The sequence below is a fragment of the Actinacidiphila yanglinensis genome, from assembly GCF_900107965.1.
GTDB classification, from domain to species: domain Bacteria; phylum Actinomycetota; class Actinomycetes; order Streptomycetales; family Streptomycetaceae; genus Actinacidiphila; species Actinacidiphila yanglinensis.
The window spans coordinates 112,176-169,721 of sequence record NZ_FNVU01000013.1 but is presented as its reverse complement, the minus strand read 5'-3'; the positions used below and the strand labels follow the sequence as shown (position 1 = coordinate 169,721).

Annotated in this window: 50 protein-coding genes and 1 riboswitch (1 of these 51 cut by a window edge); of the genes, 30 read left to right on the top strand and 20 right to left on the bottom strand. The window is 73.4% G+C overall.

What is annotated here, in order from left to right; all coding sequences use genetic code 11:
• Positions 1-303: 303 nt before the first annotated feature.
• Positions 304-540, top strand: a complete 237-nt coding sequence (locus C4U44_RS27095) for a DUF397 domain-containing protein (RefSeq protein WP_103888645.1) — start codon at positions 304-306, stop codon at positions 538-540.
• A 113-nt stretch (positions 541-653) separates the two neighbouring features.
• Entirely contained in the window at positions 654-1,556 is a 903-nt protein-coding gene (locus C4U44_RS27090; RefSeq protein WP_200823420.1) for a helix-turn-helix domain-containing protein, read from the top strand.
• A 43-nt stretch (positions 1,557-1,599) separates the two neighbouring features.
• Here C4U44_RS27090 and C4U44_RS27085 read toward each other — a convergent pair whose 3' ends face one another.
• The 3 genes from C4U44_RS27085 to C4U44_RS27075 form a co-directional block, all read right to left on the bottom strand.
• Positions 1,600-2,415 (bottom strand): SAM-dependent methyltransferase, encoded by an 816-nt coding sequence (locus tag C4U44_RS27085; protein ID WP_103888643.1) that lies wholly within the window; start codon positions 2,413-2,415, stop codon positions 1,600-1,602.
• Between the two features lie 116 nt (positions 2,416-2,531).
• Positions 2,532-3,407, bottom strand: a complete 876-nt coding sequence (locus C4U44_RS27080) for an LmeA family phospholipid-binding protein (RefSeq protein ID WP_103888642.1) — start codon at positions 3,405-3,407, stop codon at positions 2,532-2,534.
• Positions 3,404-4,072: a TetR/AcrR family transcriptional regulator gene (locus tag C4U44_RS27075; protein WP_160145107.1), complete on the bottom strand. Its 669-nt coding sequence runs from the start codon at positions 4,070-4,072 to the stop codon at positions 3,404-3,406. The genes C4U44_RS27080 and C4U44_RS27075 overlap by 4 nt, the downstream gene beginning before the upstream one ends.
• 114 nt (positions 4,073-4,186) lie before the next feature.
• Here C4U44_RS27075 and C4U44_RS27070 point away from each other — a divergent pair, with 114 nt between their 5' ends.
• Positions 4,187-6,352, top strand: coding sequence for an MMPL family transporter (locus tag C4U44_RS27070; protein WP_103888640.1), 2,166 nt, complete (start codon positions 4,187-4,189; stop codon positions 6,350-6,352).
• A gap of 39 nt (positions 6,353-6,391) precedes the next feature.
• Here C4U44_RS27070 and C4U44_RS27065 read toward each other — a convergent pair whose 3' ends face one another.
• From C4U44_RS27065 to C4U44_RS27055, 3 genes are all read right to left on the bottom strand, one after another.
• Positions 6,392-7,348: a dihydrodipicolinate synthase family protein gene (locus tag C4U44_RS27065; protein ID WP_103888639.1), complete on the bottom strand. Its 957-nt coding sequence runs from the start codon at positions 7,346-7,348 to the stop codon at positions 6,392-6,394.
• 246 nt (positions 7,349-7,594) lie between these two features.
• On the bottom strand, positions 7,595-9,223 hold the full coding sequence (locus tag C4U44_RS27060) for a hypothetical protein (protein WP_103888638.1): 1,629 nt from the start codon (positions 9,221-9,223) through the stop codon (positions 7,595-7,597).
• Between the two features lie 415 nt (positions 9,224-9,638).
• Entirely contained in the window at positions 9,639-9,908 is a 270-nt protein-coding gene (locus C4U44_RS27055; RefSeq protein WP_103888637.1) for a hypothetical protein, read from the bottom strand.
• A gap of 87 nt (positions 9,909-9,995) precedes the next feature.
• Here C4U44_RS27055 and C4U44_RS27050 point away from each other — a divergent pair, with 87 nt between their 5' ends.
• The 3 genes from C4U44_RS27050 (at position 9,996) to C4U44_RS27040 (ending at position 11,830) form a co-directional block, all read left to right on the top strand.
• Complete coding sequence (locus C4U44_RS27050; RefSeq protein ID WP_103888636.1) at positions 9,996-10,484, top strand: GNAT family N-acetyltransferase; 489 nt, start codon at positions 9,996-9,998, stop codon at positions 10,482-10,484.
• A 95-nt stretch (positions 10,485-10,579) separates the two neighbouring features.
• Positions 10,580-11,230 (top strand): uracil-DNA glycosylase, encoded by a 651-nt coding sequence (locus C4U44_RS27045; RefSeq protein ID WP_103888635.1) that lies wholly within the window; start codon positions 10,580-10,582, stop codon positions 11,228-11,230.
• Between the two features lie 63 nt (positions 11,231-11,293).
• A complete protein-coding gene (locus tag C4U44_RS27040) occupies positions 11,294-11,830 on the top strand; it encodes a hypothetical protein (protein ID WP_146088346.1) in 537 nt (178 codons plus the stop codon).
• Between the two features lie 23 nt (positions 11,831-11,853).
• Here the strand turns inward: C4U44_RS27040 and C4U44_RS41640 are convergent, their stop codons facing one another.
• From C4U44_RS41640 to C4U44_RS27015, 6 genes are all read right to left on the bottom strand, one after another.
• Positions 11,854-12,006: a hypothetical protein gene (locus C4U44_RS41640; protein ID WP_160145106.1), complete on the bottom strand. Its 153-nt coding sequence runs from the start codon at positions 12,004-12,006 to the stop codon at positions 11,854-11,856.
• Positions 12,007-12,058: 52 nt separating this feature from the next.
• Positions 12,059-13,579 (bottom strand): serine/threonine-protein kinase, encoded by a 1,521-nt coding sequence (locus C4U44_RS42705; RefSeq protein ID WP_235032372.1) that lies wholly within the window; start codon positions 13,577-13,579, stop codon positions 12,059-12,061.
• Positions 13,580-13,952: 373 nt separating this feature from the next.
• Entirely contained in the window at positions 13,953-14,849 is an 897-nt protein-coding gene (locus C4U44_RS27030) for a DMT family transporter (protein WP_103888633.1), read from the bottom strand.
• A 170-nt stretch (positions 14,850-15,019) separates the two neighbouring features.
• Positions 15,020-15,883 carry a GH25 family lysozyme gene (locus C4U44_RS27025; RefSeq protein WP_103888711.1) on the bottom strand — a complete coding sequence of 288 codons (864 nt, stop codon included), beginning with the start codon at positions 15,881-15,883 and terminating at the stop codon, positions 15,020-15,022.
• A gap of 499 nt (positions 15,884-16,382) precedes the next feature.
• Entirely contained in the window at positions 16,383-16,820 is a 438-nt protein-coding gene (locus C4U44_RS27020) for an NUDIX hydrolase (protein WP_322973680.1), read from the bottom strand.
• A gap of 140 nt (positions 16,821-16,960) precedes the next feature.
• Positions 16,961-17,974 (bottom strand): YhjD/YihY/BrkB family envelope integrity protein, encoded by a 1,014-nt coding sequence (locus C4U44_RS27015; protein WP_103888632.1) that lies wholly within the window; start codon positions 17,972-17,974, stop codon positions 16,961-16,963.
• A gap of 186 nt (positions 17,975-18,160) precedes the next feature.
• Here C4U44_RS27015 and C4U44_RS27010 point away from each other — a divergent pair, with 186 nt between their 5' ends.
• The 21 genes from C4U44_RS27010 to C4U44_RS43290 all read left to right on the top strand — a co-directional run bounded on the left by C4U44_RS27010 (position 18,161) and on the right by C4U44_RS43290 (position 42,448).
• Positions 18,161-18,754, top strand: a complete 594-nt coding sequence (locus C4U44_RS27010) for an NADPH-dependent FMN reductase (protein ID WP_103888631.1) — start codon at positions 18,161-18,163, stop codon at positions 18,752-18,754.
• Positions 18,755-18,828: 74 nt separating this feature from the next.
• Positions 18,829-19,266, top strand: coding sequence for a winged helix-turn-helix transcriptional regulator (locus C4U44_RS27005; protein WP_200823418.1), 438 nt, complete (start codon positions 18,829-18,831; stop codon positions 19,264-19,266).
• A gap of 813 nt (positions 19,267-20,079) precedes the next feature.
• A riboswitch (guanidine-III (ykkC-III) riboswitch) is annotated at positions 20,080-20,145 on the top strand.
• Between the two features lie 31 nt (positions 20,146-20,176).
• Positions 20,177-20,497, top strand: a complete 321-nt coding sequence (locus C4U44_RS27000; RefSeq protein WP_103888630.1) for a DMT family transporter — start codon at positions 20,177-20,179, stop codon at positions 20,495-20,497.
• A gap of 54 nt (positions 20,498-20,551) precedes the next feature.
• Positions 20,552-20,971 carry a PPOX class F420-dependent oxidoreductase gene (locus C4U44_RS26995; RefSeq protein ID WP_103888629.1) on the top strand — a complete coding sequence of 140 codons (420 nt, stop codon included), beginning with the start codon at positions 20,552-20,554 and terminating at the stop codon, positions 20,969-20,971.
• Positions 20,972-21,181: 210 nt separating this feature from the next.
• Positions 21,182-23,356, top strand: a complete 2,175-nt coding sequence (locus C4U44_RS26990) for a glycoside hydrolase family 27 protein (RefSeq protein ID WP_235032371.1) — start codon at positions 21,182-21,184, stop codon at positions 23,354-23,356.
• 113 nt (positions 23,357-23,469) lie between these two features.
• Positions 23,470-24,774: an ABC transporter substrate-binding protein gene (locus C4U44_RS26985; protein WP_103888628.1), complete on the top strand. Its 1,305-nt coding sequence runs from the start codon at positions 23,470-23,472 to the stop codon at positions 24,772-24,774.
• 1 nt (position 24,775) lies between these two features.
• On the top strand, positions 24,776-25,744 hold the full coding sequence (locus C4U44_RS26980) for a carbohydrate ABC transporter permease (RefSeq protein ID WP_103888627.1): 969 nt from the start codon (positions 24,776-24,778) through the stop codon (positions 25,742-25,744).
• Positions 25,744-26,622 (top strand): carbohydrate ABC transporter permease, encoded by an 879-nt coding sequence (locus C4U44_RS26975; protein WP_103888626.1) that lies wholly within the window; start codon positions 25,744-25,746, stop codon positions 26,620-26,622. The genes C4U44_RS26980 and C4U44_RS26975 overlap by 1 nt, the downstream gene beginning before the upstream one ends.
• Before the next feature lie 83 nt (positions 26,623-26,705).
• Entirely contained in the window at positions 26,706-28,784 is a 2,079-nt protein-coding gene (locus C4U44_RS26970) for an alpha-galactosidase (protein ID WP_235032382.1), read from the top strand.
• Between the two features lie 97 nt (positions 28,785-28,881).
• Positions 28,882-29,643 carry an SDR family NAD(P)-dependent oxidoreductase gene (locus C4U44_RS26965; RefSeq protein ID WP_103888624.1) on the top strand — a complete coding sequence of 254 codons (762 nt, stop codon included), beginning with the start codon at positions 28,882-28,884 and terminating at the stop codon, positions 29,641-29,643.
• 43 nt (positions 29,644-29,686) lie between these two features.
• On the top strand, positions 29,687-30,535 hold the full coding sequence (locus C4U44_RS26960; protein ID WP_103888623.1) for a FadR/GntR family transcriptional regulator: 849 nt from the start codon (positions 29,687-29,689) through the stop codon (positions 30,533-30,535).
• Entirely contained in the window at positions 30,532-31,677 is a 1,146-nt protein-coding gene (dgoD, locus tag C4U44_RS26955; protein ID WP_103888622.1) for a galactonate dehydratase, read from the top strand. The genes C4U44_RS26960 and dgoD overlap by 4 nt, the downstream gene beginning before the upstream one ends.
• A gap of 5 nt (positions 31,678-31,682) precedes the next feature.
• Entirely contained in the window at positions 31,683-32,588 is a 906-nt protein-coding gene (locus C4U44_RS26950) for a hypothetical protein (RefSeq protein WP_103888707.1), read from the top strand.
• Between the two features lie 67 nt (positions 32,589-32,655).
• The gene (locus tag C4U44_RS26945) at positions 32,656-33,279 is read left to right on the top strand and encodes a bifunctional 4-hydroxy-2-oxoglutarate aldolase/2-dehydro-3-deoxy-phosphogluconate aldolase (RefSeq protein ID WP_103888621.1); all 624 of its coding nucleotides are present in this window, start codon (positions 32,656-32,658) and stop codon (positions 33,277-33,279) included.
• A 131-nt stretch (positions 33,280-33,410) separates the two neighbouring features.
• A complete protein-coding gene (locus tag C4U44_RS26940; RefSeq protein ID WP_103888706.1) occupies positions 33,411-34,340 on the top strand; it encodes a sugar kinase in 930 nt (309 codons plus the stop codon).
• 132 nt (positions 34,341-34,472) lie between these two features.
• Positions 34,473-35,621, top strand: coding sequence for an inorganic phosphate transporter (locus C4U44_RS26935; RefSeq protein ID WP_103888620.1), 1,149 nt, complete (start codon positions 34,473-34,475; stop codon positions 35,619-35,621).
• 58 nt (positions 35,622-35,679) lie between these two features.
• Positions 35,680-35,910, top strand: coding sequence for a hypothetical protein (locus tag C4U44_RS26930; protein WP_103888619.1), 231 nt, complete (start codon positions 35,680-35,682; stop codon positions 35,908-35,910).
• A 129-nt stretch (positions 35,911-36,039) separates the two neighbouring features.
• Positions 36,040-36,960: a polyphosphate kinase 2 gene (gene ppk2 / locus C4U44_RS26925; protein WP_407642892.1), complete on the top strand. Its 921-nt coding sequence runs from the start codon at positions 36,040-36,042 to the stop codon at positions 36,958-36,960.
• 417 nt (positions 36,961-37,377) lie between these two features.
• Positions 37,378-39,309, top strand: coding sequence for an amidase (locus C4U44_RS26920; RefSeq protein WP_200823417.1), 1,932 nt, complete (start codon positions 37,378-37,380; stop codon positions 39,307-39,309).
• On the top strand, positions 39,306-39,479 hold the full coding sequence (locus C4U44_RS41635) for a hypothetical protein (protein WP_160145105.1): 174 nt from the start codon (positions 39,306-39,308) through the stop codon (positions 39,477-39,479). The genes C4U44_RS26920 and C4U44_RS41635 overlap by 4 nt, the downstream gene beginning before the upstream one ends.
• Positions 39,476-42,448: an alpha/beta hydrolase family protein gene (locus C4U44_RS43290; RefSeq protein ID WP_103888617.1), complete on the top strand. Its 2,973-nt coding sequence runs from the start codon at positions 39,476-39,478 to the stop codon at positions 42,446-42,448. The genes C4U44_RS41635 and C4U44_RS43290 overlap by 4 nt, the downstream gene beginning before the upstream one ends.
• Before the next feature lie 87 nt (positions 42,449-42,535).
• On the opposite strand, the gene C4U44_RS26910 is transcribed toward C4U44_RS43290, so the two are convergent.
• Positions 42,536-46,660, bottom strand: coding sequence for a peptidase S8 (locus C4U44_RS26910; protein ID WP_103888616.1), 4,125 nt, complete (start codon positions 46,658-46,660; stop codon positions 42,536-42,538).
• Positions 46,661-46,842: 182 nt separating this feature from the next.
• On the opposite strand from C4U44_RS26910, the gene C4U44_RS26905 reads away from it, so the two are divergent.
• On the top strand, positions 46,843-47,925 hold the full coding sequence (locus tag C4U44_RS26905; protein ID WP_103888615.1) for a transcriptional regulator: 1,083 nt from the start codon (positions 46,843-46,845) through the stop codon (positions 47,923-47,925).
• 33 nt (positions 47,926-47,958) lie between these two features.
• On the opposite strand, the gene melA is transcribed toward C4U44_RS26905, so the two are convergent.
• The 6 genes from melA to C4U44_RS26875 all read right to left on the bottom strand — a co-directional run bounded on the left by melA (position 47,959) and on the right by C4U44_RS26875 (position 54,435).
• Complete coding sequence (gene melA, locus C4U44_RS26900) at positions 47,959-49,272, bottom strand: alpha-glucosidase/alpha-galactosidase (protein WP_103888614.1); 1,314 nt, start codon at positions 49,270-49,272, stop codon at positions 47,959-47,961.
• Positions 49,269-50,270: a carbohydrate kinase family protein gene (locus C4U44_RS26895; RefSeq protein ID WP_103888613.1), complete on the bottom strand. Its 1,002-nt coding sequence runs from the start codon at positions 50,268-50,270 to the stop codon at positions 49,269-49,271. Before C4U44_RS26895 ends, melA begins: the two co-directional genes overlap by 4 nt.
• A gap of 4 nt (positions 50,271-50,274) precedes the next feature.
• Positions 50,275-51,168, bottom strand: a complete 894-nt coding sequence (locus C4U44_RS26890) for a carbohydrate ABC transporter permease (protein ID WP_103888612.1) — start codon at positions 51,166-51,168, stop codon at positions 50,275-50,277.
• Positions 51,165-52,127, bottom strand: a complete 963-nt coding sequence (locus C4U44_RS26885) for a carbohydrate ABC transporter permease (protein ID WP_103888611.1) — start codon at positions 52,125-52,127, stop codon at positions 51,165-51,167. The genes C4U44_RS26890 and C4U44_RS26885 overlap by 4 nt, the downstream gene beginning before the upstream one ends.
• A 10-nt stretch (positions 52,128-52,137) precedes the next feature.
• Positions 52,138-53,475 carry an ABC transporter substrate-binding protein gene (locus C4U44_RS26880; protein ID WP_103888610.1) on the bottom strand — a complete coding sequence of 446 codons (1,338 nt, stop codon included), beginning with the start codon at positions 53,473-53,475 and terminating at the stop codon, positions 52,138-52,140.
• Between the two features lie 222 nt (positions 53,476-53,697).
• Positions 53,698-54,435 (bottom strand): endo alpha-1,4 polygalactosaminidase, encoded by a 738-nt coding sequence (locus C4U44_RS26875; protein WP_235032381.1) that lies wholly within the window; start codon positions 54,433-54,435, stop codon positions 53,698-53,700.
• A 336-nt stretch (positions 54,436-54,771) separates the two neighbouring features.
• Here C4U44_RS26875 and C4U44_RS26870 point away from each other — a divergent pair, with 336 nt between their 5' ends.
• Both C4U44_RS26870 and C4U44_RS26865 read left to right on the top strand, forming a co-directional pair.
• Entirely contained in the window at positions 54,772-55,530 is a 759-nt protein-coding gene (locus tag C4U44_RS26870) for a DeoR/GlpR family DNA-binding transcription regulator (RefSeq protein ID WP_103888703.1), read from the top strand.
• A 241-nt stretch (positions 55,531-55,771) separates the two neighbouring features.
• A complete protein-coding gene (locus C4U44_RS26865; RefSeq protein WP_103888609.1) occupies positions 55,772-56,857 on the top strand; it encodes an FUSC family protein in 1,086 nt (361 codons plus the stop codon).
• 235 nt (positions 56,858-57,092) lie between these two features.
• On the opposite strand, the gene C4U44_RS26860 is transcribed toward C4U44_RS26865, so the two are convergent.
• Positions 57,093-57,546, bottom strand: partial view of an NAD(P)/FAD-dependent oxidoreductase gene (locus C4U44_RS26860; RefSeq protein WP_103888608.1) — the end only. Its footprint extends 830 nt past the window's final position; 454 of the gene's 1,284 nt are visible here — the last part of the coding sequence; its start codon lies beyond the right edge, outside the window; the stop codon is at positions 57,093-57,095.

The window sequence follows — 57,546 nt, the reverse complement described above, 5'->3', positions numbered from 1 at the left end:
GTACGACCCCCGTACGGTCGTGCAACTGCCGCACACGTTCCGGCCGGTGACCACCGGGGCACTGCGGCCCACTGAGCTGCACCGCCCGGGTCCGGCACGAGTCCGCACCGTGAGCGGGGGCGCCGCGTGCACGCCGATCGGTACCGCGCCCGACCGACACTACCGCGACTCCGAGCCGGCTTTGCAATTGCATCGGGAATTGCACCAGCCGCTGCGCGCAGGGGAGTTCGCTCACTATCGTGACTCCCGGTGCGCGAGTGTCACCCTGCGCTCGCCCCCCTACCCACGAAGGAGCGATGCGGAATGCAGCAGTTCGAGAACGGGGTGCGGGCCAGTTCGATCCCCGGGGTGCGGTGGACCAAGAGCGGGCGCAGCAACCAGAGCGGGAACTGTGTGGAGGTGGCCGCGCTGCCGGACGGCGGGGTGGCGGTGCGCAACTCCCGCCATCCGGACGGGCCCGCGCTCGTCTACACCCGCGCCGAGATCACCGCGTTCGTCCAGGGCGCCAAGGACGGCGACTTCGACGGTTACACCGGCTGACGCCGGCTCGGCGGCCGTGCGGAGCGGAGCTGCCCGCCGGTGTCCTCCGGCGGGCAGCCCAGAAGCCGCCCCGGGTGCCATACTGGTCCGTCCCGTACCAGTTGGGAGCCCGTATGCCAGCCGCGCCGCAGCTCGTCCCGCCCATACAGCTTCTCGAACGGCGCCCGGACATGGGCGCCAAGGCGATGGCCCGCGTGCTGGGCAGCTATCTGCGGGCGCTGCGGGAGAGCCGCTGCATCAGCCCGGTCGCCGCGGGCCGGCACATCCGGGCGCACGCCTCCAAGATCAGCCGGATGGAGACGGCGCACGTCAACCTCAAGGTACGCGACGTCGACGAGCTGCTGACCCTCTACGGCGCCGACCCGCGCGAACGCGCCCAGATCGCGTCGATGGTGGAACGTTCCGCCCGCCCCGACTGGTGGCAGCAGTACGGCGAGGTGGTCCCGGACTGGCTACAGCAGCTCATCGGCCTGGAACGCGACGCGCACGTGATCCGCACCTACGAGAACCAGTTCGTGCCCGGCCTGCTCCAGACGCCCGCGTACGCGCGGGCCGTCGTGCTCAGCGGCCACCGGCTGGCGCCGCCCGAAGAGGTCGACCAGCGGGTGGAGTTGCGGCTGGAGCGGCAGCGCCGGATGAGCGAGCCGGGCGCCCCGGTGCTGTGGGTGATGATCGACGAGGGCGTGCTGTACCGCCCGGTAGGCGGCGCGCAGGTGATGCGGGACCAGCTCGGGTACCTGCTGGAGGTCCTCCGGCAGCCGGGCGTTCGCCTCCAGGTCGCCTCCTACGAGGCCAGTGCCGCCGCGACCCCGGGCGCCGCGGTCACCTACCTGCGGTTCGCGCAGGGCTTCCTTCCCGACGTCGTGTACCTGGAGCACATGACCAGCGCGGTGTACCTCGACCGGCTGGAGGACCTGGACCGCTACCGCGCGGCGCTGGACGAGCTCAGCGCGGTCGCGGCGACCCCGGCGGAGAGCCGGACGCTGCTGGAGGAGGCGCTGCGGCGCTACACGTGACCGGGCCGCGGCGCGGACACGGACGAGCGGTCGGCGGTGCGCATCAGCCGATCCGGCCGACCCCGCCGAACTCGATCCACTCGAAGCTGGGTTGGAGCGGTGCGAGGTCGCTGTCCGCGCGCCAGGTGGAGACCTCGACCAGGCCGGGCGGCAGGATCTCGGTGCCGTCCAGGTACTCCAGCAGATCGCTCTCCCGGCGCACCTCGCCCCACTGCCCGCCGGTGGAGCAGTCCATGAACTCCGTGACGCCGCGCCGCACTTCGGCGTCCTCGCTGACCAGCTGGCAGACCACCAGGCAGCTTCCGGCCGGCAGCCGGTCGCGGACGCGGTGCACGACGCCCGCCGGGTCGTCGCCGGCCTTCACGCAGTGCAGCACCGACACGAACAGGGCGGCGACCGGCTCGCCCGGGTCGATCAGCCGGGCCACCTCGGGGCTGTCCCAGACGCTCGCGGTGTCCCGGAAGTCGGCCTGGATCACCGCGGTGTTGTCGTTCTGCTCCAGCAGCACCCGGCCGTGGGCCAGCACCAGCGGGTCGTTGTCGGCGTAGACCACGCGGGCGTCGGGGTGGACGCGCTGGGCGATCTCGTGCACGTTGTCCTGGGTCGGGAACCCGGAGCCGTGGTCGACGAACTGCCGGATGCCGTAGTCCTCGGCGAGCACCCGCACCACCCGGCGCAGGAAGTGACGGTTGTTCAGCGCGAGCACCTTCATGCTCGGCACCTGCTCCAGCAGCTGGTCGGTGGCGGTGCGGTCGGCCGGGTAGTTGTCCTTGCCGTCCAGCAGGTAGTCGTACATCCGGGCCACGCTCGGCACCGTCACGTCGATCCTGGTGCTCGACGACGCGTCCCCGGATGGCATAGGGCCCCTCATGGCGTGGCTCGTTCCTTGCGCGGCGGCGGCCCGCGGTCGCCACCGGAGGCTCGTCGCCATCCTAGAGAGCCGTGATCGGGCGGTCGAGCGACGTGTCTGCGTCGTTACCCGGCGCAACCGCCCCCGCCGCCGGCGGAGACGCTCGCGGGCAGCGCGAGGGTCAGGCCGAGGCCGTCGGCGCCGGTGCGGGCGCCGGTGAGGCGCACCCCCGCGGGGAGGTCGGGCGCTTTGACGGTCCGTGGGGCGAGCTTGTCGGCGAGCGCCGAGCCACTCTTGCCGCTGGTCATCTGCGGCACGGGTATGGTCCGGCCGAGGACGTCGACGTCGGTGGGTGTGATGGTGATGCTGTCGGTGTCGGTGGTGATGCCGGTGTGGACGGTGACGGGCAGCGGGATGCCGACGAGGGTGCCGGTGAGCACCAGGCCGCCGTGCCCGTCGGACTCCGGCCGCAGCCCGGCCCCGTTCCGGTTCAGCCGCTTTCCCAGCTCGTCGTAGGAGAGGGTGGCCGTGGCGGTGCCGCCGCTCATGGTGCCCTTGGTGGTCACCTGCCGCAGGTCCGCCGCGACCGTCAGGTCCAGGCCGTCGCGCCGTACGTCGTCGGCCTGGATGTGTACCGCACCGACCCGCCCGGTCAGCAGCCGCAGACCGGCCAGGCTCCCGGACAGGTCCGCCGACACCCGCCCGGCCGGGGCCAGTTGGCAGCTCGCGGCATGGGCGATGCGTTCCCGCGCGGTGTGCGCGAGGACCAGGTCCGCGGTGCCGGCCAGCACCGCCAGCCCGGCCACCGCGGCGGTGGCGACGAGCACGGGCCTGCGGCGCGGGACCAAGCGGCGGGGCACGAAGCGGCGCCGCCCGAGGGGCTGCTCCGGCGTCCCGCCGGGCGGGACGTCCTCGCTCGCCGGGGGATCAGCATCGGCGGCGCCGGAGCGGTCGTCCTCGATGCCGGACGGCCGGGGTTCGGGCTTGTTGCTGGGCGTCATACCTCGATGGTTCCGATCCGGGGGAGATGGGCGAGCAGGTCCAGGGCCGCGGGCAGCAGGGCGGCGGCGCCCGACGCGGAGGCGCCGGTCCCTGCGGCTCCGGTCCCGGAAGCGGCGGCGCCGGCCGAGCGGCGCTCGCCGTGGGTGCGCAGCACCGCGCGGGTCGCGGCCAGCGCCGCGCCGGCCAGCACGGCCGCGCGCAGATCGGGCTCCGGGGTGCCGGGCGGCAGCCGCCGCTCCACCAGCGTCGCGAGCCGGTCCTCGAAGTCCACGAACTCCTGCACCAGCCGCGCCATCACCAGGGACTCGGTGCCCTTCGGCGCGGGGGCGAGGGCGAGTTCGCCGCTCGACCCGAACGCGCGGGCCGCGGCGAGCAGCGCCGCGCCCACCGCGTCGAGCGGCGGCTCCGCGGCCGGCCGCGCGGCCAGCTCCGCCTCGATCCGGGCGAACAGCTCCGCGCCGTCGGGGAGCAACAGCGCTTCCTTGCTGTCGAAGTAGCGGAAGAAGGTGCGTTCGGAGACGTTCGCACCCGCGGCGATGTCCGCGATCGTGGTGCCGGCGAACCCGCGAGCGGCGAAGAGCCGGGCGGCGCTGTCCCTCAACTCGTGCCGAGTCCGCTCCTTCTTGCGCGCGCGCAGCCCGGCTTGCGGGGGAGTGGCTGGCATGCGCGACAGCCTAGTCAACGTGTCGGCCATGTCAATTGGCAGTCCTGCCAATTCCCTGGTCTAGGGTCGGACCTGTCGTGCACGCGTGCCGTCCTGACACTCCCCGGAGGCGTCGTGGCTTCTCCCTCCTCCCCCCTGCCGCCGGGCGCCGGCTCCGGACGCCTGGGCCGGATCGGCTCCTTCTGCGGCCGGCACCCGGTGTGGGTCATCGCGGTCTGGCTGGTGCTGCTGGTCCTCGCGCTCGGCGGCCGGCACATCGTCGGTCCCACCTTCAGCGACAAGATCAGCCTGCCGGGCAGCCAGTCCGCCAAGGGCGGCGACCTGCTCCAGGCGTCCGACCCGGCCGCGGCCGCCCCCAACGGCAAGGCGGTGCTGCACGTCGGCTCGGGCACCGTCGCCGACCACCAGCACGCGGTCGACGAGACCGTCGACAACCTGAAGGCGATGCCGCATGTCGAGGCCGTGTCCGGGCAGACCACCAGCTCCGACGGCCGCACGTCCTATGTCACGGTCTCCTTCGACGTGCAGCTCAAGACCCTCGGCCACGGCTACACCGACACCTTGGACAAGGCCGCCGAACCCGCCCGCGCCGACGGCGTCCAGGTCGCCTTCGGCGGCGACTTCGACCAGGTCACCGTCGCCCCGGCCAGCGACCTCAGGAGCGAGATCGTCGGCATCGCCGTCGCGCTGCTGATCCTGCTGATCGCCTTCGGCAGCGTGCTCGCCGCGGTGCTCCCGCTGCTGTGCGCGCTGGTCGCGGTCGGCGTCGGCATCGGCGTGGTCGGCATCGTGGCGGGCGCCGTCACCTTCGCCACCGCCGCGCCCACCCTCGCGGTCATGATCGGGCTCGGCGTCGGCATCGACTACTCCCTCTTCCTGACCACCCGCTTCCGCCAGGAGCTGATCGACGGCCGCGACCCGCGCGAGGCCGCCGCCCGGACCGCCGACTCCAGCGGGCACGCCGTCATGGTCGCCGCCCTCACCGTCTCCGTGGCGCTGCTCAGCCTCTACGCCTCCGGGCTGAGCTTCATCGGCAAGCTCGGCCTGGCCGCGACCATCGCCGTGGTGGTCACGGCGACCGCGTCCCTGACCCTGGTGCCCGCCGCGCTGACCCTCGTCGGCCGCAGCATCGACCGGATCAGGACGCGCCGCCGCCCGATCGCCGAGGGCACGGGCGAGTCCGACGACTGGCACCGCTACGCCAGGACCGTCGCCCGCCACCCGGTCCGGTTCCTGGTCCCCGGCGTCACGGTGCTCGTGGTGTGCGCGATCCCGCTGTTCTCGATGCGGCTGGGCCACGTCGACGACGGAGCGAACGAGAAGGGCACCACCAGCCGCACCGCGTACGACTGGATCACCGACGCCAAGGGCCCCGGCTTCGGACCGGGCGCGAACGGCCCGTTCACCGTCGTCGTCGACCTGCGGGGCGCCACCGTCTCCGCGGACACCGTCGCCGACGACCTGACCCGGGGCCTGCAGGGCACCCCCGACGTCGCCGCCGTGGCGAAGGTGCAGCCCAGCTCGGACGGCAAGATCCTGGTCACCACCGTGCAGCCGGCCAGTTCGCCCCAGTCCGCCGCCACCGGGGGCCTGTTCCAGACGCTGCTGCACCACACCCTGCCGGACTCCCTGCACGGCACCGGTACCACCGGCTACCTCACCGGAACCGCCGCGGGCCAGCAGGACTTCCGCGACAAGGTCGCCCAGCGGCTGCCGATCATCATCGGCGTCGTGCTGGTCTGCGCCTTCCTGCTGCTGATGACGGTCTTCCGCAGCCTGGTGATCCCGGTCAAGGCGGTGATCCTCAACCTGCTGACCACCGGCGCGTCCTACGGGGTGCTGGTCGCCGCCTTCCAGTGGGGCTGGGCCAGCGGGCTGCTCGGGCTGCCCGAGGCGGTGCCCATCGAGTCCTACGTGCCGATGATGATGTTCGCCATCGTCTTCGGGCTGTCCATGGACTACGAGATCTTCCTGCTGTCGCGGATCTCCGCTGCGTGGCGGCGCACCGGGGACAACACCGCCTCCGTGGCCGCCGGGCTCGCCGCCACCGGCCGGGTCATCTCCAGCGCCGCCCTGATCATGACGGCGGTCTTCCTCTCCTTCGTCGCCTCGCCCACGGTCGTCGTCAAGATGCTCGCGGTGGGGCTGGCGGTGAGCGTGATCCTGGACGCCACCCTGGTCCGGCTGGTGCTGGTGCCGTCCACCATGTTCCTGATCGGACGGGCCAACTGGTGGCTGCCGCGCCGGCTGGACCGGGTGCTGCCGCACCTGCGTGCCTGACACCCGGTCAGGGCCGGCAGCTGCGGACGTGACCCGAGATCAGGGTCGGCCGGGAGCCGAGCCCGCCGCCGCGGTCCCCACCGGGTCGGCGAGCAGGTCGGGCACCGCCGCCAGCGCCGCCTCCCGCAGCGCCGGCACCGCCTCGGCGGGCACCCACCGGTGCGGCCAGCGCACCCGGGTGCCGGTGCGGGACCAACCGCCCACCGCGCACAGCGCCTTGTCCAGGGCCGGATCGCTGTAGCCGGCGGCCGCCAGCGGCGCGACATGCCGCTCCAGGAAACCCCGCAGCCGGTCCTCCACCTCCGCGGCGCCTACCGGATCGGTCGCCATCTGCGCATACCAGCGCACCGCACCGGCCGGGCTCATGCACGCCACGTTCGAGTACGACCCGGCCGCGCCCGCGCGGTGCCCGGTCGCCAGGGTGTGGCCCGCGACGAACACCGCGAACCGGTCGGTCAGGCCGCGTGCCACCTCCACGCCGGGCACCTTCAACCCCACCACCTGCGGCACCTCCTGCCCGATCCGGGACAGCAGCGCCGGGGTGACCCGCGTCTTGGCGTACGGCGGGTTGTACAGCACCAGCGGCACCCCGTCCGCGGCCGCCGCCATCCCGCGCAGCGCGGCCACCGCCTCGTCGGCCTGGAGCGGCAGCCAGTCCGGCAGCACGACCTGGATGGCGCCCGGCCGCAGGGTCGCCGCCCGCCGGATCCGGTCGAGCGACAGCCGCCCGCCGGGATGGCTCGCGCCGAGCTGGTACGGCACGCCGGCCGCGGTGCAGCGCGCGGCCACCAGCGCGTGCAGACGGTCGTACTCGCCCTCGTCCAGCGTGTGGAACTCGCCCGCCGTGCCGTTGGTGTAGACGCCGTGCACCCCCGAGCCGAGCACTGCCTCCAGCGCCTCCTCCAGCCGCCCGAAGTCGATCGCGTCGTCCTCGTCGAGCGGCAGCAGCGTCGGCGACCAGATGCCGCGCAGGGTCTGCGATGTGAGTGCGTCCACCGATCTCTCCCGTCCGGCCGGTGTGCGCGGGGCACCGTCGCCACGTGATCACCGGAGGTAGGACATCCTACGTGGGATGATCCGCGCGCGTCGATCGCCCGCGGGGACCGCCGGACGTCGTGAGGGGGTCGCGGCTTCCGCCACGACCCCCTCACCCCCATGGGCCACGTGATCGACGCGCCCGTCGCCCGGCCGGGTCGACCGGCACCGGGCCGGTTCCCCGGTCCGGAACGCCGGCCGCGTCGATCACGTGGTCGCTCGCACCGCCCCCGTCCGGGGACGCCCCCCGCCGGCCGGGCGGGCCCCGATGCGGCCGCGCCCGCCGTTCCAGACCACGTCGTGCTTCGGGAAGCCCGCCACGAACAGCCCGGTCGCCACGACGTCGTCGCCGTGGACCACCACTCCGGTCCCGGCTGCGCCGGCCGTCCGGCCCGCCCCGGCGCACCACGCCCCGACGTGGTCGAGCAGCACGTTGTCGCTGTTGACGACCAGCGCGGCGGCCGCCCCGCCCCCGCCCGCGCCGCCGATCCGGAAGAACACGTCCTGCACCGACGCCGGATCGCGCGGGTCGGTCCGCCCGCCGCGCCGGTCGCCGATCTCCAGCAGCGCCCGGGAGGCGGTCGCGCCCGCCTCGAACACCAGCCCGGCGATCCGCACCCCGCGGGCGTCGGCGACCGTCATCGGCACCACCCCCCGCTGCGGGGCGAGCGTCGCGGCGCCGAGGCCGAGCACCACCGTGCCGGACCACTTGACCCGGATGCTGCCGGTCAGCCGGTACACGCCCGGCGTCAGCAGCAGGTGCCTGCCCTGCGACAGCGCCTTGTTGAGGGTGCGCACCGCATCGGTGGGCCGGGCCACGAAGAACCGGTCGATCGGCACCGAGGAGCCCGGCGTGCTGCCACCGGCCCAGCTCGCACCGGCCGCGCCGTGCCGCAGCCCGGGCAGGAACACCCGGTACCGGCCGCGCTCGTCCACGTAGAGGAAGGGCTTCTCCCGGCTGAGCGGGGTCGCCGCGGGCGCGGTGTACGGCGTGGCGGTGAACGGCGAAGAGGGAAAGGCCCGCGCCGGCGCCCCCTCCGCGCCGGCGAGGACCCGGCTCGCCTCCGGGTCCGGTCGGCCCGCCACCGCACCGTCCCGGACCAGTCCCTGCCGCCGCGCGGCGTCGACCGGCCGGCCGTCCACCACCGAGTCGGCGATGAGGCCGCCGCCGGAGAAGTCGCCGCGTCGCGGGTGGAGTTGCAGCCGTCCCCGGATGTGCACCCGGCGCAGCGGCGCGGTCGCCGCCCACCGCGTGGTGCCCCCGGCCGGCGCGAACGCCAGGTTCTCGGCCGCGCGCCCGAAGGTGGCGGGTGCGCCGTCGCCGGCCTCCGCCCGGTCCTCGCCCTCGTCCTCGCTGTCGACCCGCACCGCGCCGCGGAGGGTGACGTCGTCGGGGTGCAGGCCCAGGCCCGCGACGGACACGCGCGGGCCGAGCCGTACGTCCACGTCGTAGTCGCCCGGTCTGAAGAGGAAGGCGTACCCGCTGGACTTCCCCCCGGGGCCGTCCTGTTCTGCCGCGACCGCGTCCAGGGCGGCCTGGATCCGCTCGACCGGCGTGTCGGGGCCGAAGACCCGCACGTGGGGGCCGAAGTCCGGCTCGGCGGGCGGGTGCGCGGGGGAGTACGGGGGCCGGTGTCCGGCGGGGGAGCGGGTGGACGCGGGCACCACCGATCCGGCCGCGCCCGCCACCGGGGCGGCCGTGCTCACCACCGGCACCGCGGTGGCCGGCGCGTACGGACGGCGGGTGAGCGCGCTGCCGGTCGCGGTGGCCGGCCCGCCCGCGCGGGTGCGCTCCGCTTCCCGGACGTCACTTCCCGTGGCCCCGCTTGACGACATGACCCACGACCCACCTTCGTCCGAACTGGCTGCGACGCGAACGCGCCCGGGCGGTGCGCGGGCATGCGGCGCCGCGCGCGGGCGGGGAGAACGCGGTCCGACCTTCTGAGAGCGCTCTCTTGCAGACGTACCCTGGACGGCGCGCGACGCGGTGTCAAGGCATGGAGAGAGCGCTCTCCGTGATCTGGGGGAGACGGCGGCCCCTGGTGCGGACGGGGCGCGGGAGGTCAACGGCGGGTGACGGGGCGGGTCCGGGGCGAGTGCCGGTGCTGGTCCGGTGCGGGCCGGGCGCTGGTGCGCGTGGGGCCGCCGGGGGCGTTCGGCGGCCCGTCGGGCGGTGGGCGCAGGGGGGTCGAGCGGGGCGTGGGGCCCGAGCCGGGGTCGTGGAGCGCCGGAGCCGGGAGGGCGGTGGCGCTCAGGGGGCCTGGTCGGGGCTGCGGCGCGGTGCCTGGCGGGGGGCTTGCGCCTCCCAGGTCATCTGCTTCAGCTCCATCCGCGCGGCGGGTGCGGTGCCGGAGAGGGTGGCCCAGTAGGGGTGGGCGCTGATGCGGACGGACAGCCGGACCAGGCGCCGCCGCAGCACCGTCGTCCGCGAGCCCGCGCCCGCGCTCGCGGCCAACTCGCGGTAAGTGGTGTACCAGTCGCGCTGGGCCTGGACGAGATCGTCGGGGAAGGAGTGGGGCATGGCTGGATTCTGGCACATGTTCGAACGGTTGTGCGATAAGGGGGTGGACCCGGTACGCTCCCTCCACCGACCCTCCAGGAGGACGCGATGGACGTGGCGCTACGTGCGGTGGAGGACGGCGACCTGCCCGTCTTCTTCGCCCACATGACGGATCCCCAGGGGGTCCTGATGGCCGCCTTCACGGCCGAGGACCCGTCCGACCGTGGCCGGTTCGAGGCCCACTGGGCCCGCATCCGGAAGGACCCGGCAGTCGTCACGCGCACCGTCGTCGGCCCGGGCGGCGAGATCCTGGGCCACGCGGGTGCCTTCGGGCCGCCGGACGAGCGCGAGGTCACGTACTGGATCGGGCGCGAGTACTGGGGCCGCGGCTGCGCGACGGCCGCCCTGCGGGCGCTGCTCGCCGAGGTGCCGGAGCGGCCGCTGCACGCGCGTGCGGCCGCGGACAACGCGGCCTCGATCCGGGTGCTGGAGAAGTGCGGGTTCGCGGTGACCGGCGGTGCGCGCGGTTTCGCGCACGCGCGCGGCGAGGAGATCGACGAGGTGCTGCTGCGGCTGGCGGCCCCCGGCGGGGCGTGAGCGCGCCCGCGATACGGTTCCGGGGTGGCGGGTGCGCGGAGGTACGGGGAAGGCGGCCGCGGGAGCGGCCGCGCGGGCAGGGCGGGGCGGTTGATGTGAGCGCGGTCGACACGGCGCGGTTCTGGTCGCTGCTGCGGGAGTTGCCCGCACCGGACGACGCGGAGTTCCTGTACGGCGCCGACGACGCCGGCCGGTTGCGGACGCGCAACCTGCTCCGCTATCTGGAGCTGATCGCGCGGAACCGGCCCAGGGTGATGCTGGTCGGTGAGGCGCCCGGCCACCGCGGCCACACGATCAGCGGCATCTCGTTCACCAGCGTGCGCCAACTCACCGCGCGGCCGGGGCTGATCACGGGGGACCCCGACGGCGACGGCTTCGAGGTGCCGGCCGACCCCGCGTTCGGGTGGGAGGCGTCCTCGGCGGTGGTGTGGGGCGCGATGGCCGGGTGGCGCGGGGCGCTGCCGCTGTTCTGGCCGATCTACCCGCACCACCCGCACGAGCCGGGCCGCCCCGCCACCAACCGCACCCCGCGCGCGTCCGAGGTCGCCGCCGGCACCCCGGTCGCCCTGGCCCTCGCCGAGGCGTTCGCGGTCACCACCGTCGTCGCGGTCGGCCGCAAGGCGCAGGGGGCGCTCGCGCGCAACGGCGTCGAGGCGGTCGCCGTCCGCCACCCCGCGCAGGGCGGTGCCCGCATCTTCGCGACCCAACTCGCCGAGCTGAACGTGGGGTTGGCCGCCGAGGGCTGACGCTTTCCGTCTGCCGGGCCGGGGTTCGCGCCGTTCCCGTGCCCGCCGAGGCAGTCGTGCGACGTGGTGGCCAGTGCGATCGATCTGGCCGCCCTGACCGCGCCGGAGAGCTACCGTGAACGCATCAGAGCTTCAACGGAGTCCAGGATGGGGAACGAACCGGATCGCGTGCTCGAACTCACCGGCGATTCCCTCTGCCCGGAGTGCAGGGCCTCGAACGCGGTCCCCTTCGAGGTCCGTGTCGAGGAAGTCGCCCTCGCCCCCCGGCGTGACGGCTGGACCGCCCAAGGCACGGCTCGGTCCGTAGCGCGTTGCCAGAGCTGCGGGGCGGCGTGCGAGGAGATCGCCTATCGCGTCCCCTACGAGCTTCGGGGACTGCCGTGCCCTGGTTGCCGCGACGCCGTCGAGTACCAGGTGGCGCTCCGTTGCGTCGCGGCGGGAGCCGACGGTTTCTCCTTCACCGCGGCCGTCACCTGTCCCCGCTGCACGCGACGGTCGTTCTTTCGGCAGATGCTCTCCGGACTGGGCAGGATCCGGCGGATCAGTGTGGGCCCGGCACGGCTGGAGATCGATCTGGGCCATCAACAGCCCACCGAGTGAGTGCTCGCGGCGGGGAACCGTGGTCAGGTGCGGGCGCGTTGGGTGGAGACGACGCACAGGAGGACAGCCAGGGCGGCGACCGGGGTGATCGGGGAGAGGTGCTCGCCCATGAGCAGCACAGGAGGGTGGGGAGGGCTGGGAGAGCTGGAGTTGGCTCGCCCGGGCGCCTGCACCATGAGCCTCATGGTGGACAGCAGCTCACCGGTGCGCGGTTGTGGGCGGTGGGGTTCATCGCGGAGGGCCGTACCGGGCGATGGCTTCGCTGAGTTCCGAGCGCTGCTTGTCGGTCATTGGGCCGAGGACGCAGATGGGCCACACTCCGTCCCCGCGGATGGTCCTCTCCCCTGGGCAGTTCGGGGGCCACCCCGCCGGATCGGTTCCCCGCTTGCGCTTCACATCCTTCGTGAACTTGAGGTGGAGGCCGGTGAACTCATGAAGGACCCACAAGTTGGTGACGATCTCTTCGATGGTGCACTCAAGCACCTGGCGCCACAGGTATTTGCGCGTGCCGGAGTGGCCGGTCGTCTCGATGTACTCCGGTCCGACAGACAGGGACCATGCCTGGCGCGACCGGTGCAGGTACGTCAGCAAAGGAACCACGAGAAGGAATCCGAGCGGGAGAATTCCGATTCCGGTTGACAGTGCGAACCATGCCAACCAGCCGTTATTCACTGTCCCGGCCTTGATGCGGTGCAGCAGCAGCGGTATCAACACACCCGGCGCGGTCACCAGTAGCAACACCTTTGCGAAGACGACCAGAGAACCCTTGTGCGAGGAGTCAGTGTAGGCGGACAGGGGATCCTTTCCCGTCCACGAGATGGTGAAGGGGATATCCTTCTTGTCCGGTTTCCGGGTGGCCTCGGAGGTCTCTCCTGTTGATGGCGCAGGGTCTCCGGCGGGCTCGGGTGTGCGATCGAGGCGTCGTAGTGCCTGGGAGAGGTCGGTGGCACTCGGGTACCGCTGGTCCGGGTCTTTTTCCAGCAGCCTCAGCACGAGGTCGTCCCACGCGGAGGGGACGCCGGTGGATACCGAGCTGGGGGTGGGCGGCTCCTGGGTGAGGTGTGCCGTGAGGTAGCCCACGGTGTCGGGGGCCTGGAAGGGCAGCTGACCTGTGATCAGTTCGAAGAGCAGGCAGCCGAGGGCGTACAGGTCGCTGCGCGGTTCGGGGAGGCCGCGTGCTTGTTCGGGGGCCATGTAGGGGGGTGTGCCCACGATGAAGCCGGTCTGCGTGATGCGGTCCGCGGTCGCGTAGGGATCGGCGGCCCTCGCGATGCCGAAGTCGAGGACTTTCACGGTGCCGGAAGGCGTGATGAGGATATTCGACGGCTTGATGTCCCGGTGCATGATTCCGGCTGCGTGTGCCACGGCAAGCGCGTCGGAAATCTGCGCGCCCCATCGGGCCGCGTCCGCCAGGGTAACGACACCTCGGCGCAGCGCCGTGTCCAGTCCCTCCCCTCGGACCAACTCCATCACCAGGAACGGAACCCGTGCGATTCCTGCGTCGGTCTCGCCGAGGTCGTGGATCGTCACGATATGGGGGTGCTGCAATTGGGCGGTGATCCGTGCCTCGCGCAGGAATCTGGTACGGGCCTCGTCACCGCGGCTTCCGCCACCAGCGAGCAGGGAGATCACCTTGACCGCGACGTTCCGGCTCAGCGTCTCGTCCTCCGCCTCCCATACTTGTCCCATTCCGCCTTCGCCGAGCTGTCGCACCAACCGGTAACGACCCCCGAGCATCTGGTCTCGCACTCCGCTGCGCCTCCCCCGTTTCGTACGTTCCTGTCTCTCCTGGTGGCGAACCGGCGCGGTAGGGATCAGTACGCGACCGCGAAGCCGACATGCTCTTTCCCCTCCCAAATCCACCAGGCCAGGGCGTAGTTGCCTGCAAGCTGCTGCAACGACACCGCCAGCATCAGCGCCTGGCGCCGGACTTGGCGGCGATTGGACAGTATCGCCGGCAGATGCCCAACGGCAGCCCCTCACGCACACGTCCAGGTCGGGTCGGCCCGCTGCTGCTCGCCGCCACCCACCAGGCCCGGGCGCCCTGGCCCTCGCCGAGGCGTTCGTGGTCACCACCGTCGTCGCCGTCGGCGGCAAGGCGGTCGCGCCCGCCGAACCGGGGTCAGGCGCGGGCGCGTTGGGTGGAGACGACGCACAGGAGGACGGCCAGGGCGGCGACCGGGGTCATCGGGGAGAGGTGCTCGCCCATGAGCAGGACGGACCACAGGAGGGTGAGGAGGGGCTGGGAGAGCTGGAGTTGGCTCGCCCGGGCGACCCCGATGGCGGCCATCCCGCGGTACCAGAGGACGAACCCGCCGAACTGCGAGACCGCGGCGACGTACAGCATCCCCACCACAGCCTTGCCGGTGAGGTGCACGGGTTCGGCGGGCAGGGCGAGGAAAGCCGCCGCCGCGGTGATCGGGAGCGCGGCCACCACGCCCCACGCGATGACCTGCCACCCGGGCATGTGCCGGGCGAGCCGGCCACCCTCGGTGTATCCGGCGGCGCACACCAGCAGCGCCGCGAACAGGTAGAGGTCGGCGACGGTCGGTGCGCCGTGGCTCTGCTCCAGGGCGAAGCCGATGACGGCGGCGGCGCCGCCCACCGCGCCGTACCAGAAGGGCCGCGGCGGGCGCTCGCCGGTGCGGACGACCGAGACGGCCGCGGTGGCGAGCGGCAGCACGCCGATGACGACGGCGGAGTGGGCGGTCGAGGAGGTCCGCAGTGCCAGGGTGGTCAGCAGCGGGAAGCCGATGACGCATCCCGCGGCGACGGTGAGGAGTCCGGGCCAGTGCCGCCGTTCCGGAACGGGTACGCGGCCGGCGGCGAGGCAGGTCCCGGCCACGAGCGCGGCCAGGACGCCGCGCAGGCCGGTGGCCGTCCAGGGGCCGAAGCCGTCCAGGGCCCAGGAGGTGGCGGGAAAGGTGAAGGAGAAGCCGAGCACGCCCAGGGCGGCGAGGGTGGCTCCGTGGCGCGCTGCTATCCACGGCGCGGGGGTAGCGCTATCTTGTGCTGACATGCACGAGAGTAGCAGTGCCGCGCTCCCGTCCTCCCGCCGCGGCTGCCGTCGGTGCGTCACCCGCCCCCAGCGCGGCCGGAGTTGGAGCGGGCGACCGGACTGGTGACAGCACGCCCGGGCGGCGGCCTTCGCCGCGCCACCCGGGCGTGCTGCGGTCTTCGGTCCGCCGGTCAGGCGGTGTTGTTGGCCAGCGCGAGGATGCGCGAGTGGTCGCCGTTGAACCGGTCGCGGTCCACCGCGCCCGAGATGCCGCTCACCGAACCGGCGTCGGTGTACTGCCAGATCGTGGCGTACGGGAAGCCGGACGGGATGGTCGGGTCGGCCGCGCTGGTCCAGGACGCCGCGACCAGCGGGCTGCGGGCGGACATACCGCTCCAGCTGCCGGTGCAGGAGCTCCACCAGCTGGCGCTGGTGTAGATGAGGACGTCACGGCCGGTCCTCGACTTGTAGGTGTTGTAGAAGTCGAGGATCCACGACTGCATCGAGGCGGCCGACAGGCCGTAGCAGCCGCCCTCCAGGTCCAGCATGCCCGGCAGGGTCAGGTTGTCCGCCGACCAGGCCCCGCCGTTGCTGGCGAAGTAGTTGGCCTGGGACGCGCCGCTGGAGGAGCCCGGCTGCGCGAAGTGGTACGCGCCCCGGATCACGCCCGCGTTGTAGGCGTTGAGGTAGTTGGCGTTGAAGGTGGGGTCCTTGTACGTGGTCCCCTCGGTCGCCTTGATGTAGGCGAACTGGATGCCGGCCGACTTCACCGACGACCAGTTGATCGTCCCCTGGTAGTGGGAGACGTCGATGCCGGGCGGGGGGTTCGAGGCGAAGTTCGGGCTCACCAGACCTGCCGCGTCCAGCATCAGCTTCCTGGAGTCCGCGGTGAAGTTCTTGCTGTCCTGGACGTAGCCGACGCCCATGTAACCGTCGCCGAGCGGGATGGTGCTGCCCTTCGGCAGCTTCTGGGCCGACAGCGTCGAGGCGGTGGCCGTGCCCGCCGTCATGGTCGCGGTCAGTGCGACGCTCGCACCGAGCACGCCGACCGCCATCAGGCTCCGCTTGACCGCCTTGGTGGTGGGGTATCGGGAGAACAAGGCTTTCCTCCAGGCGTGTTGGGGAATGGGGGGATGATCCGGAGCGGTGCGGGAGGTGCGGTCCGGCGGGGCCGGGTCTACTCGCGTAGTCCGTGGTCGCATCGGTGACCGCCGTCATCGACGCGGGAGCGGGTTGCGCGTGGGTCCGGTGGCACGGGGTCCGGAATCGATCCGGGGTCTCGCCGGGGGTGCTGCGGAGGTTCGGTGCGGGCGAGGTGCTTGTTGTGCACGCGTCATGAGTGACGCATGAACCACCGTGCCGCGTAAAGGGGTTGCCGAAAAACTCTGTGGTCTAGTCCACTGGGGTCGCGGTGGAACTGCGGCGTTGGCCCGCCGTGCCGGGAACTTTCAGCGCGGTGAAAATCCGGCCGCGCGGTCGTTTCCCGCCCGCTCACCGGACGGCAACGCGCGGCGCCCCCGATCGACGTCCACCGGACGGCGACGCCCGTGTCCCTCAGGCGGGCAGCGCGTCGATCATGCGGAGCGCGTCGGCGGCGGCCGGCGAGAGGACCGGCCCGGTCAGCTCCGACCGGGATATCCAGCGCGCCTCGCTGGTGGAGCCGTCCCGCTCGGTGACGACGAGGGGCCCGGGCGCGAGCCGGGCGAGGTAGAAGAGGCCGACCAGGTGCCAGGTGGTGCCGAGGCGGCGCGCGGTGTAGCTGCGGGCCTCCAGCAGGCGGGCGTCGAGCAGTTCGAGGCCGGTCTCCTCGTGCAGCTCGCGGGCGAGGGCGTCGGCCGGCTGCTCGCCGGGGTCGATCCCGCCGCCCGGCAGGTGCCACCGGCCCGGCTCGAAGACCGGCGAGGCGTCGGAGAGGCGGGTGAGCAGCAGGCGTGCGCCGTCGCGGGCGATCGCGTAGGCCGACACCCGCGAGCGGACGGGCTCCTCCAGCACGGTGTTCCTCCGGGCGTTCCGGCGGTCGGGGGCAGGTGCGGGACGTCCTGGCCGGCGTGGGAGCGGCCCGGTCCCGGGGGCCATTGGATCACGCCGCGGCGCCGGGCGGTGGGAGGATGCGGGATCGCTGCCGGCGGGCGTCACCTGGCGCGGCCGCGCGGGCGGCGCGGACCGCCCTGGGTGCGCGGGTGGCGCCGCCCGCGCGCCCCGGTGCCGTGGGCGTGCGCGGCCGCCGCTCGCGCGCCGGTACCCCACTGCAGGTGCTGGGCCAGCGGCGGCTCGGTGGCCAGCACGGCCCCGGCGGTGATGGTGAAGGTGAGGCACACGCAGATCGCGATGAGCCAGGACAGCAGGGTGAAGACGGAGCCGAGCGGGCCGTAGGTGGCCAGGCTGCGGTTGAGGGCGAGCGGCAGGTAGATGCGGGCGGTGACCGAGAGCGCGGTCATGGCCGCGGAGGTGAGCACCGCGCCGGGCAGCAGCGGAAGCCACGGCACGCGCGCGCCGAGCAGCAGGTGCTGGCTCCACCACCAGACCGCGAGGTCGGCGAGGAAGATCAGCGGCACGCCCAGCCACGGCCCGGCCCCGAGGCCCTCGCGCAGCGGCCCCTGCAGGGCGAGGACCGCCACCCAGGCCACGATCCAGGTGAACCAGCGCCAGGCCGCCACCCGCGCGGAGGAGCGCGGGAGCAGCCAGGCGCGCTCGCACACTCGAGCCATCGCGCGGCTGGTGGAGGTCGCGGCGAGCAGGGCCACCACCGCGCCGATCGCCCCGACGGTCTGCCGGTCGGTCTCGGTGTCGGCGCCGTGCGTGTCGTACAGCCGCTGCAGCTGGTCCTGGGCGCTCCCGTTCAGGCCGAACAGGTCGTGCGCGGAGTCCAGGATGTGGGTGCGGACGGAGTCCGGGGCGATGGTGGCGGCCACGAACATGAACGGGACGGCGGTCAGGAAGATCTGCGCGGCCAGGCGGGTGGCCGCGTCCAGCAGGTTGACCGACAGCAGCCGGGCGGTGAGCTCGGTCAGTACCGGGAAGCGGCGCTCGGCCGTCCGGCGGACGGCGATCGCCCGGATCCGCCACGTGGCCCAGCGCCCGCGGCGGCGCCGGGACCGGGCGCCTCTGCGGTCCGGCCGGCCCGGAGGCGGGGCCACGGTGGCCATGGCTACCTCCGGCACGTGGGGGGCGTACTCCGGGAATTATCCGATGGATGCCGGTTTCACACCGTTCGGGCGGGGGCGGAGCGCCCAAGTCACTAAGCTATTCTTAGTGCCCTCGGGCGGACCGGCCCGGGGGCACACCGATGGGCGACGTGGGCACGCGGACGCGGCCACGCAGAAGGAGACGCGATGTCGAAGCTCGGGATCATTGTGGCGAGCACCAGGCCGGGACGGGTGGGCCTGCCGGTCGCCAAGTGGTTCGAGGGGGAGGCGCGGACGCACGGCGGCTTCGACGAGGTCGACCTGATCGACCTGGCCGAGGTCGCGCTGCCCTTCATGAACGAGCCGAACCACCCCCGATTCGGCCGCTACACCCACCAGCACACCCGCGACTGGAGCGCCCGCATCGCCGGCGTCGACGCGGTGGTGTTCGTGATGCCGGAGTACAACCACGGGTACAACGCCGAGCTGAAGAACGCGATCGACTACCTGCACAACGAGTGGCTCTACAAGCCGGTCGGCTTCGTCAGCTACGGCGGGGTGGCCGCGGGCACCCGCGCGCTGCAGGCGATCAAGCCGGTGGTGATCGCGGTGAAGCTGACGCCGGTCACCGAGGCGGTCAACATCCCCTTCGTCCAGCAGTTCCTCGACGAGGAGTCGCAGGTGCAGCCGAACGAGACGATGGTCGCCGCGGCGAAGGCGATGATGGACGAGCTGGTCAGGGTCGAGGAGACGCTCCGGCCGCTGCGGCCGGCTCTGGCAGAATCGTCGCAGGGCGTGTAACGAACGGCAGCACCACACCAGCGCCGCGGGCGGGCGCCCCGCCCGCGGCGCAGACGAGGGAGACGGGGTCCGCGATGGCGTCCCAGGAAGCGGCCGTGATCGAGATCCACCAGGTGTGCGAGCGGTTCCACGCCGCCATCGAGCTGATCGGCGGCCGCTGGACCGGCGCGATCCTGCGCGCCGTGTTCACCGGCCAGCACCGCTTCGCGCACATCCGGGCCGCCGTCCCCGGCCTCAGCGACACCATGCTCGCCCAGCGGCTGCGCACCCTGGAGGAGCACGCCGTGCTCGAACGCCGGGTCGGGCCGGCCGCTCCCGGCCAGATCGAGTACCACCTCACGGACAAGGGCCGGGAGTTGGAGCCGGTGCTCGAGGCGGTCATCGCCTGGTCGCACCGCTGGATCCCGCTGCCGCCGGACCCGTCGATCCTGTCGGACGAGCCGCAGAACCCGGCCGCTTCTGAGAGCCCGGCCGCCCCCGCGACGGCCGTCGCCCCGCCCGCCGCTCGCTGAGCGGGCGGCGCCCGCCCCCCCCGCCTCAGGAGAGCGACGCCAGGTCGACCGCGTCCGCGATGGCCTGCAACCCGGCCTCGTTCGGGTGCAGATGGTCGCCCGCGTCGTAGGACGGCAAGTAGTGGTCCGGGTCGGCCGGATCGCGGGTGGCCGCGTCCTGGTCGACGACGGCGTCGCAGCCGCTGCCCGCCCCGCGGACGCACGCGTTGACCGCGTCGCGGGCGTCCTCGCCGGCCTGTGACCAGCCGCCCGACCCCTCGAAAGGGGGTCAGCGTCGCGCACGGGAACGCGATGCCCGCCTGGCGGGCGCGGCCGATGAGTTGCTGGAGCGCGGCGATCAACCGGGCGCCGGTGGGCGGGTTCACCACGCCGACGTCGTTGATCGGGTCGTCGGAGAAGATCACCCCGCGCGCTCCGGGCCGGCCGAGCACGTCGCGGCCGAAGCGGTTGAGGGCGCTCTGCCCGGCGCCGTCGGTGAGCGGCTTGTTGCCGCTGATGCCCTGGTCGAGCACCCCGACCGTACGGCCGCTGTCCGACAGCCGCCGTGCCAGGTCGTTCGGCCGGCGCCGGTTGTCGTCCTGCGCCGAGGCCACCCCGTCCGTGATCGACGCGCCGAGCGTGACCACCGCGCCCGCGGCCGCGGCGTTCCGCACGTCCAGGTTGCTGAGGAACGCGCAACTGCCGTTCGTGGCGGCGTCGTTGAGGCTGCCGGCGGCGCTGACGTCGCCGCCCGTCCGGGGCCGCCGGCTGCCTCGATGCGACCGTTGGTGGCCTCCGTCACCACTTCGCCCGCACCCCGTCCCGTATCGCCGCATTTTGCTACGGTGGAGAGCACCCCGACGAGCGCGCCGTACCGGGACCCTGCAAAGACGGTGCACCCCCGTAGTCACCAACCCGCGGAGGTGCCGTCATGGCATGGGTCCTCATCGTTGTCGCCGGCCTGCTGGAAGTCGCCTGGTCGATCGGCATGAAGTACACCGACGGCTTCACCCGGCTCGCGCCGAGCCTGCTCACCGGGGCCGGCATCGTGGCAAGCATGCTGCTGCTCTCGCAGGCCGCGAAGACGCTGCCGATCGGTACCGCCTACGGCGTGTGGGTCGGCATCGGCGCGGCCGGCGCCGCGGTCGTCGGCATGCTCCTGCTCGGCGAGCCCGTCTCGGCCGCGCGGATCTTCTTCGTCTGCCTGCTGGTCGCCGCCGTGGTGGGTCTCAAGGCCACCGGCGGCCACTGACGTGCAGAATGGCGATGATCCGGAACGGCATCACCGCACGTCAAGGAGACGTCTATGTCCAAGCCGCCGCTGCCCGACGACGCCATCGCCCTGCTGAGGAAGGCCAACCCCGCCGTCATCACGACGCTGCGCCCGGACGGCCAGCCCGTCTCCACCGCCACCTGGTACCTGTGGGAGGACGACGGTCGGGTGCTGGTCAACATGGACGAGGGGCGCAAGCGGGTCGAGCACCTGCGGCACGACCCCCGGGTCACGCTCACCGTGCTGGACAAGGACGGCTGGTACACCCACATCAGCCTGGTCGGCCGGATCGCCGGACTCGTCCCGGACGAGGGGCTCGCCGACATCGACCGGCTCTCCCAGCAGTACGTCGGCAAGCCGTACGCGCGTCGCGAGCGCGCCCGGGTGAGCGCCTGGATCGAGGTCGAACGCTGGCACGGCTGGGGCGCGTTGAAGGACAACGACCAGGCGTGAGCGAAGGGCCCGCCACCCCGCCGCCCCCGGGTGGCGGGGTGCCGCAGCCCGGCTGCGCGCGGCCGTGGCCCGAGTTTTAGTTTATTAGTAATAATCGTTGACACGCTTCGGCGCTCCCCCGCACAGTCTTCGGCGTGGCGGGGCGTCCCCGAGTGCTCGGGCGGCGCGGTCCCCGCGACTTCGCGTATCCCCGACTCCTCGGAGACTCAAGTGACTTCGCATCACGCAGGGCTGGCACGCGTGCGGCGTGCGGCGCTGGCGGCGGGCGCCGCCGCGCTGCTCGCGGTGGCGGTACCGGGCGTCGCACGCGCCCAGGGCGCGCACGCCGGCGGCCCGTCGAGCGGCGCCGCGGCTGCCGCCGCCGCGTACGACAGCGGCCTCGCGCCGACGCCCTACATGGGCTGGAACACCTACTACGGCCTCGGCGCGCCCACCGAGGCGCAGGTCAAGAGCGTGGCCGACTACCTGGTCAGCAGCGGCCTGCGGGACAGCGGCTACGACATCGTGTGGCTGGACGGCGGCTGGCAGGCCGACAACCCGAGGGACGCGCAGGGCAACCTGACGGCGAACACGGACCGCTTCCCCGACGGCATCCCCTCGCTGGTGAGCTACCTGCACGCGCGGGGCCTGCGCGCCGGCATCTACACCGACGCGGGCGACTACGCCCCGGCGAGCTGCGGGCTGGGCAGCCGGGGGCACTACCAGCAGGACGCCGACCTCTTCGCGAGCTGGAAGATCGACGCCATCAAGGTCGACTTCCTGTGCGGCATCGGCGAGAAGCTCACCCCGGGCCCGGCGTTCAAGGACTTCAGCGACGCGGTGGCGAAGTCGGGCCGCAAGATGCTGCTGAACCTGTGCAACCCGCTCACCGACGACTGGGGCCTGCCGCACGACCCGGACCAGGACGCGCACAACACCTACGTCTACGGCCCGTCCACCGCCGACTCGTGGCGGACCGGCACCGACATCGCCTACGGCTCGCCGACCGCGGGCGAGTTCCCGAACGTGCTGCGGAACATGGACGCCAACGCCGCCCACCCCGAGGCACAGGGTCCCGGCCACTGGAACGACCCGGACTACCTGATCCCGATGCGCACCATGCCGGACGGGTCGTACGAGCTGAACCAGGAGGAGTCCACCACGCAACTGGTGATGTGGGCCGAGATGGCCTCGCCGCTGGTGATCGGCTCCGACCCGCGCACCCTGACCGCGTCGATGCTGGCCACCCTGGAGAACCCGGAGATCCTCGCGGTCGACCAGGACCCGCTGGGCATCCAGGGCGTGCGGATCGCCACCGACGCCACCGGCGACACCTACAGCAAGGTGCTCCAGGGGTCGGGCCGCCGCGCGGTGGTGCTGCTCAACCGCTCCGACCAGCCCGCGCAGCGCACCGTGGACTTCGCGCAAGCGGGGCTGGCCGGGAAGGTCGCCGTCCGCGACCTGCGCGCCCGGGCCGGCCGGGGGACGTACGCCGGCTCCTACACCGTCACCGTGCCCGCGCACGGCACCGCCTTCCTCGGCCTGACCGGCGCCGACGACGCGCCCGGCGTGACGCTCGGCCGCACCACGTCCGCCGTCGCCCCGGCGCTGGTGCGCGACGGCGACACGCTCACCGCGTTCACGCAGGGCAAGGGCGGCGGCCTGGAGGTGCAGACCGGCCGGGACGGGCAGTGGTCCGGGCACGCCGTGGACCTCGGCGGTCCGACCCGCGGCAGCTTCACCGGCCAGCCCGCGGCCTACGGCTCGGCCGGCGGCCGGATCGACGTGTTCGTGCGCGGCACCGACGGCCACGCGTACCTGCGGACGTACGACCACGGCCGGTGGGGGAGCTGGCAGGACCTCGGCGGCGCCCTCGCCGACGCGCCCACGGTGGCGTACGACGGTCCGGGCCGGTGGACGCTCTTCGCCACCGGGACCGACGGCACGGTCACCGGCCGCGGCGCCGGCACCGGCTGGACCTCGATCGGCGCCCCCGACGGCCTGGCCCTGACCGGCCGGCCCTCGGCGGTGACCGATGCGGCGGGCCGCACCCACGTGGCGGTGCGTACCGCGGACGACGCGGTGTGGACCCGGGTGCGGGACGCGGCCGGCACCTGGTCGGCGTGGTCGTCGCTGGGCGGCACGGTCAGCGGCAGCCCGACGCTGGTCGCCACCGGCGGCAGCGTCCAACTCCTCGTGCGGGCCTCGGACTACACGCTGTGGCAGCGGACGTACGACGCGGCCGGCGACGCCTGGGGTGGCTGGTTCAAGCAACCGGCTTACGCCAGCGGCGAGTTCGACGGGGCGATGGGCGCCGTCGCGGGATCGGACGGCAGCGTGCTGACGGTCTCCCGCGGGGTCGGCGGCGCGGTCCGGCAGAGTTCGCTCGGAACTCTTACTCAATAAATTACGAATTAATCTTGACGCCGTCGCGGTGTCCCGCCAGTCTGTACGAGCCGGACGAGAGCCCCGCCGCCAGGGGGCGGGGCACCGTGCGGCGTGGGCGCAAAAGGAGTCCCATGAACACCTCACCAACCAGCCGCCGCCGCTTCCTCGCCGGAGCAGGCGCGCTCGGCGCCGTCGGCGCCGCGTCGCTGATGACCGGTTGCGTGTCCTCCGGATCCTCCGGTGGCAGCACCAGCCAGTCCAAGGGCGGCACCGTCAGCCTCCAGTCGAACCTGTCCTCGCCGCAGGCCAAGTCGGCCATGGAGGACCTGGTGGCCGCGTTCGACAAGCGTGGCGGGGCCAAGGCGAGCCTGAACACCGTCGCCTCCGAGACCTTCCGCACGCAGCTCCCCACCTATCTCACCTCCGGCAACCCGCCGGACCTGATGACCTGGTACCCCGGTTCCGTCGCGGACGCGTACGCCGAGAAGGGCCTGCTGCTGGATGTCGACGACATCTGGACCCAGCCCGAACTGTCCGGCTACTCGGACGCGTTGAAGAAGCTGTGCACCGACTCCCAGGGCAAGAAGATCTTCGTGCCGGCCAGTTACTACTGGTGGGGCGTGTTCTACAAGAAGTCCAACTTCCGCAAGTGGGGCGTGACCGAGCCCAAGACCTGGGACGAGTTCCTGGCGCTGTGCGAGAAGCTGAAGTCCAAGGGCGTCGCCCCGATCGGGCTGGGCGCCGGCGCGGACACCGCCTGGGTGGCCTCGGCGTGGTTCGACTACCTGAACATCCGGATCAACGGCGCGGCCTACCACCGCGAACTGCTCGCCGGGAAGCACCGGTTCGACGACCCGCAGATCCACAAGGTCTTCGACACGTGGGCCGAGGCGCTGCCCTACTTCGACCCCAACGGCACCGCGCTGTCCTTCCAGGACGCCACCACCGCGATGCTCAACGACCGCACCGGCATGATGCTGATCGGCACCTTCTTCGCCGACGCGGCCCCCAAGGACCAGCTCGGCGACCTCGACTTCTTCCGGTTCCCGATCATCGACCCGAAGATGCCGCTGGTCGAGGAGGGCCCCACCGACGGCTACTTCGCCAGCGCGCACACCCACCACCAGGCCGAGGTCAAGGAGTTGATGCGCTACCTGGCGACCGCCGAGGCGCAGGAGATCTACCTCAAGGGCTCCTCGGGCACGTCGATCCCGACCAACCCCACGGCCAAGGACTCGGGCACGGCGCTGGTCAAGAAGGGCCGGGCGATGATCGAGAGCGCCGCGGACGTCACGCAGTTCTTCAACCGCGACTCCAGCGACGCCCTCCAGCCCACCGCCGACACCGCGTTGACGAAGTTCCTCGCCAAGCCGAAGCAGATCAACTCGATCCTCACCGACTGGCAGCGCGACGCCCAGAAGATCTGGAGCCAGTGACATGGCGTTGCTGACCGCGACCGGCAGCAGGAACGGAGGTGAGGGTTCGGACGCCGGCACCGGGCGGGGACGGGGCCTGGGCCGGCGGCTGGGCCGGCGGCGCGCGGCGACCGGTGTGCCCCCGGTGGTGCTCGCCTTCGTGCTGGTCCCGCTGCTCGCCGAGGGCTTCTGGGTGTTCTGGCCGGCGCTGCAGGGCTTCTGGCTCTCCCTCACCAAGTGGGACGGCGTGTCCCCGCCGCAGTTCATCGGCCTGGGCAACTACCGGGAGATGATCCACGACTCGGTGTTCCACACCGCGCTGCTGGACACCGTGCTGTGGCTCGCGCTGTTCGGCGGGCTGTCGGCGATCCTCGGCCTCGGCGCGGCGCTGCTGCTCCAGCAGGAGCGCCGCGGGGTCGGCTTCTACCGCGCCGCGCTCTTCCTGCCGGTGGTCTTCTCGCTCACCGCCACCGCGCTGGTGTGGCAGGCGATGTACCAACCGGACGGCCTGGTCGACAAGACCATGTCCGGCCTGGGCCTGGGCGGCCTCACCCACCCCTGGCTCGCCGACCAGGACACCGCGCTCTACGCCGTCATCGTGCCCGCGCTGTGGCGCCAGATCGGCTACGTCATGGTGCTCTACCTCGCCGGCCTCAAGGGCATCGACCCCGCCCTGTACGAGGCGGCGAAGGTCGACGGGGCCACCCGCTGGCAGCAGTTCCGGCACATCACGCTGCCGCAGCTCAGCAGCGTCAACGCGGTCGTGCTGTCGGTGATCATCATCGACTCGCTGCGCTCCTTCGACGTCGTGTGGGCCCTGACCCGCGGCGGCCCGTACCACTCCTCCGAACTGCTCAGCACCTACATGTACTCCACCTCCTTCCAGTCCCTGCGGCTCGGCTACGGGTCCGCGCTGGCCGTCGTCATCTTCGTGCTGGCCTTCGGCGTCATCGCGTCCTACCTGGTCCGGGCGTTCAAGGAGGCCGACTGATGGCACCGTCCACGGCGAACCCCGCCGCACCCGCCGCCTCGCGGTCCGCACGCCGGCGCAAGATGTGGGGCACTGTCGCCTTCCACGGCAGCGCCTCGCTGCTGTCCGTACTGTGGCTGGTGCCGATCGCGGTCGTCCTGATCACCGCCACCCGCTCCTTCGACGACATCGCCGCCCACGGGCTGGGCAGCATGCCGCACACCTTCACGCTCGGCGGCTTCCGCTCGGCGTGGACCGACGGCGGACAGCAACAGGCCCTGATCAACAGCCTGCTGGTCACCATCCCCACGGTGCTGCTCTCGCTGCTGCTCGCCTCCATGGCCGCCTTCGCGCTCAGCCGCTACGCCGTCCCCTTCCGCCGCGCGCTGCTGCTGCTCATGCTCAGCGGCAACCTGCTGCCCCCGCAGATCCTGCTGATCCCGGTCTCCAAGCTCAGCGAGAAACTCGGCGTGTACGACTCGCTGTACGCCCTGATCGGCGTCCAGGTCGGATTCGGCGTCGGTTTCTACGTGTTCGTGCTGCACGGCTTCATGCGGTCCATCCCGGCCGAGATCCAGCAGGCGGCCGTCATCGACGGCGCCGGGCCCTGGCAGATCTACACCCGGATCATCCTGCCGCTGGCCCGGCCCGCGCTGGCCGCGCTGACCGCGCTGTCCTTCACCTGGATCTTCAACGACCTGCTGTGGTCGATCACGGTGCTGCGCAGCGACAGCAAGATGCCGATCACCGCCTCCCTGCTGGGACTCCAGGGCCAGTACGTCTCCCAGTGGAACGTCATCGCGGCCGGATCGGTGATCGCCGCGGCCCCGACCGTGATCGTCTTCCTGCGCTTCCAGCGGCACTTCGTCGCCGGACTCAACCTCGGAGCCGTCAAGTGACCCGGCCCCCCGCGCGGCCCGCCACGGGCCGCGCGCCGAGCCCGGCACCCGGCAGTAGCTGGCTGCTGCGCACCGAGCGCACCGTGTACGCGGTACGGCTCGAAGCCGGCGGACAGTGGGCCGAACTGGCCGCGTGGGGCCCGCACGGCACCGAGACCGGGCCGTCCGCGCTGGACTGGTCGCGCCGCACCCACTTCCTGACCCCCGCCGACGCCGCGCCGGCCGAGTACATCCCGTCGGGTCTGCGCCCGTTCACCGGCGCCGACCTCACGGTGCGCCGCCCGGACGGCGAGCGCGGCACCTGGTGGACGTGCACCGGCGCCGAGCAGGACGGAGAGCGCTCGCTGCGGCTGGAGTTCACCGACGAGCGGACCGGGCTGCGCGCCACACTCTGCTACGACACGGTGCCCGGCACCGATGTGGTGCTGCGCCGCACCGAACTCGCCAACGACGGCGACGAGGTGCTGCACCTGGAGGACCTGGACTCCGCCGCCGTCAACGTGCCGGTACAGGGCGGCGCCCGGCTCACCTACCTGGCCGGGCAGTGGTCGCAGGAGTTCACCCGCCACCAACTCGACCTGGTGCGCGGCCGGTTCGCGATCGGCTCGATCCAGGGCGTGCCCGGCCACGCCTACGCGCCCTGGCTCGCCGTGCAGGACGCCGCGCACCCCGACAGCGCCGACACCCCCACCTACGGTGTCGCCCTGGCCTGGCCCGGCAACTGGCACATCACCGCCGACGCCGAACCCGGCGGCGCGGTGCGGGTCAGGGCCGGACGGGTGCCCCACGAGGGCGCCGTCGCCCTGCGGCCCGGGGCGACCCTCACCACCCCGGTGCTCGCCTGCGCGTTCAGCGCCGGAGGACTCGACGGCCTCGGCGCGGAGTGGCACCGCTACGAGCGCCACCTCGCCGGGGAGCGGCTGCACCGCCCCCGCAAGGTGCTCTACAACTCCTGGTACGCCACGGAGTTCGACGTGGAGGCGACCGGACAGCTCGAACTCGCCGCCATCGCTGCCGAGATGGGCGTCGAGCTGTTCGTGGTCGACGACGGCTGGTTCACCGGCCGCAAGGACGAGAAGGGCGGGCTGGGCGACTGGCAGCCCGACCCGGCGGCCTTCCCGGGCGGCACGGACGGCGCCGCCGGGCTGGACGCGCTCATCGCCCGGGTCCGCGAGCTCGGCATGGACTTCGGCCTGTGGGTCGAACCCGAGGCGATCAGCCCCGCCGCGCAGCTCTACGCCGACCACCCCGACTGGGTGTACCGGATCGACGGCCGCCCGGCCACGCTCGTCCGCGAGCAGCTCCTCCTCGACCTCGGCCGCGCCGACGTCCAGGAGTTCGTGATCGCCACCCTCGACCGGCTCTTGACCGCCCACGACATCCGCTACCTGAAGTGGGACATGAACCGGCCGCCCACCGAGCGCGGCCGCCCCGGCGCGATCCCGCCCGGCGAACTGGACCTGGACGCCGCCCACGTGGCCGGCTACCTGCGGGTCCTGGACCACCTGCGCGCGCGCCACCCGCACGTCACCGTCGAGGGCTGCGCGGGCGGCGGCGCCCGGATCGAGCACGCCACCCTGGCACGCACCGATGTCGTCTGGCCCAGCGACAACACCGCGCCGCTGGACCGGCTCGCCGTCCAGTACGGGTACCTGCACGCCCACGCGCCGCACACCATGAGCTCCTGGGTCACCGACGAGCCCGGCGTGTTCGACCCCCGGCCGCGCTCGCTCGCCTTCCGCTTCGTGCTCGCCGCCGCGGGCGTCCTCGGCATCGGCGCCGACATCCGCGGCTGGAGCGCCGAGCAGCGCGCCGAGGCCGCCGGATGGGTGGCCCGCTACAAGGACGTGCGCGACGTCGTGCACCACGGCCGGGCCCGGCTGATCGGCGGACCGGACGACGCGACCTGCGCGGTGCAGTACGACGCGCCCGACGGCCGCCGCGTGGTCGTCGCCGCCTGGAGCACCGGACGGCTCGACGGCGCCCCGCTGACCCCAGGCCGCCCCGCGCGGGTCCGGCTGCGCGGCCTGGACCCGGCCGCCCGCTACACCGACCACGACACCGGCACCGTCTACAGCGGCGCCCACCTGCTGCACTCCGGGCTGCCCCTGGGCTGGAGCGCCGGCCACGACGCGGAACTGGTGGTCCTGACCATGCAATGACCGCTTCCGCCGACCGGACGTCACTAAAGTCGCCAAGGTCGCCGCACACCACCCGCGGCGGCCTTCAGGCCCGCACCACGAGGAGTCGATCCACCCCATGGACGCACCAACCCCCCGCTTCGCCGGCCAGGTGGCCGTCGTCACCGGGGCCGCCTCCGGAATAGGCGCCGCCACCGCGCGCCGGCTCGCCGCCGAGGGCGCCGCCGTGGTCCTCGCCGACATCGCGGAGGAGGCCGGCCTGGCCGTCGCCGCCGGGATACGCGAGCAGGGCGGAAGAGCCGCGTTCACCACTGCCGACGTCTCCTCCCCCGAGGCGTGGCAGCGGGTGCTCGACCGGGCCCACGGCTTCGGCCCGGTCGGCGTGCTCGTCTCCAACGCGTTCATCGTCGACGTCGCCCCCGCCCACGAGACGACCCTCGCCTCCTGGGAGCGGCAGCTCGCGGTCAACCTCACCGGCGGCTTCCTCGGCTTCACCACCCTCCTGCCCGACCTGCGCGAGCAGCGCGGCGCGGTGGTGCTCACCTCCTCCGTGCACGCCCGCATGGGCATCCCCGGCCACCCCGCCTACGCCGCGGCCAAGGGCGCGCTGCTGTCGCTGTGCGGGCAACTCGCCGTCGAGTACGGCCCCGAGGTGCGGGTCAACACGGTCCTGCCGGGGCCGATCCTCACCGCGGCCTGGGACCGCGTCCCCCCGGAGGACCGCGAGCGCAGCGTCGCCGAGACCGCCGCCCGCCGCTTCGGCCGCCCCGAGGAGGTGGCCGCCGCGATCGCGTTCCTCGCCGCCGGGGAGGCCTCGTACATCACCGGCTCCAGCCTGGTCGTCGACGGCGGCTGGAGCGTCGTCAAGGCATCCGCGTGACCGCCGAGCGACCCGAACCGACCTTGCAGAAAGGCAGAGACACATGACGCCATACGCGCGCCGCGGAGTGCACGGCCAGACCGTGGAGACTCTCGCGCGCCGGGTGCTCAGCGGCGAGATCCCGGAGGGCTCGACACTCGACCTCCCCGCGTTGCAGAGCGAGTTGGACGTCAGCCTGACCGCGCTGCGCGAGTCGCTGAAGGTGCTCGCCGCCAAGGGCATGGTCGACGCGCGGCAGAAGCGCGGCACGTTCGTGCGCGCCCGCGCCGACTGGAACCTGCTCGACGCCGATGTGCTGCGCTGGCAGTTCGCCGGGGGCACCACGAACGGCACCGACAGCGGGCTGCTGCGCAACCTCGGCGAGGTCCGCGCCATCATCGAGCCCGCCGCGGTCCGCCTCGCGGCCCTGCGCCGCACCGCCGACGACCTCACCGCCCTGGACGCGGCGCTGCGCGCGATGGGCGAGCGCGGCGCCGGACCCGCGCACGCCGTGGAGGCCGACCTCGCCTTCCACCGCGCCCTGCTCGCCGCCACCCACAACGAACTGCTCGAACGCATGGAGATGGTGATCGAGTCCGGCCTCGCGCACCGCGACGAGATCGTGCACTCCTCACCGCACGGCGAGGACCCCGTGCCCAGCCACCGCGCCGTCCTCGACGCGGTCCGCGACCAGGACGCGGACGCCGCCGAGCACGCCATGCGCGCGCTGCTGGAGCAGGCCGTCCGCGACCTGGACCTGGTGCACGGCTCGGGCGGCACCGAGCAGGCACCGCAGCAAGCGCCGCAGCCCGTACCGCAGTCCGCGCCCGAGTCCGCACCGCAGCCCGCACCGGCGGGAACGCTGCCGGCCACCGCGCCGGGACCGCAGCCCGTTTCGGAGGACAACCAGTGAAGATCGTCCGCGTCGAGACCTTTCTCGTCCCGCCTCGCTGGCTGTTCTGCCGGATCGAGACCGACGAGGGCCTGGTCGGCTGGGGCGAGCCCGTCGTGGAGGGCCGCGCGGAAGTCGTGCGGGCCGCCGTGGAGGTGCTCGCCGAGCAGCTGATCGGGCAGGACCCGCTGCGCATCCAGGACCACTGGCAGGTGCTCACCAAGGGCGGCTTCTACCGGGGCGGCCCGGTGCTGTCCAGCGCGGTGGCCGGACTCGACCACGCGCTGTGGGACATCGCCGGGAAGGCCTACGGCGCGCCCGTGCACGCCCTGCTGGGCGGCGCCGTACGCGACACGGTGCGCGTCTACGCCTGGATCGGCGGGGACGAGCCCGCCCGCCTCACCGAGCAGGTCACCGCGCAGATCGAGGCGGGCTTCACCGCGGTGAAGATGAACGGCGCCGGCCGCACCGACCCGATCCCCAGCGCGGCGGCCACCGCCGCCGCGGTGGAGCGGGTGGCCGCGGTGCGCGAGGTGCTCGGCCCGGACCGTGACGTCGCCGTCGACTTCCACGGCCGTTTCACGCCGGCCGGCGCCCGTCGGGTGCTGCACGAACTCGCCCCGCTGCACCCGCTGTTCGTGGAGGAGCCGCTGCTGCCCGAACTCGGGCACCTGCTCGCACCGCTCGCCGCCGCCACGTCCGTGCCGCTGGCCACCGGCGAACGCCTCTACGGGCGGGCGGAGTTCCTGCCGGTGCTCAGCGCGGGGATAGCGGTCGCCCAGCCCGACCTGTCGCACGCCGGCGGCATCACCGAGGTGGTCCGGATCGCCGCGCTCGCCGAGACCTTCGGCGCCCAACTCGCCCCGCACTGCCCGCTCGGCCCGATCTCGCTCGCCGCCAGCCTCCAAGTGGCTTTCTGCACGCCGAACTTCCTCATCCAGGAGCAGAGCCTCGGCATCCACTACAACAAGGAGGCCGACCTGCTGTCCTACCTGGTCGACACCGAGCCCTTCCGGTTCGTCGACGGCCACGCGCACCGCACCACCCTGCCGGGCCTGGGCATCGACGTCGACGAGGCAGCGGTCCGCGCCGCCGACCGGTCCGGCCACGCCTGGCGCAACCCGGTGTGGCGGCACGCCGACGGCTCCTTCGCGGAGTGGTGAGCCGGGTGCCCGCCGACGTCACCGTCCGCACCGACCCCGCGCACGGCGGCCGCTGGACCTCGCTGCGGACCGGCGCCCGGGAATGGCTCTGGCACCGCGACGAGCCGCGCCGCCCGGGCGTCGTGCCCGGCGACGCCTTCGCCGACGCGGGCGGCCTGGAGGAGTGCGTCCCCACGGTGCGCGGCACCCCCGACCACGGCGCGGCGTGGACCCGGCGGTGGACGGACGACGGCGACGGCACGCACACGGTGCACTGCCCCGGCTTCGCGCTCACGCGGCGCATCCGGCATCAGCCCGGCCGCGCGGTCGCCGACTACCGGCTCACCGCCGCGCCCGGCCTCCGCTTCCTGTGGGCGGCCCACGCCCTCCTCGACGTCTCCCCGGCCGCGCGCCTCGACCTGCCGCCCGCCACCCCGGCGCGGTTCTACGCGGACGGCGGCGCCGCCTGGACGCCCTTCGCGTGGCCCCGTGCGGCGGGCGCGGGGGGCGGCGCGCCGGCCCGTACCGGCCCGGCCGCGGACGACCCGGGGCCCGCCGCGGACGACCTCGGCGCGGACCGCGCCGGCTCCCCGAACGTCCCGGGTGGTGCCTCCGCCCGGGACATCCCCTTCGACCGGCTCGGCCCGGACGACGGCACCGCGGCCGGGGCGATCGCCCTCACCCCGGGGGCGGCGGTGCACGACGGCGCCGACACCCTGCGCTTCGCCCTCGAAGCGGACGACGGCCAGCCGGTGTCCGTCGCCGTCTGGCGCAACCTGCGCGGTTTTCCCGAGGACGCGCCCTACCGCTCGATCGGGGTGGAGCCGATGCTCGGGCGCGTCTTCGACCTCGCGGCGGCCGGCGAGGGCGATGCCGCGGTCGTCCCGGCCGGCGGCGAGGTCCGCTGGCGCCTCACCGTCACCGCGGTCTGACGGCGCCGCGGCAGACCCCGGGACCCGTTCACCCGCCCGTACCGCCCCTCCCGAAAGGAACCCGCACGTGGACCTGCTCGCCGCGCTGCACACCCACCGCCTGGTCGCCATCGTGCGCGGCGACGACCCGGGCGCCGCGCTCCGCTCGGTGCTGGCCCTCGCCGAGGAGGGCGTGCCGCTGATCGAGGTCTCGCTCAGCGGGAAGGGCGCCCTGGAGGTGATCGCGGACGCCCGCGCCGCGCTCGGCCCCGACGCGCCGCTCGGCGCGGGCACGGTCCTGACGGCGGACGACGCGCGCGCCGCGCACCGCGCCGGAGCGGACTTCGCGGTCACCCCGGGCCTGGGCGCGGGCGCGAGCACCGCGCGGGAGCTGGGCCTGCCGGTCCTGGCCGGGGTGATGACGCCGACGGACATCATCGCTGCGCAGGCGATGGGCGCCGAGGCGTTCAAGATCTTCCCCGCCGCCCAGGCCGGCGGCCCCGAGTACGTCCGCGCGCTGCGCGGCCCCTTCCCGGCCGCTCCCTTCGTGCCGGTCGGGGGAGTGGACGCCGAGGCGGCCCGCGCCTACCTGGCGGCCGGCGCCATCGCGGTCGGGGTCGGCAGCCCGCTGCTCGGTGACGCGCCGTCCGGCGGCTCCATAGCCGACCTGCGCGCCCGCGCGGCGGTGTTCCGCGCGGCGGTCGCGTCGTGAGCGACGGCGCGCCCGGCGACGCCGCCGGGTCCGGCCGGGACCGGGGCGAGGACGGCGCGTCGTGGTCGCGCGGCCGGGACGGGCGGGGCCTGGTGCGCGGCGGCGGACCCGTCGTGTGCGTCGGGGAGACGATGGCGGCGTTCGTGCCGGCGGCCGGTGAAGGGCTCGCCGCGGCCGACAGCGTCCGGGTGGCGGTCGCGGGGGCGGAGTCGAACACGGCCACGTACCTCGCCGAGCTCGGGGTGCCCGCGCGGTGGGTGTCCGCGGTGGGCGCCGACCCGCTGGGCACCAGGGTCCTGGCGCAGGTCGCGGCGTGCGGCGTCGACGTGGCGGGGGTGCGGACCGACCCGGCGCGGCCGACCGGCCTGATGGTGAAGGACCCGGGGCCGGAGGGCACCCGGGTGCACTACTACCGGCGCGGCTCCGCCGCCTCGGCCCTCGGCCCGGGCGTGCTCGCCGAGCCGGCGGTGCGGGACGCGGCGCTGCTGCACCTGACCGGGATCACCCCGGCCCTGTCGGAGACCTGCCGCGCGCTGGTCCGGCAGGCGCTGGACGGCCCGTGGCCGGTGAGCTTCGACGTCAACTTCCGGCCCGCGCTGTGGGAGGGCGGCGCCGGGGGCGAGGCCCCCGAGGTGCTGCGCGACCTCGCCGACCGCGCGGACCTGGTGCTGGTCGGCCTGGACGAGGCGCAGGCGCTGTGGGGTCCGCGGATCGCCGCGCCCGCCGACCTGCGCGCACTGCTGCCCGGGCCACGGCTGCTCGTGGTCAAGGACGGCCCGCGCGCGGCCACGGCGTACGACGGGAAGCAGGCGTGCACGGTGCCGGCCCGGGCCGTCGACGTGGTCGAACCCGTCGGCGCGGGCGACGCCTTCGCGGCCGGATTCCTCGCCGGGCTCCACCGCGGCGAGCCGCTGGCCCGGGCGTTGCGGCTCGGGCACCTCACCGCCGGCGCGGCGCTCGCGGTGACCTCCGACCACGGCCCGCTGCCGCCGCCGGACCGGATGGCCGCACTCCTCGACGCGCCGGACATGCTGTGGCGCGGCGCCCCCGCGTCGGGCTGAGGAGGACCGGGCCGCGACCGGGCGCCGGGGCCGTTCCGGCGCCCGGTTCCGTCCCCCGCTCGTCGCCGTCCCCCTACCGCACCTTCACACGCCCGTCTCGCTGAGTACGCCGACCGATGGTCTCCTGGTGACGTGGACCACATCACCTTTCTTGTGGCAATGGTCATCGTCACGGCGCTGGCCTTCGACTTCACCAACGGCTTCCACGACACCGCGAACGCCATGGCGACGTCGATCGCCACGGGCGCCCTCCGCCCGAAGGTCGCGGTGCTCATCAGCGGGGTGCTCAATCTCGTCGGCGCGTTCATATCGACCGAGGTCGCCAAGACGATCTCCGGCGGCATCGTCAACGACAACCTCGTCACCCCCGGCATGATCTTCGCCGGGCTGGTCGGGGCGATCATGTGGAACCTCATGACCTGGTTGCTGGGCCTGCCGTCCAGCTCGTCGCACGCGCTGTTCGGCGGGTTGATCGGGGCGGTCTGGGTCGGCGCGGGGCGCAACGGGGTGAACTTCGACGAGGTGGTCGAGAAGATCCTCATCCCGGCGGTCGCCTCGCCGCTCGTGGCGGGACTGGCGGCGCTGGTCGCGACCTACTTCGCGTACCGGATCACCCGGCGGACACCGGCCGACACCGTGTCCAAGGGGTTCCGGTTCGGGCAGATCGCCTCCGCCTCGCTGGTGTCGCTGGCACACGGCACCAACGACGCGCAGAAGACCATGGGCGTCATCACGCTCGCCCTGATCTCCTGCGGCGCCCTCGACGCGGGCTCGGGCCCGCCGGTGTGGGTGATCCTCACCGCGGGGCTGTCCATCGCCGCGGGGACGTACATCGGCGGCTGGCGGATCATCCGCACCATGGGCAAGGGCATCGTGGACATCGAGTCGCCGCAGGGCTTCGCCGCGGAGTCCGCGTCGACCGCGGTGATCCTGACCTCCGCCAACCTCGGCTTCGCGCTGTCCACCACGCAGGTCTGCTCCGGCGGCATCCTCGGCGCGGGGGTCGGCCGCAAGCTCGCCGAGGTGCGCTGGGGCACCGCGGGCCAGATGGCGCTGGCCTGGCTGGTGACGCTGCCGGCGGCCGCGGCGGTCGGCGCGGTGGCGGCGAGCGCGGTGGTGCACGGCGGCACCCTCGGCACCGTGCTGATCGCGCTGGCAGCCGTGGTCGTGGCGGGCGTGATCGTGCTGCTGGCCCGGCGCAACCCCGTCGACGCCAAGAACGTCAACGACGCCCGCACCACGGCCGTCCGCCCCGCCGCGAAGGCTCCGGTCGGCGTGTGAACGGGGCACGGCGCACGGCGGGCGGGACCGAACGGGACACGGACAGGAGGACACGGGCATGCACGTGAAATGGAGTTCGCTGGGGGAGGTCGCCGTGGTGAGCTTCGGTGCCACCGTCGGCGTGGTGATCGTGTTCGCGATCGGCGTGTGGGCGCTCTCCGCCCGCGACCAGCACCGCGCCTCGGGCGGCGCGGGCACCGTCGAGGCGGTGGGTGCCGGGGCCTGCTTCCTGCTCTGCGCGTGCGCGGTGCTCTACGGGCTGTACCTGATCATCCCGCAGTTCCACTAGAGCAGTGCCGGGTGCCGTGAACCGGTGAACCCTTGCCGGGCCACGGCACTGGCCGATCGGCGGCGTACGGAGCACGGTAGCGCTCAGGCCCGCGGGGGCGGGGCGGCGGACGGAAGGACGGACGGCACGGTGCAGCACTCGATCTCCGGCACGGACCAGCTGCTCGAGGGTCTGACGGTCGACTACAGCGACCAGGACGATCCGGTGCTCATCCGCCCTGACGGCACCACCGTCGACACCTGGCGGGAGAACTACCCGTACGACCGGCGGATGGAGCGGCCGGAGTACGAGCGGCACAAGCGGCTCCAGCAGATCGAGCTGCTCAAGCTCCAGCGCTGGGTGAAGGAGACGGGGCAGCGCGTCGTCATCGTCTTCGAGGGCCGTGACGCCGCCGGCAAGGGCGGCACCATCAAGCGCTTCATCGAGCACCTCAACCCGCGCGGCGCCCGGGTGGTCGCCCTGGAGAAGCCCTCCGAGCGCGAGAGCGGCCAGTGGTACTTCCAGCGGTACGTCGCGCACCTGCCGACGGCGGGCGAGATCGTGCTGTTCGACCGCTCCTGGTACAACCGGGCGGGCGTGGAGCGGGTGATGGGGTTCTGCACCGACGACGAGTACCACCGCTTCATGCGGCAGGCGCCCGGGTTCGAGCGGATGCTGGTGGACGACGGCGTCCACCTGGTGAAGTTCTGGTTCTCGGTGTCCCGCAACGAGCAGCGCACCCGGTTCACCATCCGTCAGGTCGACCCGGTGCGGCAGTGGAAGCTCAGCCCGATGGACCTGGCCTCCCTGGACCGCTGGGACCGGTACACCGCCGCGAAGGTCGCGATGTTCCACGCGACGGACACCGCGCACGCCCCGTGGACGGTGGTGAAGAGCAACGACAAGAAGCGGGCCCGGGTGGAGGCGATGCGCAGCGTGCTGGCCCGCTTCCCGTACACCGACCGCGACGACGAGGTGGTCGGTGAGCCGGACCCGCTGATCGTCGGTGCCGCCGCGAACCTGCTGGAGGCGGGCGAGGACGCCGCGGCCCGCTCGCTGTTGCGGCCCTGAGCGGGCTCCTGAGCGGGGCCCCGCTGGAGCCCTGAGCGGGCGGCTTTTGGGAAAGGCGGGAATGAAGCGGCGAAAGTGCTGTCATGCACACGCTGTATCTTCCGCGGTATCTCGCATTTCGGAACGCCCATGTGATGTTGAGTTTGTGTTTCGCGGACCTCCCCGCGGCCGATTCAACTGCCAAGTAACCCCTCGTCATGGCCGGTTGGCCCGGATTCCGGGCAGATTTTCGGCGACCGGGAATTCATCCCCGCGGAACTCCGGGGAAACACGGGCGTGAGCGCGAAGCGAGCCGGATAAAAGGCTCTGACCTGCCCTTCCGTCCGTCATTCGGTGCGTCTTACAGTCTCCTCGCGTGTTGCCATCCCCCCGCGTTCCGCTTTTTCCTTCACCATGCCGAGGACAGGAAAGCTGTCGATGCCAGCAGAACGTGCCGTCTCCCCTTCCCACGCCCCAACTCCCGTCCCCGCACCGGCCCGTGCGGGAATCAGCCGCCGGGCCGTGCTCGGCGGGGCCGCCGCCGTGACCGGAACGGTCGCGGTGTCCGCCGCGGTCGCGTCGCCGGCCGTCGCCGCCTCCGCCACCGCCTCCGCCACCGCCACCGCCTCCGCCGATCTGCTCAAGGCCCTGCCCGCCCTCTCCTCCGTCAAGAAGCGCCCCCGGCTGGTCGACTACGAGGTGGTCGAGCTGGCCGCGCTGATGCGCGGCGGGGTCGTGACGTCGGTTCAGGTCACGAAGGCGTACCTGGACCGGATCGACCGGTTCAACGGACCCTTCGAGACCTACGGCGACAACGGCCTCTACAACGCGTTCGTCCGGATCGACCGGGACGGCGCGCTCGCCCAGGCGGCCGCCGCCGACGCCCGGTTCGCCAAGGCCCGGCACACCCACGAGGACCTCCCGGCGCTGCTCGGCATCCCGTTCGGCGTCAAGGACTCGGTGGCCGTCAAGGGGCTGGAGGCCAAGGACGGCAGCCACGCCTTCGACGGGAACACGGCGCTGCGCGACGCCACGGTGGTGCTGCGGCTGCGCGAGGCGGGCGCGGTGATCCTCGGGCACACCATCGCCTCGGCGTTCTCCGGCTCCATCACCGGCACCTTCGCCGGCAACGCGTGGAACAAGGCGTACGTCCCCGGCGGGTCCAGCCAGGGATCCGGCGTCGCGCCGGTCGCCCGGCTGGCCGCGGCGTGCATCGGCGAGGAGACCGGCGGCTCCATCATGATGCCGTCGGCCGCCAACGGCGCCAGCGGCATCAAGCCGTCCCTCGGCACCAGTTCGGTCGCCGGGCTGATGCCGCTGTCGCCGGGGTACGACGTGCTGGGCCCGATCGCCCGCTCGGTGCGGGACGCCTCGCTGATCCTGTCGGTCATCCACGGCCCTGACCCGGCGAACGACCCGCTGACGCTCGCCGCGCCCGACCCGTTCCCCGCCATGCCGCTCACCGCGCGCAAGGGCCGCCGGCCGCTGGCGGGCACCACCATCGGCATCCCGCAGTCCGACTGGATGCGCACCAGCGGCGGCATCCAGACCGGTACCTCGCCGCAGGACACCTACGACGCCGACCACCTGGCCGCGTTCACCCGGCTCAAGCAGCAACTCACCTCGCTGGGCGCGACGGTGAAGGAGTTCCCGGGCCTCGACGTGACCGTGCCCGCCAACGACCCCTACTTCTCCAGCACCGACGTGCTCGCCACCGTCGACGGCTCCCCGGTCTCGCCGTCCTCCGCGGTGCTCAGCCCCAACCGGTACGAGATCCGCTACTGGGACGCGGTCAAGGAGTTCGCCGCCACCCGCCCGGCCGACCAGGCCGCGGCGCTGCTGGCGCAGTACGGCCGCAAGGGCCCGAACGACACCGTGTCGTCCTTCGACTCGGCGACCCGGTTCGCCGGGCTGGTGCCCGCCTCCGCCCGTGTCGAGGGCGAGCTGCGCCGGCGCACCCTCCAGGCCAACTACCAGGCGGCGCTGGACGCGGCGGGCGTCGACTTCATGCTGGTCCTCTCGCTCGGCGCGCAGATCGGGCTACGCACTGGCGGCGGGTTCCCGGTTTACCGGGCGTACTACCAGCTGCCCAACGCCCTGACCTGGCCGATGGTCTCCTTCCCGGTCGGCTACGACAGCACCGTGGGCCTGCCGATCGCCGCGCAGTTCTGGGGCCCGCGGTTCAGCGAGCCGCAGATCGTCCAGGCGGCCCTCGACTACCAGGAGCACTACCCGGAGTACCACAACGCGGCCCCGGCCGACCCGGTGTCCACCACGGCGAAGATCGCCCCGCGCGTGCTGCGGGCCGAACCGGCCACCCCGCCCGAGCTGTCCAACGACCCGCTGGTCGCCGAGGAGGCGCTGCGATGAGCTTCCTGACCGTCGGGTGGGGACCGGTGATCAACGCCGGACTGCCCCCGCAGCACCCGGGCGACGGCACCACCCCCATCGCCACCGTGGGCTGGCTGCCCAAACTCGGCACCGCCTTCTACCCCTACCCCGATGACGACCCCGACGGAGACGAGGCCGCGCAGAAGTGAGCAGACACCTCCCGCTGCGGGCGCTGCGGCGCCCGCTCACCGCGATATCCGCCGGACTCCTCGCACTCGGCGCGTCCACCACCGTCGCCGCCCTGCCGGCCGCGGCGGCGGCGCCCTCACCGGGCCCGGCCGTCGTCGCCTCCGGCGACGGCTGGAAGGTCACCCGGGCCGCCGCCGGCTACGTCGTCTCGCTCACCCTCGCCGGCGCGCTGCCGGTCAAGGACGACGCGCCCGAACTGCTCGCCGACGGCACCGATCTCGGCCCGGCCGCGGAGTCCGCGGACGGCCGCACCCTGACCGCCACCACCACCGCCCCCGCGGTGGCCACCGCCCGTTCGATCGGCTGGCAGTGGTCGACCGGCGGGAACAGCACCGCCACCGGCCCCACCGCCCTGCCCTCCGCCGCCGCCCAGCTCAAGGCGCAGCAGAAGACCCTGGACAGCGCCCGGGCCGGCGGGAAGACCGCCCCGGTCAGCCCCGGCGGCACCGGCACCACCTCCGCCGACCCGACCACCGTGGGCACCGGCGGCTACACCGTCGCCGACTACGACTTCGGCGCCCAGTCGATCCCGCTCGCCGACATCGGCGGCATCCGCGGCGAGCTCGAAGGGCGGATCTACCTGCCGACCGACCACCGCCCGCACCCGCTGGTGGTCTTCCTGCACGGCCGGCACAGCTCCTGCTACAACACCACCACGCTCAAGGGCGCCAGCGGCTGGCCCTGCCCGGCCGGCACCGCCCCCATCCTCAGCTACGCCGGGTACGACGGCGCCGGCGACGCGCTGGCGGCCGACGGCTACACCGTCGTGTCGATCTCCGCGAACGCCATCAACGCCAACGACAACCAGCTCTCGCCCGACGACGGCGCGGTCTCGCGCGGCCAGCTCGTCCTGGACACCCTGACCATGCTCAAGTCGGTCAACAGCGGGCACCCGGTGAGCTACCACGACGCGGCGACCGGCAACGACGTGACGCTCGACCAGGCGCTGGCCGCCGGCCGCTCCACCTACCCCGACGGCACCCTGACCGCCCACCAGCTGGTGGGCACGATGGACTTCGGCAGCATCGGCCTGATGGGCCACTCCCGCGGCGGCGAGGGCGTCGTCACCGCCGGCACCCTCAACGAGGCGCTGCCGCACCCGTGGAACATCAAGTCCGTGTTCGCGCTGGCGCCGATCGACTTCACCCGCGCCACCCTGCCGGACGTCATCACCACCACCCTGCTGCCGTACTGCGACGGCGACGTCTCCGACCAGCAGGGCCAGCACTTCTACGCCGACTCGCGCGACGGCACCTTCTCCGACGACGTGGGCCGCTCGGACGTGTGGGTGATGGGCACCGACCACGACTTCTACAACTCCTCGTGGACACCGCCCTATCCCGGCGCCTCCGACGACTGGTCCAAGGCCGACGACCCGGTCTGCGGCACCAGCGCCACCGCGCTCGCCTCCGGGCAGAACATCCGGCTGACCGCCGCCCAGCAGTACCAGGTCGGATCGGCGTACATCGCCGGGTTCTTCGAGTCCACGCTCGGCGGGCAGGCCCGTTTCCAGGGCCTGTTCGACGGCTCCGGCCAGGAACCGCCGTCCGTCGCCGGCTACGCCGACGTGCGCACGGTCGCGCAGCAGCCGCAGTCCGCCCGCACCGACATCACCACCTTCAAGACCGCCTCCCCGCTGGTGACGGCCACCGGTGACACCACCGCCACGGTCTGCGCCGACAAGTACGGCCGCACCGTCCCGGAGGCGCTGCCCGACTGCACCCTGCCCGGCAGCACCCTCACCAACCAGCAGGTGCCGTACTGGACACCCGCCAACTACGCCCCGAACGTGCCGCTCAACCCGATGACGCACCTGACCTGGACCGGCACCGGCGGCGGCGTGACGGTCGCGGTCCCGCCCGGCGAGCGGAACGTCTCGCGCTACGACGAGATGACCGTCGACATGTCACCCGACGAGAGCGTCACCACCGGCACGGACCTGGACATCACCGTCACCGACACCGCCGGCCACCACTGGAGTGCCCCGGCCTCCACCCTCAACAAGTGGGGCGTGGACCGGATGCCGTCCAGCACCTCCACCCTCCTCGGCAAGATCGTGCTCCAGCAGGTCCACGTGCCGACCGCGACCCTGAAGAAGGCCGGCGTCGACACCGGCCGGCTCGCGTCGGTCCGCTTCACCCCGGCGGTCGGCGCGGACGGCAGCGCGGCCGGCGGCGCCTACCTGTCGGACCTCGGCTTCGACAGCAAGACCCTCGGCACGCCGCAGGTCAGGACCCGGCCCACCGTCAACGTGGCGTCCACCGCGGTCGAGGAGGGATCGGGACCGGCCACGGACCACGTGGCGGTGTACCTGTCGCGGCCGAGCGGCACCCCGGTCAGCGCGTACCTCACCGTGCTGGGCTCGGCCACCGGCACCGTCGCCCCGGCCATGCAGCAGGTCGTCTTCCCGCCGGGCACCACCTGCCGGGCCGTGCCCGTCCCGGTGACCGGTGACTCGGTCGCCGGAGCGGCCGCCACCACGGCCTACAAGGTCGCGGTCTCCGACTCCTCCGACGCCGTCCTCGGCAGCCACGACTTCGGCACCGTCACCGTCCGCGAGGACGACGGCGTCACCGGCACCGCGACACCCGCGCCGCCGGTCGGTGCCCAGGGCGACGTCTGCGGCGAGTTCCACGCCCTGTCCGGTCCCGCGCGGCTGGCCCTCAGCGACGCGACCGCGTCCGCCGGGCAGTCCGTCACGGCCACCGGCACCGGCTACCGCGCCGGTGAGAGCGTCGTGTTCACCCTGGGTGGCGCTCCGCTGGGCAGCGCCGTCGCCGACGGCTCCGGACGGGTCCGCCTGGCGTTCACCGTCCCGGCCGGGGAGGCCACCGGCAGCGTGACGGTCGGCTCGCTCGCCGCGGGCTCCGGCCGTACCGGCACCGCGACCCTGCACGTCGTGCCCGGCAATCCGGGAGGCCACCACTGACCTGCCCGGGGTGAACGTGCAAGCCCCGTAGAGTGCCCTGTTCCCGCGGCGCCGTGCGCGCCGCGGGAACAGGGCCGTGCCGGTGGGTCAGTAGGAGAACTGCTGGATCTGGCCGTCGTAGGGGCCGTAGGTCCACCCGGTGCGGGTGGCCGGGTCGAGCTGGATCGAGTTCATCTCCCCTCCGTGGATCAGCGGCCCGCCGTGGCTGTCGGGGGCGAAGCCGTCGAGCGTGCGCAGCACCGTGCCGGAGGCCAGGTCGACCAGCAGCAACTGGCCGGTGGCGTTGTTGTCCAGCACCAGGCCCTGCTGCGAGCCGAAGTACGCGGTGCCGGCCGGCGCGGAGTACGACACGACCGCCACGTGGTGGGTGCCGTCGACCGCGAGGGCCACCGGGACGCCCTGGCGGACGCTGATCGCGTCGCCCTGCGTGCCGGTGGTCTCGTTCAGCCCGGTCAGCACGCTGCCGGGCTCGATCTTGGTGCTGATCGCGGTGGCCGACAGGTTGTAGAGGGTGCCGGCGCCGTCGGAGGCGAGGCCGTGGCTGCACCCGGAGCTGGAGCCGGCCCCGGTCACCGTACGCGCCACCAGGTCGACCTTCGCCACGGTCACGCCGCCCAGGCACAGGAACGCCGGTGCTCCCTTGGCAAGGTAGACCGCACCGGTCGAGGTGTCGAAGTCCAGCAGGCTGTACGTGCCCGCGGGGACGCCGGCCGGGTCGGCCGGGATCGGCTCGCCGGCGGCGCCCGTGGCGAGGTCGACCGGCAGCACCAGGTCGCCGCCGTCCGCGACCGACCGCAGCAGGACAGCGCCGCGGTCGTGCTCGGCGTCCACCCGGCCGACGACGAACGTGTAGGTGGCGGCAGGCAGTTGAGCGGAGCCGACACGCTTGCCGGTGGTGGTGTTCCAGGTCTCCACCGCGACGTCGCCACCGGAGGCGGACCGGTGGACCAGCAGGACCCGGTCCGCGGTGGCGCCGAGCACCTCGTAGTCCGCGTCGGTGCCCGCGTCGGAGGTGAGGACGGCGCCGTAGCGGCCGGTCGCCGGGTCGTAGGGCCGGACCTCGGTGCCGCCGGCCGCGGTGCGCAGCGCGGCGACGGAGTGCTTGCCGGCGGCGGCGAAGCTCAGCACGGTGCTGCCGTCCGGCGCGAGGCCGTCGTCGACGGCCAGGCCGGACAGCGCCGACGCCTGCCCGATCACGTGGTGGTCGCGGTCGAGGGCCAGCACCCGCACCCCGTACGCGTCGGACGTGGTCAGGCCGAGGGAGAGCGCGTCGAGCCGGACCGAGCCGGCCGTGGCGGGGAGCGTGCGGTGCGCGGTGGAGGGGGTGTTGGCGCCGTCGGAGTCGAGCCCGGTGCCGTTGGCGTTGGTGAAGGTGTTCAGCGAGCCGTTGATCGTCGGCCCCGGAGCCGAGACCTCGACCTCCGCGTACCGCGCGCCCTTGACGCCGCTGACGTCGTAGCGCAGGCCGAACCCCGGTGCGCCGCGGGTGACTTCGGCGGAATGGCTCGGGACGCCGGAGCTGCCGGTGATCAGCGGCGCGGCCGGGCGGTCGGCCGCGGTGCCGCCGCTCACCCGGATCGGGGCGAACTCGCCGTAGGTGGTGAACTGCGGGTTGCCGCCGAAGCCGGCCTGCGCGATGCCGATGCCGTAGAGCCCGCCGCCGCCGTCGAACGCGGACGCCGGGATGGTGACGGTGCCCTTCGTCGCGGTGAGCGGCTGGTGCCAGGCGGCGCTGAAGATCGGGCCGAGCGCCGGGTTCCAGTGGCCGACGCCGGACAGGACCAGTTCGGGGGCGTCGGTGCCGGCGACGCCGGTCAGGTCGTAGGACACCGTCACCGCGTGGCCCGGCGCGACCGTCGCGGGTGCGTGCGGGGCGGTCGCCTCCGCGTAGGTGCCGTCGCTGGGCCCGACGGTGAGGGTGCGGGCGGCGCTCGCGACGGTGCGGCCGCCGTGCTGGACCGCGTAGGTCACCTTCACCTGACGGTCGGCGGTGGAGACCACCGGGAGCCCCGCCGCGTCAAGGAGTTGACGGGGCGTCACCCGGATCGCGGGGGTCGAGGAGCGGAAGACGGTCCGGCCGACGGTGAGGGTGTACGCGGCCTTCGCGCCGTCCAGGCCGGTGAGGTCGCCGGCGAAGGTGACCGGGCCGACCAGTCCCTCGCCGTCGCCGCCGGAGGCCATGTCGCCCAGGTCGATCCGGTCCTGGTCGGTGGTCTCCAGGAAGGAGCCGCCCAGGCCGCCCGCGGTCACCCGGTGCGCGACGGACAGCCGGACGAGCGACGGCGTCGCCTTCGGCTTGTCGCCGAGGGCCTGCTCCGCCGCGGCGGTGACGTCGATCTGCGGGCCGACGTGCAGCGTGCGGTCGAGCTGCGGCGGCGTCGGTACCGCCCGGCCGGTCTGCTCCAGCACGGAGCGCACCGCGGCGGGGGAGAGGCGGTGCCCGCCGAGCCGGCCGGCCTGCAGCACCACCGCGGCCGCCGCGGCGATCTCGGGTGCGGATGCCGACGTACCGCCGTTGAGGGACACGGCCACGTCCTGGGCCGAGCCCCCGGCGGTGTGCGAGAAGGCGATGATGTTGTCGCTGGGCGCCGACAGGTCCACCCGGGTGCCGAAGCCGGACGAGAAGGTGCCGAAGCCGCTGATCCTCGTCTCGGCGGTGGTGGCCGGGCCGTCCGTGCCCTGCGCGAGGGTGTCGTCCAGGGTGGTGCCGCCCGCCGCTATCGCGCCGGTGTCCGGCACCTTGGAGGGGGCGGTGGACGACGCGTCGTCGTCGATGGTGGTCGCCGCCGCCGCGTCCGGCGCGGTGTCGGTGGGCGTGCTGCCGCCGTCCGGGCCCACCGGGGCGGGGGTGTACAGCCGGGTCCCGTCGTTGGAGGAGATCGACACCACGATCCCGTCCTGGTGCACGAGGGAGGCCACCACCGAGCGCACGACCGGGTCGTCCTCCAGGTAGCGGCCGGGCAGGCCCTGGGCGTCGGTGCCGAAGCCGAGGCTGGCGGTGATCACGTCCGGCCGGGGCGACTGGTTCGCCGCGGCCAGCAGCGCGCCCGCGATCCGGTCGGTCGTCGGCTGCTCGGGCACCACCAAGCGGTAGTTTGCGCCGGGCGCGATGCCCAGCAGGTCGGTGTAGCCGCTGCCGGTCGCGTCCGTGCGCTGCCGGTCGTGCGCGAGCGGGGACATCACGCCGAAGTCGAGCATGACCTCGTCGAGCGAGGGGTCCTGGTTCTCGGTGGACGCGGCGCCGTCCAGGCCGCCGGAGTCCTTCGCCACGTAGGTGGGGATCAGCGGCATCGACGGCAGGTCGAGGTAGCGCTGGCCGCCCTGGACCACGGTGGTGGGGCCGTTGCCCTGCACGTAGCCGTCACCGGCGTCGGCCATCGACTGGTCGGTCAGGTCGCCGATGGACACGTTGGTGACGGTCTCGCCCGCCCCGGGCTGCTGGCCGTAGCGGCCCTGGAGAAGGGAGAACGCACCGACCGCGTCCACGCCCCCGGCGTTGAGGAACGCCTGCGACGAGGTGGACAGCGCGTAGTTGGACGGGACGTCGGGTGCCGCGCCCTTGGCGCCGCCGCTCGCCGCCGGCGCGTGCACCGCGCCGCCGGCGGCCTTCGGCAGCGGCTGGGCGCCGCTGTTCATCGTGTTCACGTACCGGTTCGGCTCGGCGTTCGCCACGCCCGGAGCGCCCTGCAGCGAGCGGGCGACGGCCGCGGAATCGCGCTGCTTCGTCTGCAGCACGTAGGTACGGCCCAGGTCCGAGGCGTCCGCGCCGAGTTGAGCGCGCGCGGCGCCGGTCAGCGTCGCGGCTGCGGACGCGCTGCTGCCGGGCAGCAGCGGCCGCAGCGAGGTGGCGCCGGCCGCCTTCAGCCGGGTGTCGAGTCCCGAACTGCTCGTGTCGGGCGCCCGCGCGGCGAGCCTGCTGCCGGCGATCCGTGCGCCGTCGACGGAGGTGCCCGCGTCGAGGGTGAGCAACACCTGCCCGGGGACGGTGCCTTGGCGCTGCTTCGGCGGCGGCGTGGGCGAGGCCGCCCGCCCCAGTGCGGAACTGCCGGCGGATGCCGCCATGGCGGAGGGCGCGGTCGGCGCGGTGGTCCCGGAGGTCGCACGCGCGACCGCGGGAAGGGGGACGGCGAGGGTGGCGGACACGGCCGCGGCGACGGCGGCGACCGCGAGGGACATGCGCCCGAGGCGGGCACCCGGATGGGACCGGTGCATGGAACACCTTTCGGCGGGAGAGGAGATGCGGCGCACAGCGGGGGCGCCGCACCCCGGTGACCACCGCGGAACCGCGCCCTGTGGGCTGGAAGATGTCAATGCGGGCGGAGGAGGTGCAAGATGTTCGCGGTGGCCGGGTTCTGCCACGTGGCGACCGGCCGCCACGTCACAGCGGAGAGTAAATGGAACTTGACGTACTGGGACTTGACGACGAAACGGAGCACGTCTACCGGACGCTCGTCGGCCGGCCGCGCTGCACCGCCACGGAACTCGCGGCCTCCTGCGGCAGCACCACGAGTGCCACCGCGCGGGTGCTCGCCGGCCTGGTCCGGCAGCGCCTGGCGACCCGGGCCGGCGGCCGGCCGCCCCGGTTCACCGCGGCGCCGCCCGACGTCGCGGTGACGGCACTGATCCAGGAACGCGAGCACCGGCTGGACGCCGCCCGCTCGCTGGTGCAGCGGCTCGCCGAGACGCACCGCGAGGCGACCCGGATCAACCACCCGGACATCGCCATGGAACTGCTCACCGACCGGGAGGAGATCAGCGCGGCCGCGCACCGGCTCGCGGCGGACGCCCGCCAGCAGGTCCGCGCCTTCGACCGGCCGCCGTACGTCGACCGGCCCGGCAGCAACCTCCAGCAGCAGGTGCGGCAGCAGCGCACCGGCGTGGTGCACCGGGTGATCTACTCGCGCGACGCGGTGTCCTGGCCGGGGCGGCTCGCCGACGACATCCTGCCGAGCCTGCGGACCGGCGAGCAGGCCAGGGTGCGGGCCGAGTTGCCGCTGAAGCTGGTCATCCGCGACGACCAGGTGGCGCTGATCCCGTTCAGCCTCGCGCCCGGCGGCCACGCGGCGGCCTACCTGGTGCACCGCTCGCCGATGCTGGCCGCGCTGGAGGCGCTGTTCGAGGCGGAGTGGGAGCGGGCGGTGCCCTTCGGCGCGCCCGCCCCGCCGTCCGCGGCGGCGGCCACTTCCGTTTCTGCGGCGTCGCCCGCCCTGCCGTCCGCGGCGCCGTCCGGGCCCGCCCCCGAACCGCGGCCCGGGCCCGCGGCGGACGGCGGCGCCCCCGACCAGACGCCGCCCGACGAGGGGACCCGGGTGCTGCTCACCCTCCTCACCTCGGGCCTGACCGACGCCGCGATAGCCCGGACCCAGGGCTGGAGCCCGCGCACCACCCAGCGCCGCATCCAGCGCCTGATGACCGCGCTGGGGGCCACCACCCGGTTCCAGGCCGCGCTCACCGCGGCGCGGCGCGGGTGGATCTGAGCGGGCGCGGCACCGACGGCGCCGCGCCGCGGATCAGCTGCCCAACCGCGCCCGCAGCTCCGGCTGGAGCAGGTCCCCGTGGGCGCTCACCATGTCGTCGCACAGCTGCCAGATCCGCTCCACGGGCAGCGCCGCGGCGGTCGCCGGGTCGGCCATCGCCGCGTGCCGGATGTGCCGCGGGTCGTCCTCCACCCCGGCCCGCACCACCAGGTCGTTCATGCTCAGGTAGGACCGGTTCAGCGCGGCGCACTGCGGGGGCAGCGCCCCGACCCGGGTCGGCTGCACCCCCAACGCGTCGACCAGGCAGGGCACTTCGACGGTGCCGTGCGCGGGCAGGTTGTCGATCAGGCCGCGGTTGGGCACGTTGCCGTAGACCGTGCGGGGCGTGCCCGTGGTGATGCTGTGGATGATCTGCGGCGCGTACTCCATCGTCCCGGACACCGGCAGCGGCGCGCCGGCCGCCAGCGCGTCGCGGGTCTTCTCGTACTCCGCGACGTTGTCGGCCACGATGTCCAGGTAGGCGCCCACCGGCAGCCGCAGCCGCTCCACCTCGCTCGCGTGGCCGAGGTACCAGGGGACGTACTCCGAGGAGTGCTCGCTGGTCTCCGTCGGGTAGTAGCCGAGCCGCCGGTACATGTCCACCCGCACCCGGCGGCGCAGTTGCGGGTCCTGCTCGATCAGCGCGTCCAGACGCGGGTACAGGCTCTCGCCGCCGTGCTCGAAACGCAGCACCCACGCCTGGTGGTTGACGCCCGCGGCCCGGTAGCGGACCTCGTCGTAGGGCACGCCCAGCAGCTCGCACAGGTCGTGCATCGTCCAGTACACCGAGTGGCACAGGCCGACCACCCGGGTCAGCCCGGTCGCCTCGGTGAGGTACTGGACGTTCATGGCCATCGGGTTGGTGTAGTTCAGCAGCCAGGCGTCCGGGCACACCTCGGCGATGTCCTCGCCGAGCGCCTTCAGCAGCGGGAAGGTGCGCAGCGCCCGGAAGACGCCGCCGATGCCGAGGGTGTCTCCGATCGTCTGCCGCACCCCGTAGCGGGCCGGCACCTCGAAGTCGGTGCGCGTCGACTCGCCCATGCCGACCTGCACGATGTTCACCACGAAGTCGGCGCCCGCCAGCGCGGCCCGCCGTTCGGCGTGCGCGGTGATCAGCGGCGCGGCGCCCAGGTGGCCGGCGATGTACCGGGCGGCGCCCTCGGCGGTCGCCAGCCGTTCGGGGTCGATGTCGTGCAGCGCGATGTGCGCGCCGGTCAACTCCTGGAACGCGAACAGGTCGGCGAGCAGCCCCTGCGTGAATACGACGCTGCCGGCGCCGATGAACGCGATCTTGGTCCTGGTGGTCACGACGTCTCTCCGTGGTCGTGCCCCGCTTCGGGGGCGGTGGTGCGGGACGCGGCCAGTGCCTCGTCCCAGGTGGGCTGCGCGCCGGTGCCGCCGTGCGCGCGGGTGGACATCGCGCCGCAGGCCGCGGCGAGGGCGAGCGCGCCGGCGAGCGGCAGGCCGGCCAGCACCCCGGCGACCAGGCCAGCGTCGAAGCTGTCGCCCGCACCGACGCTGTCCAGCGGCGTCACGGGCACGGCGGGCGCGCGCAGCAGGGTCCGGCCGTCGTGGGCGAGGGCTCCGTCGGCGCCGTTCTTGACGACGGCCACCGGCCCGTGCGCGGCCAGTTCCGCGGCCGCCCGCTCCAGCCCTTCCTCGCCCGAAAGGGCCCGCGCCTCCTGCGCGTTGGGCAGCAGGTAGTCGGTCACGGGCAGGACGGCCGCGAGTCCCGCGGGGTCCCACCGCCCGGCCGGGTCGTCGTTGGTGTCGAGCGAGGTGGTCGCGCCGTGCCCGCGGGCGGTGCGGAACAGCTCGGGCAGCGCGGCGGCGAGCTTCGGCATCAGGAAGTACGACGCGGCGTGCACGTGCCGGCAGTCGGCGAGCAGTGCGGCCGGCACGTCGTCGCCGGTGGTGGCGCCGAGGGTGCCGGGCGCGGTGAGGATCGCCCGGTCGCCGCCCGCGGCGCCGCCCTCGGCGGCCCGGTTGAGCACGGCGGTCAGCGGCGACGGCAGGTCGGGGTCGACGCGCAGCGCGTCGGTGTTCACCCCCCGCGCGGCCAGCGCGGCCCGCACGTACGCGCCGGTGTCGTCGGCGCCGATCCGGCCGGCGAAGGCGACCTTCAGGCCCAGCCGGGCCGCGCCGCAGGCCATGATGGCGGCCGAACCGCCGAGCGTGAGCAGCCCGGTGGACACCAGCTGCTCGCGCTGCCCGAAGGCGAGCGGTCCGGTGAGCGGGCCGACGACGACGTCGGGGTTGACGTCACCGACGACCAGCAGGTCGAACGAGGGGGGCGTGGCACGCATCGGGTCAGCCCTTCAGGCCGCTGGAGGTGATGGACTGGATGAACGACTTCTGCGCCGCCAGGAAGGCGAGCAGCACCGGTAGCACCGTGATGACGTTGCCCGCCATCACCGCCGACCACTTGGTGTGGTGCTGGCCCTGGAAGGTGGTCAGCCCCAACTGGAGCGTGTAGTGCACGTCGTGGTTGATCGCGATCAGCGGCCACGTCAGGTCGTTCCAGGTGCCGAGGAAGGTCAGTACCGCGACGGTGCTCAGCGCCGGCCGGGACAGCGGCAGCACCACCGACCACAGCACCCGCAGCCGCGAGCAGCCGTCGATCCAGGCCGCCTCCTCCAGCTCCCGGGGCAGGGACAGGAAGAACTGCCGCAGCAGGAACACGGCGAACGGCGTCACCAGCGACGGCACGATCAGCGCGCCGAGCGAGTCGATCAGCCCCAGCCGCTTCATCACCAGGAACGTGGGGATCATCGTCAGCTGGAACGGGATCGCCATGGTGGCCAGCATCGTCACCAGCAGTACCCGCGACCCGGCGAACCGCATCCGGGCGAAGGCGTACCCGCCCAGCGCGCCGAAGACCAGGTTCGAGGCGACCGCGACGAGTGAGACGATCAGCGAGTTGGCGAACCAGCGCGGGAACATCGCGTTGCCCAGCACGTACCGGTAGCCGCTCAGGTCGACGTGCGAGGGCCACAGCGCGGGCGGGAAGCGGTTGATCTCGCCGTCGCTCATCACCGAACTGAGCAGCAGCCACAGCAGCGGCACCGCGAACAGCAGCGCCAGCGGGGCCAGGGCCAGGTGCCAGCCGCTGAACGGCAGCAGGCGGCGCCGGCGGCCGGGCGGAGCGGCAGGCGGGACGGACGCGTCGCGGGCGGCGCGCGCGGGCGCCGAGGTCGCGGTCATCGGGTGGCTCCTTCCAGGCGGGCCGGGCCGCGCCGGCGCAGCACCCGGGTTCCCGCCGCGATCACGAGCAGGGCCACCGCCAGCACGTACGCGGCCGCGGCCCCGTACCCGGCGGTGAAGTTCTGGAACGCCATCTCCCAGATGAAGTAGACGATCACCGTGGTCGACCCCAGCGGGCCACCCTTGGTGGTGACATACACCAGGTCGAAGACCTGCAACGATTCGATCACCTGCCACACCACCAGGAAGACGTTCACGGGGGTGAGGGTCGGCAGCACCACGTGCCACAGCAGATGGCGGCGGCCGGCGCCGTCGAGCCGGGCCGCCTCGATCAGGGACGGCGGCACGTCCTGGAGCGCGGCGAGGTAGATCACCACGCAGAAGCCGGTGCCGCTCCACAGCGATATCGCCACCAGGACGTACAGCGCCTGCCCGGGGTCGGTGAGGAAGCCCTGGGCGGGCAGGTGCAGCGCGTGCAGCACCGAGTTGGCCGCGCCGAACTCCGGGTCGAGGATGAAGGAGAACAGCACGCCCTGCGCGGTCGCGGAGATGACGAACGGCACGAAGATCAGCGTCCGGTACAGCCCGACCAGCCTGATCCTGCGGTTCAGCGCCAGCGCCAGGAGCAGGCCGAACACCATGCTCAGCGGGACGTACAGCGCGGTGTAGAGCAGCGTGTTGTGCACCGCCTGGCGGAAGTTGGGGTCCTTCGTCAGCGCGTGGTAGTTCTGCAGGCCGACCCAGCGGCTGGGCGTGACCAGGTCGTCGGCCTGGAAGGACAGCAGCAGCGACCAGACCACCGGCATGATGCCCAGGCCGAGGATCACCAGCACCGACGGCGTGACGAACGCCCATGCGGTGGCCGACTCCGAGCGGCGCCGGCGGCGGCGGGCGCGCCGCACCTCGGCGTCGGTCGGCGCGTCGGGCGGCAGGGTGAGCGGGGCGGGAAGGCGCGGCATGGAAGTCTCCTCAGCGCGGGATGAGCAGGGCGGCATCGGCCTGGCGGGCGCAGTCGCGCATCGCCTTCGCCGGGGTGGCACGGCCGAGCAGCACCGAGGTGATGGCCTGGCCGAGCGCTGCGGAGATCTGCGGGTAGGCGGCGTGGTTCGGCCGGACCCGGGCGGTGTCCAGGGCCTTGGTGAACACCGCCAGCCCCGCGGTCCTGCGGGACTTCTCGGCCCACTGCGGCATCGCCTCGGTGGAGCGGCTCAGCGGCAGGCTGCCGGCCTGGATGTCCCACCGCACGTCCTGCGCGGGCTGGATCAGCCAGGTCACGAAGGTGCGGGCGGCGGCCACCCGCGCGGAGCCGTTGTCGAACAGGGTCCAGGTGTCGGGCCCGGCGATGGTCAGCGGCCGGCGGCTGTAGCTCGGCAGCGGCACCACGTGGTAGTCGATCTTCGCCTGGATGGTGTCGGGCAGCGCCCACGGCCCGGCCACGACCATGCCCATCCGGCCGGAGTTGAAGACCTGGTACATCTGCTCGCTGCCGGGTTTCGGGTCGATGTACACGCTGCGGTCCCCGGCCAGCGCGGCGACCGTCTCCAGCGCCTTGACGCCGCTGTCGGCGAAGCCGATGCCGTGCCCGTCCGAGGAGACGACCTCGCCGCCCAGGTCCCACACCATCGGCCACAGCCGCCACACCGTGTCCTCGTCGCCCACGCCCGGCCAGCCGGTGCCGAAAGCGCCGGCGCCGGAGTCGGTGAGGGCGCGGGCGGTGTCGGTGAACTCCCGCCAGGTCCAGCCCGGCCGCGGCAGTTCCAGGCCCTTCGCCGCGAACAGCTTCCGGTTGCAGATCACCGCCAGCGAGTCCAGCACCGCCGGGGCGGCGCGGACCCGGCCGTTGACGGTCACGGCGTCGCGGGAAGCCGCCCAGAACCGGCTCCACGGCGTCGGCGCGTCGCGCACGGTCGCGGTGAGGTCCACGACCTTCGGGCTGCGCGCGACGCTCGCCAGGTCCGAGCCGAAGATGTAGGCGATGTCCGGGTACGACCCGGACGCCAGCGCCGCGGTGACCTTCTGCAGCATCGAGTCCGACAGCACGCCGCCGCCCGGGTCGACCCTGATCTTCGGGTGGGTGCGGTTGAACTCCGCCACCAGCCCCTCGATCGCGGCCCTGCCGACGTCCGTCTGGCCGTGCCACAGCTCGATCGTCACCCGCCCGTCCTTGCCGACGCCGTCCCCGTCCCCCGCCCCGCACGCCGCCAGCAGCGGGCCGGCGCCGGCCGCGGCCGCCGTCGCGGTGGCGCCGCGCAGCAGGGTGCGGCGCGCAGGGGAGGGTGCGGCGGACGGCGCTGCTTCCGCGGTCATCTGGGCCTCCAGGGGACGGGCACGGCACGCCCATGACAGGGCGTCACCGGAAGGGGAACGAGGGCGCGGCGGTCGCTCCGCGCGGTGAGCGGCGGCGGCCGCGGCGGATCGGCGGCGGGCCGGGTGAGGGGCCGGACGCTCCGCCGGGGGGTCGGGCCGGGCGAACGGCTGAGGCGGCGGGTGGCCGGGTCCCGTGTGCCGGGCCCGGCCACCCGCGCCGTATCAGCAGGTCTGGCGCACGTATTCCGGGCTGCCCGCGGGAGACACGTCGAGGTCGCGGCGCACGATGCTCAACTCGTCACCCCAGCCGGAACACGCCTTCTTCAGGCCCTTGGCGGTGTACTCGATGACGATCACGTGATCGCCGAACGCGGCGGTGTAGTCGCCGCACTCGTTGTACGTCCCGCACTCCTCCGCGATCGCGAAGTCGAGCCCGGTACTCGCCCGGTCGCCGGCCAGCTCCGAGGTGTTCTTCTGCGCGATGGCCAGCCCGTCGGCGTGCGCGTGCGCGGACAGCAGGCTGATGTACGACTCCGCCTCGCCGGAGGTCAGCAGCTTCTTCGAGCGGCTGTAGCTGTCGTAGTTGTCCGGCTCGATCGCCTGGAAGCCCTTGGTGGCGCACTCGTCGATCCAGCCGTCGACCTTGTCGGCGATCCGCTGCCGTTTGGCGGCGGTGCTGGTGTCCAGGAGCGCCTCGCCCCAGTCCTCGTCGTAGACGACCTTGCCGTTCGCGTCGTGCAGCAGCAGGTCGGAGTCCCAGTCGCCCTCGTCGCCGGGCTGGACCTGGAACGCGTTGACGTAGCAGATGTTGTACAGCCCGGCGGCCGGCGCGTCCGTGTGGTCACGGCTGACCACGCCCACCCCCGCGGGCGGCGGATAGGCGCCGCCGATCTGGTAGTCGAAGCCGGCGTGGGCCGGCGGGAGGGACACCGCGGCGGCGGTCGCCCCGGCCTGGTCCATCGCGAGCGAGGGGACGAGCACGGCGGTCAAGAGTGCCGAAAGCGCGGTGAGACGGAGAGCGGAACGACTGCGGTCGATGCGCATCATCGAGCTCCTGCTGGTGGAGGGTACGTCCCCGCCTCGGACGCCGAACGGCGATCCTGGCGACTTTGTCCGGGCTTGCGGCGCACTGCGGGCCACCCACCGGCTAGGCGTACCTCTGGCGCCGGTACTCACCTCCGGCGCTTGCCCGGGAGTTAATCGCGCAGCTTCCCTCGTGTCAACCGCGCGATTCTGCTCAATTGCCGAGCAGACGCGTCAGGAACGCGCGCCGCGGGCGGAGTTATGCTCACCGTCATGCTGAGAAGTGAGCGCCACGCGCGGATACTCGAGCATGTCTCGGCCCGCGGCAGCGTCGGGGTGCGCGAGTTGTCCGGGCTGCTCGACGTGTCGGGTGCGACCGTCCGGCGCGACCTGGAGCACCTGAGCGGGCAGCACCTGCTGCGCAGGACCCGCGGGGGAGCGGAGGTGGGCACGGTCGGGCTGGAGGTGCCGCTCCAGCACCGCGCGGAACGGCTGCTGCCGGAGAAGCGCGCGATCGCCCGCGCGGCGGCCGCGCTCGTGCCCCAGGGCGCGGTGGTCGGCATGAACGGCGGCACCACGGTCACCGAGATCGCCCGGCTGCTCGCGGCCCGCGGCCCCTTCACCGCGGTCACCAACGCGGTCAACATCGCGGCGGAGCTCGTCCTGCACCGGCACGTCACCCTGGTCGTCGTGGGCGGGGACGCGCGCAACGCCAGCTACGAGCTGGTCGGGCCGATCGCCGAGCGGACCCTCGCCGGCGTCCACACCGACATCACCTTCCTCGGTGTCGACGGGGTCGGAGCGGCACACGGCTGCACCACCTATGACCAGCTCGAAGCCGCGACGGACCGGGCGTTCGCCGGGGCCAGCGCGCGCACGGTGGTCGTCGCCGACCACACCAAGGTCGGCCGCGCCACCTTCGCGAAGATCTGCCCGCTCACCGACATCGCCCTCCTGGTCACCGACACCGACGCGCCTGCGGCTGAGCTGGAACGGATCTCGGCGGCAGGCGTGCGGACGGTCGTGGCGTGACCGGACCCCCGGGGCCCCTCCGGGGGCTTCAGGGACCGGAAGGCCCCGCCCGACCACAGTGGAAACGGGCCCTGGTCACCTGTCCGCCGTTCCGGGGACCCTGCGGGTGGGTCGCTTCGTGACAGTAGGGCATGGCTCGGAGAATGCGGGATCGAGGTGACAGACCCGGGCGACGGCGTGAACAGAGGCGGCCATGGCTGGTGCGACCGAACGCGGAGGGCATCGGCACACGAGGGAGGTCATGGGCTGGCTGTCGAAGGTCTTCCAGCTCGACCCGACAGGTGTCAACTGGCCGCGCGCGGTCCTCTTCCTGGACATCGGGCTCGTGCCGCTGATGGTCTTCTGGGCGATCGGGTACGAGCAGTACCTGCTCAGCGCCTTGTTCGGCCTTCTGTTCGCGGCACTGGCCGACCCAGGAGGCAGCTACGGGCACCGCGCGTCGCACATCTCGCTCTTCGCCCTGATCGGCGCAGGGATCACCGCGCTCGCCTTCGGCCTGGGAGGACAAGCCTGGGGATGGCTGGTACTCGCGGCCTTCGCCGTCACTCTGGTCGCCGGGCTGGCGGCCGCATTCGGGGTGCGCAGATTCGTCAACGCCGTGCTGCTCAACGTCTGGTTCATCGCCGCCGTCGGCCTCGCGTTCAACCTCCACCATCATGCCCGGATCACCAGCCACACCTGGGCGCAGGTGCTGGCCTGGGCGGCGGGGGCCGCGTTGTGGATCGTGCTGACGTTCATCGAGTGGCTGATCCGTCGGCGTGAGGACCGGTCCCAGCCGATCGCGGAGCTTCCCGGTGACACCTCGCGAAAGAAGCTGACCCCGCCCCTGACCACGTTCGCGGTACTCCGCGCGCTGGCCATTGCCGGCACCGTCGCGCTCGCGTTCGGCTTGGATCTGTCGAACGGCTACTGGATCCCCATCGCTGCCATCGTCGCGATGAAGCCGAGCCTGGAACAGGCCACGCTCGTATCCGCGCAGCGCCTTGCCGGCGCACTGATCGGCTCGGTCGTCGCCGTACTGCTGCTCCTGGTGCCCGCCGGCGAACACGGGCTCAAGCTGTTCGCCGTCAAGCGCGGACTCGAAGTCGTCGCGCTGGTCCTGCTGATGCACGGCGTAGGAGTCCGCTTCCTGAGCTACGCCCTCTACTCCGCTGCCATCGCTGCGGGAGTGCTCATCCTGGTCGACCTTCCGCAGCCCTCCAACTACTCCGCCGAGGGCAACCGGGTGCTGTGGACATTGTGCGGCGTCAGCATCGGACTCCTCGTCATGCTTCTGGCGGCTCTGCTGGGCAAGCGCCACACCAGAGCCCCGGCAGAGCGCGCCTGACGGGTCCGCTCCATCGCGGCATCCACCGGCACGCGGCCCGTGAGATCTCGGGCACGGTCTCCCGACACAGGTCATTTGCACAGGTCAAAGCCGCGCAAACGCTGTCGGGGAGCCGACGGTAACGGGAGAACGGTGCACACAGAGGGGGTAGCTCGCGACCAGCCCACCACCGCGAGGTGGTCCCTGAACCCGCGGGACGGGGCAGCCCGTCGGGTCAGGGGAACCCGGGGGAGCCCTACTCCAGGGCGAGCCGGACCGGGCCGCCGGACGGGTCGAGCCGGGAGAGCAGCGCGAAAGGCACCCGGAAGACGCGGCCGGGTGCGGCCGGCCAGGGGAGGCGCCGCCGGGCGAGCACGCGGCCGTCCTGACACACCCTCACCCGGGGGACGCGGACGAGCGCGTCGCTCCACAGCAGGAGGCGGCCGCGAGGCGGTGCGGGCCCGCCCGGGCGCAGGAGCTGGGGCGCGACCCAGCGGAACGGCTCCCCGGCCACCACCGGCACCCCGGGCCCGAGCGGCGGGCCCTCCCCGCCGGGCGCCGCCAGCCACGCGGCGATGCGGTCGGCCGCGTGCCGCCCGTCGAGCGCCGCGCCGTCCGCGGTGTCCACCGGATGCAGGAGGTTGCCCGCCGCGAACACGCCCGGCTCGCTGGTGTGCAGGGCGGTGTCGACGACCGGCCCGAGCGTGCCG

Bases quoted from the DNA above. Each gene is read 5' to 3' on its own strand.
- C4U44_RS27010 (WP_103888631.1), top strand. From the start codon at position 18,161: ATGTCGAAGCTCGGGATCATTGTGGCGAGCACCAGGCCGGGACGGGTG.
- C4U44_RS26920 (WP_200823417.1), top strand. From the start codon at position 37,378: ATGCCAGCAGAACGTGCCGTCTCCCCTTCCCACGCCCCAACTCCCGTC.
- C4U44_RS27005 (WP_200823418.1), top strand. From the start codon at position 18,829: ATGGCGTCCCAGGAAGCGGCCGTGATCGAGATCCACCAGGTGTGCGAG.
- C4U44_RS27085 (WP_103888643.1), bottom strand. From the start codon at position 2,415: ATGCCATCCGGGGACGCGTCGTCGAGCACCAGGATCGACGTGACGGTG.
- C4U44_RS27090 (WP_200823420.1), top strand. From the start codon at position 654: ATGCCAGCCGCGCCGCAGCTCGTCCCGCCCATACAGCTTCTCGAACGG.
- C4U44_RS26905 (WP_103888615.1), top strand. From the start codon at position 46,843: ATGGAACTTGACGTACTGGGACTTGACGACGAAACGGAGCACGTCTAC.
- C4U44_RS26980 (WP_103888627.1), top strand. From the start codon at position 24,776: ATGGCGTTGCTGACCGCGACCGGCAGCAGGAACGGAGGTGAGGGTTCG.
- C4U44_RS26975 (WP_103888626.1), top strand. From the start codon at position 25,744: ATGGCACCGTCCACGGCGAACCCCGCCGCACCCGCCGCCTCGCGGTCC.
- C4U44_RS26870 (WP_103888703.1), top strand. From the start codon at position 54,772: ATGCTGAGAAGTGAGCGCCACGCGCGGATACTCGAGCATGTCTCGGCC.
- C4U44_RS27015 (WP_103888632.1), bottom strand. From the start codon at position 17,974: ATGGCCACCGTGGCCCCGCCTCCGGGCCGGCCGGACCGCAGAGGCGCC.
- C4U44_RS26940 (WP_103888706.1), top strand. From the start codon at position 33,411: ATGGCGGCGTTCGTGCCGGCGGCCGGTGAAGGGCTCGCCGCGGCCGAC.
- C4U44_RS41635 (WP_160145105.1), top strand. From the start codon at position 39,306: ATGAGCTTCCTGACCGTCGGGTGGGGACCGGTGATCAACGCCGGACTG.
- C4U44_RS26985 (WP_103888628.1), top strand. From the start codon at position 23,470: ATGAACACCTCACCAACCAGCCGCCGCCGCTTCCTCGCCGGAGCAGGC.
- C4U44_RS27030 (WP_103888633.1), bottom strand. From the start codon at position 14,849: ATGTCAGCACAAGATAGCGCTACCCCCGCGCCGTGGATAGCAGCGCGC.
- C4U44_RS27060 (WP_103888638.1), bottom strand. From the start codon at position 9,223: ATGTCGTCAAGCGGGGCCACGGGAAGTGACGTCCGGGAAGCGGAGCGC.
- C4U44_RS27025 (WP_103888711.1), bottom strand. From the start codon at position 15,883: ATGGCGGTCGGCGTGCTCGGTGCGAGCGTCGCACTGACCGCGACCATG.
- C4U44_RS27095 (WP_103888645.1), top strand. From the start codon at position 304: ATGCAGCAGTTCGAGAACGGGGTGCGGGCCAGTTCGATCCCCGGGGTG.
- C4U44_RS27050 (WP_103888636.1), top strand. From the start codon at position 9,996: ATGGACGTGGCGCTACGTGCGGTGGAGGACGGCGACCTGCCCGTCTTC.
- C4U44_RS27075 (WP_160145107.1), bottom strand. From the start codon at position 4,072: ATGCCAGCCACTCCCCCGCAAGCCGGGCTGCGCGCGCGCAAGAAGGAG.
- C4U44_RS26890 (WP_103888612.1), bottom strand. From the start codon at position 51,168: ATGACCGCGACCTCGGCGCCCGCGCGCGCCGCCCGCGACGCGTCCGTC.
- C4U44_RS26930 (WP_103888619.1), top strand. From the start codon at position 35,680: ATGCACGTGAAATGGAGTTCGCTGGGGGAGGTCGCCGTGGTGAGCTTC.
- C4U44_RS27000 (WP_103888630.1), top strand. From the start codon at position 20,177: ATGGCATGGGTCCTCATCGTTGTCGCCGGCCTGCTGGAAGTCGCCTGG.
- C4U44_RS26960 (WP_103888623.1), top strand. From the start codon at position 29,687: ATGACGCCATACGCGCGCCGCGGAGTGCACGGCCAGACCGTGGAGACT.
- C4U44_RS26895 (WP_103888613.1), bottom strand. From the start codon at position 50,270: ATGCGTGCCACGCCCCCCTCGTTCGACCTGCTGGTCGTCGGTGACGTC.
- C4U44_RS26880 (WP_103888610.1), bottom strand. From the start codon at position 53,475: ATGACCGCGGAAGCAGCGCCGTCCGCCGCACCCTCCCCTGCGCGCCGC.
- C4U44_RS27055 (WP_103888637.1), bottom strand. From the start codon at position 9,908: ATGCCCCACTCCTTCCCCGACGATCTCGTCCAGGCCCAGCGCGACTGG.
- C4U44_RS41640 (WP_160145106.1), bottom strand. From the start codon at position 12,006: ATGGTGCAGGCGCCCGGGCGAGCCAACTCCAGCTCTCCCAGCCCTCCC.
- C4U44_RS26965 (WP_103888624.1), top strand. From the start codon at position 28,882: ATGGACGCACCAACCCCCCGCTTCGCCGGCCAGGTGGCCGTCGTCACC.
- C4U44_RS26995 (WP_103888629.1), top strand. From the start codon at position 20,552: ATGTCCAAGCCGCCGCTGCCCGACGACGCCATCGCCCTGCTGAGGAAG.
- C4U44_RS26910 (WP_103888616.1), bottom strand. From the start codon at position 46,660: ATGCACCGGTCCCATCCGGGTGCCCGCCTCGGGCGCATGTCCCTCGCG.
- C4U44_RS27080 (WP_103888642.1), bottom strand. From the start codon at position 3,407: ATGACGCCCAGCAACAAGCCCGAACCCCGGCCGTCCGGCATCGAGGAC.
- C4U44_RS26885 (WP_103888611.1), bottom strand. From the start codon at position 52,127: ATGCCGCGCCTTCCCGCCCCGCTCACCCTGCCGCCCGACGCGCCGACC.
- C4U44_RS26875 (WP_235032381.1), bottom strand. From the start codon at position 54,435: ATGGACCAGGCCGGGGCGACCGCCGCCGCGGTGTCCCTCCCGCCGGCC.
- C4U44_RS26865 (WP_103888609.1), top strand. From the start codon at position 55,772: ATGGGCTGGCTGTCGAAGGTCTTCCAGCTCGACCCGACAGGTGTCAAC.